Source organism: Lactobacillus gigeriorum DSM 23908 = CRBIP 24.85 (assembly GCF_000296855.1).
Taxonomy (GTDB): domain Bacteria; phylum Bacillota; class Bacilli; order Lactobacillales; family Lactobacillaceae; genus Lactobacillus; species Lactobacillus gigeriorum.
Genome location: NZ_CAKC01000024.1, coordinates 1 through 43,603, shown reverse-complemented (window position 1 = coordinate 43,603; position 43,603 = coordinate 1). Strand labels below are relative to the sequence as shown.

Genomic DNA, 43,603 nt, shown 5'->3' with positions numbered 1-43,603 from the left:
GTAATAACTGTTCCATCTGCTGTATTTCTGAGTCTTACATCAGTACCTTCCTTTACAGGTAAGCCGTTAGTATAAACAAAACTTCCGGTGAAGCCCTCATTTTCAGTTGATTTGCTCATGACAACCTTTTCTGAATCTTGGGTAGCAGCAAATACTAAATTGGACTCAGTTCCTACTAAAGAAATTCCTAAGGTTATACCTGCTAATATAGCACGTGCTTTAAATACATTCTTCTTATACATATAACTTCTCGGTATATAAAATGTGAATAAATACGGCTTAAATCTTTTAAGTTGTATTTACTAGAAAGTTATATTTTTCCTTTCTAAACTATTACGATTTTTTGAAAAACCACAATTATAATATTTTGATAAAAATACTATAAATAAAGAATACAAAAATTATCATCGATAATCTTATCTTCACATTTCGCTCTTTCTAAGATAAGACCTCGTAATGTATATTTATCTAAGTAAATCAATTAACCTTCTTTCTAATTATTGCTTGAAAAAAACTATTATTAGAATTCATGTCAAATACGACAAAATGATCATTTATTAAAACGCTAGCTAAAAATCTTATTATCGTGAATACTAAAATAGCTTACTAATTTATAATCACTCTAATTTAGAAAAAACACGAGTTTTTATAAATTAGCTTAAGAAGTAAGTCTTACATACTTTTAAATATAAGTCAACAATTTTTTATTAATAAGCAAAAAAATTAGTTAATATAAAAAGCTTGACAAAAATCTTTTGTAATTATAAGCTATTCTTACTCTTATTTAGAAAGATATCGCTTTTTTCTAAATTAGAGTGATTATAAATTAGATTAGGAGTATTTTTATGAAAAAGAAAACATTTTTAATGCTTGGTATGACGGTTTTAGCGTTGGGAGGATTGGTTGGTTGCTCGAAGTCATCCAATAATAGCGCCCAAAATTCTTCAAATGATAAGAAAATTACTGTTGTTACTACAACCAATGTATATTCTGATATTGCAAAAAACATAGTAGGAAAGTATGGTGTATCTAAAGCTATAATTAGTGATTCATCTATTGACCCACATGATTTCGATCCAAAAACTAGTGATGCTAAAATTGTTGGATCAGCTGATATAGTTGTTGCTAACGGATTAGGCTATGATTCTTGGATGAGTAAACTTGCCAAATCAGTCAATAAAAAAGAAGTTTTGGTAGGAAACGATCTAATGAATTTAAAAAATGGTGATAATCCACATATTTGGTACAATCTATCAATGCCTAAAAAATATGTAAATTATTTAGTTTCAAAATTTTCAAAATTACAACCTACCCATAAGAGCTACTTCAAAACCAATGCTGAAAAATATCTAAAGAAAGTTGACAATATTAAGAAAATAGCCGATAAAGCAGCTAATACAAGTACTAAACCCGTATTTGTAAGTGAACCTGTATTTGACTATGCTTTAGAACAAGCTAATATTAAAATTGGTAATAAGGATTTTGAAGACGCAGTTGAAAGAGAAACCGATCCATCTCCAAGAATTGTTAATACAATGATCAACGATATTAAAGCTAGAAAAATTGCATTTTTTGTAAATAATGTCCAAGAATCTAGTTCTACAATTAATACCTTTGTAAAGTTAGCTAAGGAGAATAATATTCCTATTCTTAATGTTAGGGAAACAATTCCAAACAACACTACATACTTGAAATGGATGCAGAATAACTACACAAATTTAGTAGATGTATCTAAGAAATAATAAACTCTTTGTTAAACAATCTAAAGTAGTGTCTGGGAAAAAACTAACTTTCAGATACCAAAAGACGATCAATCCAACTCTTAATTTGAGTTGCTTGACCGTCTTTTTCTTGTTATTTTTATTTTTGCGTAAAGAAGATTGGTCCTTTGACCATCTTCTGTTCCAATATTTGCTTAAATTCATCATCATGAAGGCTATTCCCACATCAGTTTCAACCTTCTTTTTGCCTCTTAAATGAGTTCGACGCATGCCAAAAACGTTCTTCAAATGTCCAAAAACTGGCTCCACATCATACTTTCTCTTGCTGTAGATGTATCTGCCTTCAGGACTTTGGAGAACTCCTTTAGCTTTTTCTTTTAAGTATTGCCAGTTAGGATTATAGCGAACCTGCCGCTGGCGTCCGCTCTTGTTTTGGCTAAACGCTCTAATTCTGGCGTTAATTGAAATTCATCCGCTTCGTAAACCTTAAAATCGCGAACCTGACCAGTCGATTTATCTTTACGCCGACTATAACATTTGAAGCTAAATCTAACGCCGTTTTGATCGAGGTAGTAATCGCCTTGTTCATCATAGAACCAGTTGGCTAGCTTAGTTGGATCGTTTTTGTACTTTCTGGTTTGTTCCTTTTCGTACATGGTATAAGGGATATAGTACTGCTTGTCTGAATACTCTTCTTCTAACATTGAGTAGTTATATTCGCTACGTAGCCAGCAGCGGCGACTATTTTGTCAAACTTGTCCAGCGTCATCATTTGTTCTAAAAAAGGCTCTAGAGTCTTAAAGTCAGTCGGGTTAGGATACAAAGCAAAATCAACTATATATTGATTAGTAGTAGCTGCCTGGATATTGTAGCCTGGCTTAAGTTGACCATTTTTCATGTGGTCCTCCTTCATATGCATGAACGTCGCATCGTGGTCGGTCTTGGAATAGCTATTGCGCCCAGCAAAGATCTCTTTTGCCTCTTCGTATTTCTTCATTCTAGGAACATAGTCTTTTCTGAGTTTATGAAGCAGCTTCTTAAGACCGCGCCTTCTTGCTTTTCTAGGCGATCTCTTCAGTCAGCTTTTCAATTTCAGCTTCTGTTTCTTGCGCTAGCTCTGCCAGCCCCTGACTGGTTTGGACTTGTTCTTTTCAATATCGTTTAGCTGCTTAAGATAATAAAATGCGCTATCGTTAGATAGCTTATTTGTGCTAGCAAAAAAGATACTTACTGAACAAAAAAATTCGATAAATGCCTTGAAAAGCGAAGATCCACTTTGTCAATGCCTTAACTTAATGACATTGATCGCAACTGGTAAGACTTATTTTTTCTTCAATTGTAATTCTAGGAAACTACCAATTTGATTTTTTGGCGAACCTCATCTAATAAATCAGGCGGTAATTGTTCAATATATTCCCATTTTCTTCTGCTAAAATCAAAGGATTTTAGTTGCTCTACATATATTGTTCCATCACTTTGTGTCCGTGAATCTAAATGAACATGAAGCGGATAGCTTTCACCATTAAACGAGCCATGAAAAATTGGTACTACCCACACAAAGGGTGAAGTTTTCATTAGTATATCATTGCTGATTACTACTGCCGGTCTACGCTTTTGAATTTCGGCACCCGTAGATGGATCAAAATTAATATAGATGATGTTTCCACTTGTAGGAATTTTTACCATAATTCTTCCCCCACTGGCTTGGCATTATCCCAATCTTTTAGATCGTCTGGCGTTTGATATTTTCCATGCCAATTTTTAAAAAGCTCTTCCATTGTGTCAGGGACTTTTTTACTTGGAGACAAAATCAAAGTACCATTTTTTCCTTTTTTGAAACGAAACTCAGTGCCAGGCTTCACGTTAAATGACTTAGGAATAGTTACTACCGTAGCATTTCCTTGAATTCTAGCTTTAACTAAACTCATATAATCAGCCCCCTGTCCTTTTTCATTATTATATCATAGGTAATTACAAAAGTAATTATTTTTACTTAAGTAAGTATTACTCTTGATCTCTATTCTTCATAAGAATCAAAAGCAAAATATCTTTTTTAGCTAAGATAAAGAAAAAGCTTTAAAAATAAAGTAAGCCACAAAAGTGTTTAACTCTTACGGCTCACCCTATTTTGATTTAAACTAAACAGATTTCTATCAAGTTTCTACCTATATTTTACTTTCGTTTTGAATTTTTAGGCTGAAGCAAGTAAATTAGTTAACCATGACTACTCCATATTTATTTACCCTAATAGCAGATAGTAATGTCTTGAAGACATTAAAAATAATGTCTTTTCTAACAGCCGTGGCAAACTCTAGATTATTAATGGTAGAAGTTGAAACGCTAAGGCTACTGATAGTCTCTTTAATGTAACTCAGTACATCATTAGCACTGCTGAAAAAACACTTTTTCGATTCTGTCTTTTTCTGCCATAAATTCTACCTTTCTGTAACAAATTAGTAGAGGCAAACTATCCCCTACATATATTAGATACGCAGAAAAAGGCCAAATCTATTTTTTAAAACGACATCTTTACCTTTTCTTAAGAAATAAAGTGCTTTTCCCTGTAAAAAGCAAAAAAACATACCTCAAACTCAGTAAAAAAATTCGAGATATGTACTTACCAGGATAATTTATAGATTTTATTTAACACCGTCTTATTGCTACCATCTACCTCTTCATGGTAAGCAACCGTCAAATAACAATGATCTTCTCCAATAATTTGTATTCCTTCAAGCTCGCTATGTTTCCCGGCAAGATCAAGTTTACTAATTTTACTTAAATTGACCGCTTGCCAGTTGGATTCTAAGCTTTCGCTTCGTGCATCATGGGGAATTTTTATAATCTGTTTGTGATGTAACTTCCACTTTCCGTCAGATAATTGTGGTGCTCTTTGACTAGAAAGATAAATATTTCCTTCGTTATCGAGATCAATGCCCTGAATGGAATTTACAACAGCTTCTTCACCGATACCGTAAAAATTGGAAATGGTAAAACTTTCCAAATATGGAAAATCTTCAAGACTTATAAAATCTGATCCAATAGTATCAAGTTCGGCATTAATTTTCTTTAAATCAAAAATTGTAAAATGTACTTTCTGCTTATTTTCAAGCGTCATCAACAAAAGTTGCCGATAATCCGGTGACACTGCTACTTCGGCATGAGTCATTAAGTCCCCAGCAAACGAAGTTTTTCCTGCCCGATTTAAATATGCCAAACGAGGAAAATCAGTATTGCTCTTGTGATTTTTAGAAACAACGTCAAGATCGACTCGGGCAATTTGTTTAGCCCAATTGCCTTTCCCAGGCTTAGTTCCGATAAACCATTGTCCTGCTCTTTCGGCATATTCCCAAGTTTGCGTGTGGCCAGCCGCTTGATTGGTTAAAATCAAAATTGGTTTAGCGACTTTTTTGCGATTACCACGCAACACATAAGTTTCATGTTGAGATTTCCGCAGTTGCAAAGCATAAATGTATTTAGTTCCTACATTTCCTTTTTGCACTACGGCCCGATAACCTGTGTTCAAATCAGAACTTGCTTCAATTCTAACCTTCGTTATTTCCCTTAACTGTTTCATTGTTTTTCCTTGGTAAAAATCCTACGCATCCCAACTAGGTAAGTGCAAAACTGTCAGCTATCAAATCCATAATTTCTTGATCTGCTAAGCTTTCATCCAACATTACAGAAATCCAGGTCTTATGGTTCATGTGATAAGCGGGAAAAATCCCTTTGCTCTTAAGTAATCTCGTACTTTTTGCAGGATCAACTTTTAAATTAATAATATCAACAATACTTTCATCCCCGTCCTTAAGGAGCACATCCCGTTTAACGTCCATGATTAGCGCAAACCATTTACGTGACTCGACATGTCTAAAAGTACCGTAGCTTTGATACTGTTTTTGACCCCATGGAAAATCGGGCAAAACTTTAAACTGTTCTTTGATCATCTCAGTGATCCGATTTGCTTGTGCCGACTTAAATAAAATATCTTCAGCACATTTTTCTGCAATATCTGCTAACAGCTGCCGATATTTATCCCTAACTTGGCTAACATATGCTCCCGTGAGACTATCAATTCTTAATTGGGCGTATTCTTCATCATTCAGCACATCGATCACTTTTCCACTGATTTCACCCTTTTTCGATACGGTTATCATTGCTCTAAAAGCGCCATTCATAAAAGTAGTTTTAAAATGATAGGCACCATCAATTAAGTGAAAACCATATGCAAGAAGTTGGTCAATTTTCAATCTTTTTTTGTAAAATACTTGCTCTTCAATTGTCATAGAATCGTTCCTTTGCTATTCATACTATTTAGCATAGCAGGACTTAGTCAGTTTTGCTTAGATTTCGTCATAATAAATTTTCTGATCACATTATTTTTACAATGATAAAATATAACTATAGGAGTAAAATTATGAATAAAAAAATTATTTCTATCTTAGCTGCGACCATTATGACAGGCACCTTGGCAGCAACGAATGTATCTGTTGCTTCGGCCGCAACTAATAAAATTATCTATCATGCAATCAAAGGCAGTAATAAAAAGTTAGTCACTGTTACCAAACGTATTCCTTACTACCAATATTCAAAAAAAGGTAAACTCTTGAGCAAAAAATATTTAACCGTTGGTACTCAAGTTTATGTTAAAAAGGGTAATAAAAATAGTTGGATCATTTTCTTAAGTCCAACTTCTAAGAAAGCCTTGGTTGTCAAAAAGCACAATGGTTGGTTCGAGAATGCAAAGGCTAGCACTAATGCCACAAGTTCAGCATCTACCACGCAAACCCAAACTGAAACAAGCCCAAGTACAAGTACACAAAATGTGGTTAATACGACAAGCGAACCCGCATTTAGTGGCTTCCCAGCAGGTGCTGGTTATCTTGAAAAATGGGATATCGTTAAATCACTTACTGGAGCAGCTCGCGACCAGGCAGAAAGAGCATTAATGAGTGAATTAGGCATTACTACTTCTAGTGGAACCCCATTAGTATCAAGCCAAGCTTTTGAAAATCAATTCAATAAAATCAGCAATGCTGCCCAAAGCATCGGCGACTATATCCAGCAATAGTTTATAAAAAACGTGTACTAAGATCTGTTAAACACAGAATAGGTACACGTTTCTTTATTTACCGGATTTAGCAATAAATTCCTCTAAGTTATGATGATGGTATTTGATAGATGCTGCCCTATCTTTTTCCAAAATTACCTTATTCAGATCCAAGTTATTCCAGGCAGCAATCGCAACCACATAGTGGATTACATCAGCTAATTCATTACCAAGCTGCTCTTGCAAATCTTCTCCGTGGGAATCTTTTCTGCCAGTTTTTTTATTTAAAACTTCTGCTACCTCGCCGATCTCTTCGATCAACTTCATAAATAAGCTTTGATCACTTTGAATGTTTTGGTAGAGATCGCCTAGGTATGCTTCTAGGTCTGATATTTTAATGTTGGTTGGGTTGGACATGGTTAGCTCCTTGATTAATTATTTTCTTCTAAAATATCAAATCCCAATTCTTATATCAATCTATTTATAAGCTAGCTACATTTTCTCCGGCAATTTTCCCAGAGACAAAAGTCCACGCCTGTGCCTGCCCACCCCATGGAGTATAGGCTTCGCCATTTTTATTTTCTACACCTTCAGAATCTTGGCCTACTGCAAAAAGGTTATCAATCACAGAACCATCCTTTCTCAAGACATTCATCTTTTCATTTATATTCAAACCACCGCAAGTCGCGTATGCATAAGCAGCATTTTCAAAAAGATAAAATAGTCCATTCTTACTTCCTAAAGCTTTTTCTAGCTTTGCTTGATCCATATTTAACAACTCTGCGATTTCACGAACTGTACCCTTCCAAGCATTTCTATGCTTGATTGTTTGATCAATAATTTTATCAATATCTCTGATTGGAGTATTAGCTACAGGCATCTTCCCACCTTGTCCTATTGCAAAAATATTTATTTTTGTAGTTATTTCAGACAAACCGTGCTCTCTTATCTGATCTATTTCATCTTGAGAATATGCATTATAATAGTGAAATCCTGGAGCAAAGGCAGTTTGAATCTTTAAGTCCGAATTAGTTGTACCTGTGTCATCTTTAGAACCTAATATAGTCCCAGTTTCATCGATCTGAATAGCATCAGGAGTTGTAGCTAATGCTGATAAAATCGCTTTTTGATCTGCACTTAAAGAATTATCTCTGATAATATATGGCACCTGAGAAATATGTATCATCGGTAATGTTTTTAGAGCATAGGTATCTGCACCTAATTCACGTGCCATTCTTATCCCATCACCCTTGGCAGTAGTACTACCAAAAACATGACAATCAGCGCCATATACTTCCTTCATCATTTGAGCATTTCCAATAAATCCACCACTTGCTAAAATAACGCTCTTTGCATAGATCTGATAAATCGTTCCATCATAATATTTGGCTTTCACTCCAATGATTTTCCCAGCATCATCTGTCAATAACTTTTTAGCACGAAGTTCAACTTTATAATCATTGTTAGGATTCATTTTCTTAGCTTTTTCTAAAGCATTTTCAAACTGAAAGGCGTGGTCAGGACCAGAAATATACCACTTTTTATTATCCTTGTCTGCAGTATAAATGATCCATTCTTTAGTCCAGTCTTTTCTAACAAATGATGGCAAGAATCCTCCTACTGGAGCTCCTGGAAAAACGCCATCAAAACTAAAGCCAAAATTTTTGATGTAATAGTCAATGGCTGGTCCACACTGATCAATTGCGGTTTTGATAACTTCAGCTTTGCTATCACTACCAACATATTTTATCCAAGTTTTGTAGAGGTCAGCTGGATCGATATTATCTTGACCATTATTATATTTTGCATTTAATTCTTTGGAATTAACCACCATTGGTCCAAAAGTTGAAACGGAATTACCACCAATAGCACCTGCTGCTTCGATACCAAAAACTTTTGCTCCAGACTTAGCAGCTGCACAATAACTTAAAACTCCTGAGCCACCTAGTCCTACAACGATTACATCATAGTCTTTTAAAATGACAGTATCAGTTTTAGTAGAAACAGGAATGTGCCAATCATTGACGTCTCCCCCAGCTTTTGCAATTGCCTTTTCCGTAATTGATCTGATTGCTACTGATGAAGCCGAAGCTCCTGTAACTACGCCGGTATCTAATGACTGATTCTTAATTATTCTTGGAATCATTTTTTCTTTTGCAACTTCAAACCATTGAGAAGTTAAGGAATCCGACTCTTTTGTGATATTGATGTCTTTAATTTTATTGTCCTGAAATGTTACTTCGCCAGTCATTGGATACATAAATCCATACGATGGAGCTGAGGCTTGATAGGTTCCATCTTTTAAAGTTTTAGCATGGCGCATTTCCTTGCCACTAGCTTTGGCAAAACAATCCTTTAATGCTCTTTTGACTGCGCTACTTGATTCCGTTGCGCCAGTAATCACATCTAGTTCTGGAGATTGACAGTCTATTGCTTCTTCTTGCATTTTTTCAACTGCTTGTTGATTAAAAATTGCATTTACTTCTTCCGGAATAATTTGTATAGCGGTCAACTTACTTTCGTTGAACTTAGTTTTTACAGTAATTGACGAATTGTGTGCTAACGCCTTACTTTCATAACTTGCTGGGATGTATTTAGTCATTTTTTCTACCATTCTAATTCATATTTTGAAGATACTTTTCTGCATTCTTTACCGAATAACGTCCTGAATTTACACAATGCGCACAACATGAGCCACCTAAATTAATGGTATAAATATTCTTATATTGCATGGCACTATCAATTCCGGCAGCATACAGTCCAGGGATCTTGTTCCAGTTGTTATCGATTACTTCAAAGTTTCTATTCTCACCAATTCCGCCGATTGAAATTGCTAAAGACTGGTCAAGTCTAGCAATGTAGTATGGTCCTTCTTCAATCGGTACCAAATACTTTTGCTCCTTGCCAAATTCGTGATCTTCTCCTTGTTTGCAGAATTCATTGTAGCGATGAACTTGATCAACAAAAGCTTTCTTTGGCAGTCCTATGCGATCAGCTAGTTCTTCTAAACTATCTGCTTCAAACAAAGAATTGCTTTCATTAGTTTTTACGCATCGATCTAAAATTCTAAGAGCTTGTTCACGGTCATGATGATTTAATTCATCAATTCCCTTCATGCTCTTTTGTTCTTCTAATGAGAGATCTTGCAAGTTGTCCTCATATTCCGCAAACATTTTACGGTTAAAAACAAGATATCCATTTTTGATTGACTTAAACGGTTGAGATTGTAAAATTGCATTCCGATCGGTAATGCTCTCATCAGTAAATCTAACTCCATCTTGATTTACCCATAAAGCAGGCCCACCTGCTAGTAAATCTCGACCATTTCCTAGTGGCAATGCTTTTACAAAATTGGTGATCAATGGCGCAGAATTCTGTAAGGTATCTTTTGCTCCAACAGCCATCGCCATCTTATAGGCATCCCCTGTAGAACCTGTCATCCCAACGATCAGCATATTGTCAACATTCCAGCCTTCTCTAGCAACTAATTCTCGATCTTGTCCAAATCCACCTGAGGCAAAAATTACTGCTTTAGAGTTAATTTGCACAACATCATCTTCAATTTTTGCGTAAACTCCTTTTACTACGCCTTGGTCATAAATTAACCCAATCGCTGGTGAACTCGTTAGTATCTCAACGCCAAGTTCTAATGCTCGTTTCTTCATATATGGGATATATCCTGTGGCACCTCTTCCATCTTTAAACCAGTGAAACGTTGGCAAGGGACAAGTATGGTGATAATCGTCAACTGCTTCAAATTGAACGCCATTTTTGATTAACCAATCAATATTATCAGCGGTGTGACCTACCAAATCTACCCAAAAAGAACCATCTGCTTGATATTGAATAGTTTCTAGCTCATTCTTAACTACTTCTTCTTTGGCGAAAGTTATTCCAGCAGCTTTCTGCATCTTAGTTTCAGCTCCAAGCATGCCCTCAACTCCGGAACCATTTCCACCAACAAAGCCATTTTTCTCTAAAACAATAGTCTTAACATGATCTTCACCAGCTTGTACGGCTGCTGCCAAGCCTGCAATTCCGCTACCCACGATTGCTAAGTCAGTGTCTATTGTCTTAGCAATCTTTTCGGGCTTTTTGATCCACTTTTGGTAATCGCCTTTTTCTTCTACGTCTGACTTTTGCATACTAGTTTTTTCAAAGTTTTCAGGATTTCCTTCAGCATCAACGATAGCTTGCTTAGTTGCAGCTAAAATACCCTTACTTGAAACCGTTGCTCCTGAAACAACATCAACACTAACCGATTGTTTTTCTATAATTCTGTTAGTCATCTTATCAAGCGTATTTTTTTCGAGATCTGAAATGTTATTGCTTTCGCTAGCAATTTTTACAATCTTACCATTGTTAATTTCAATCGATAAGTTTATCGGCCGATCAATACCTTCTGCCTGTTCAAAATATTTGCCGTTCTTCATTCGTAAAGTGACCTTTCTACATCAAATTAATTATTTCACAATCTAAGTATAGTAAATCGCTTACATAATAACCAATATTGATTTTTGATCCTGTATAATGAAAACCTATGAAAAATGCTTTATTAATTCAAACAGTTTTACTGTTTCCTTGTCATAATTATTCTTCAACTTAGCCACGCGTAATTGATATTTATACGGTGAATCTTTAAAAGGTATTTTCTTTATCTTTTTAGCTTGTTCAAGCGGATAATCATTTGGCAAAAAGCAAAGATAGTTTTTATGCTCAATCAAAAATAATTCACTGTCAACATCTTCTACTTCTTGCTTGATATTCAGTTTTGATCCTAGCAGTTCCGTTCTTTTAGCCATGATTTCAAAAGATTGACTCACTGAATTTGGGCTAAGCATCACTAGTGGATACTGATATACTTCCTGGACACTTACCTAATTTTTGCTTGCTAAGGGATGGGTAATTGCAGCACAAACAACCAGATCTCCTTCAGAAATTGGATAGCTTTCAATCTTGGGATTTTTTTCGATGGCAGTGTCATAGGTAATAATTAAGTCTAGTTTCCCATCCAATAAATTTTGAACTTCGTCCTTGATACTTTGCTTCACAACGATAAAATTTTCGTTACTTATGCTACTGCCTAATCTTTCTAAGATCTTTAGATCAATAGCAGAATTATAGCCTAAGCGAATTTGCGAGTTTTGATCTGAAATATATCTTTGAACCTCATTGTTAAAGATCTGATATTGCTTGAGAACTTTCTTGGCTTCTGAATAAACAACTTTTCCGGTCTGCGTTAATTTTACTGGCTTGTATTTTCTATCTAAAAGAACAATTCCAAGTTCCCTTTCAATTTCCTTAACTTGTTGAGAGATACTTGTTTGGGCAACATGATTTATTTCACCAGCCTTGGTGAAACTACCTGTTTCTACTACGTCGCAAAAGTACTTTAAATTAATCAATGTTGGCATTCTCTTACCTCAAAATCTCTTGATCGCTATAACTACTCTAAGATGACTATTTCTATTGATACTTACTAGTTTATAATTTTTCAGTCTAAAAGTTGATAGACTGAGTGAAATTAAGTGCATAAGAAAACCATACTTCGACTGATTATCGAAATATGGTTCTGATATGGTTCTGGTTAATTAAAATGTTTATTCACTGGAACTTTGCTTAGATCAATTTTTGTCCAGGAAAGACATGACCTTTCATTTTTTTAGCTATTGCTTTTGACTTGTATAAGTTGACGTACTTGCTGTACACATTTGAGTACCATAAAACATCGTGCTTCTTGCCATTAATCACTTCAGTTTTAGGTACGAAGAAATTCCAAATTTCATAACCATACCAAGGATCAACTTCTAAAGCGTCCATTCCCCTAAAGTTTTTCACTCTTAAATCTCCGGCATACCAATTTTTGGTTGCCTTGCTTGCTATATGAGCCTTTTTTTGATTGTTAACAATTGAATCAGCGTAAGCTATTTTACGATCTTGTACATAAATAACTTTCTTGTTCAAAGTATGTGCAGTAAATGTAATCTTAACCAGTTTAGCTTTCTTGTCATAGAAAGGAAAATGCGAATCAGCATCATATGAATACCAGGTACCTCGATAAATTTTAGGAACCGTAAACTTTGGACCTCTTCCATATGCTGCACTAACTTCTCTATTATTGATTACCACAAAAATTGCAAATACGCCCATAACTGCAATAAGTGCTTTAAATAATCGTTTCATGTTTAATCCTCCCACTATCAATGCTATTTATTCTCAAAGTATTCTGCTAAAGTTTTGCCATCAGCTGTCTTCAGTGCTACCTTACCATCTTTGGATGTTCCCCAAACGAATTTAGCGATTCCTGAGGGGCTAGAAAATTCAAATTTTTCTTTTACAATGCCATCCACAATTGAACCATTAAAACTTCAATATCCCTTATTTTTTCAATAACTAATAATATCTATGTATCCTAACGTTATTGTCAACCATATCATTTGTTTTTTTAATAGGTACAACACTCAATCTATTTTCTAGGTTCATTTTACTAATAATATTCTTACCATGATTTTTGTCTAAAGACTCACCATAATTTTCAAGTAAATTATATAATCTAGTGATTGCTTTCTTCTTATAAATGATAGTATCATTTTTACTCTCCCCAGGATAATAAAAATATTCAATCCTACATCCTGAGTTATAGAGATCATTTTCATCAAATACAGCTTCAAAGTAAGAGTAATCTGCGCTACCCAAAGAATGGCCATATATAGTAATTAACCCTACATTGCTATAGCCTTTTGAAATCCTTATTCTATTAATATCATTTTCGATCACTCTATAAGCCTTAGTAAAAAGAATTCGCAAATCAAATTCTGATTGATTATCTTCAAAATTATGATTATCAATCCCGAAGATGGGAGCAGGTAATTGATATTCGAAATTATATTCATCTTTGCTCTTTATCGCGTTTTTTGAATTTACATCATCAAAAAAGGCAACTCCATGGATATTAGTCCAACTATTGATATTTCTAGTTGTTATTTCCTCAAATCGCTCATCAAGTGAATAATTAAAATTAAGGACATCTATCTCAGTAGTAGCTTTATGATTATTTTCCGATATACGTGAAAGAGATATGTTCTCAAAGATCTCTTTTGCTTTTGACAAATAATCACTTTTTGAATCATTATAATCAATTTGATTCTTTATAAATGAGGCAAAGTTTGATTCGAATTTTTTCAACTCTGTTAATAATTCAGTAGCTCTGACTTCAACACTATTTTCCTCTACAGAGGAGATATTATTTACTGCAATTTTAAAAGCATCTTTACCACTGATTTCTTGAGAATTAAAAGTTACCCTATCTTCATAAGATATTTTATTTTCGCTTTTAGAATTCAAATCAAATGCTATTGTCAATACTTCATAGATTACAGATTCAACATCCTGCCATTCATATGATTGGGGATCTTTTCCTATACAACACTTAGCAAAAAGAAATATTATGTCCCATCTATTTGGTGTTTGATCGTGAAACCATTTATCACAAAATTTTCTAAAATAATCGATATTTGATGATAATTCCTTATCATTCTTAGCTGAAAACAAATCATTCATAATTTCTGTTTGCTTTTGTTCAAAATCATCATTTAAATCGGTCAAATCATGAATATCCATACTTTCCTTCTTAAATAGATGTTTAAATCTGTCTAAGAAAAAATCACTATATGAACTTTTTAATCCTGCAGCTAGGTCAAATCCATTTCCTAAAATGATAAGTTGTTTCAAATTAATTCTCCTATATAACTTATAATGGTCAAAAATGATATTAAAGATTTTTTCTTACGAAATCACGAATATGCTTACTTTGAATTTATCACATCTAATAGATTTTGATATGTATCTACTTGATCATAAACTACATCTGCAGTTGAAAGTTCATTGAATAATTTCTTTGCACATTTTATTTTTGTTTGTTCGATAGTTTTTAGTTGCATGGTATCCATAGATCCCTTTGTTTCCGCAATAAAGAAAAGGTGTTTTACTGTACCCTTCTTAAAAGCAATTGCCCAATCGGGTGCATAATTTCCAACTGGAGTTGGAATTTGGAATCCACGTGGTAATTTGGCATAAACTACCACTTTGTCATCAAGATCCATGTCTTCAGCAAATCTTCTTTCAATTGATTTTTCCGCAAATCCATCAGCAAAAACATAATCTTGAACATTCTTCTTTGCAGGATAAGCCTTAGCAAAATTCTTATTTCTCTCCGCAGTAAATATGTCCGCGTCATATGTACCATCAGTTTCATTATAAGTTATATCTTCAACAATCATCGTTGCTTTTTGCTCATTAATTAGATTGCTTACTTTAGTAATGAATTCTTCAGGGTTGTATTTGTACATTTCAAACTTTTGAGAGGTTATCCCCTTTAGTATCTGTACAATTGTTCTTCGCGTTAAATACGTTGAAGATGCTATCTTCCCAACAAGATCATATTTAATCTGACTAACGTTCGTTCTATTTATGGCATATGTTCTCGTACTATCTGAAACAAATCCCGTTCCAGAATTTACAGTATCTGCTGACCAATCTTCACCTTGGGTACCTTTCGTAACGATGTACTTAAGCTCTGCGACAACCAAGCGCGCATTAATAGCATTGATAGACTTTTCTATAAGTTCCTTACTATCAAAATGAACAGTATAGCTATATTTGTGATTAATATAATTCCATAAAGTTTGAAATTCTTTTTTGTAGAAATTGTCATTCAAATTATTTTCTGGAATTCTTGTAACATTAGCATTTTCGATCATATCGGATAATTGGGAATCTTCGAAAATATTTTGAATTAATTTATGAATTCCATCAGCAATATTATTCAAATCATGCTTATCAGGCATTGGAGCTAATGTTCCATTGGTCTCATCATTTCTGTATTTCTCAGTAATATGATCGTCATCATCAACATAACCATTTTGGATCAAATAACGATAGATAGAATTAGCTTGTTCTTTAGTAACCATAACAACTGTGTTGGAGAACTTAACCTGCTTGCCCGCAAAGTATTCTGGTGTAGCAACTGTTGGTCTCTCATAAAGATCATCCTTAATCTCTTTTTGCAGTGATGATACAAAATCTTTATATCCATCACTAGCAATAACAGTTAATTTGTTAATTTGCTGTACTTCAGAACCTAAAACATTTTTATCCATTCGTTCTCCATCCTGATTTACGCAGATACGCAATCCACGACCAACTTCTTGACGTTTATTGGTCGTACTGTCACCACCATGTTTTAGGGTACATATTTGGAAAACATTTGGATTATCCCAACCCTCACGCAAAGCGGAATGAGAAAAAATAAATCTCACTGGATTATCTAATGATAACAATCCTTCTTTGTCTTTTAAGATCAAATCGTACGCAGATTCATCATCACTAATATCCGATCCTCGTTTAACTTTAGAGTCTACTTTTCTCCCTTTCTTATCAATACTAAAGTATCCCGCATGCGTTTGTTTTACATCGATACTTTCAAGATATTTTTCATATGAATCGTTAAAAAGAGTTTTATATTTATTTACCGCATTAATATATTCCTCTTCAAAAATTTCACCGTACTCTGAATTTAGTTCATTGCCATCTTCATCGTACTTTCGATAATTTTCGACTTTATCAATGAAGAATAGCGACAATGTTTTGATACCTTTTTTATACAGTTCTTGCTCTTTTTCTAGATGTGAATTAATAGTCTCTCTAATTTGAATTCTACGGATATCTTTCTCGCTAACATCTCCAAGTACTTCACCTGTATGGATTTCTACGCCATTAGTAAATGATACTTTTCCATTTATTGGATCAATTTCATTGATATGATAACCCCTATACTGCTCCAAATCTTTCGACAAAGAGAACAAATCGTCATCTACATTTACAATTCTAGTCTCTCTGTTAATTGATTTCTTATAACCAATCTCAAATTCTAATCGTGCCTGTGGAGGTTTCTTAGGAGAAATAATAATTTGTTCTAGAAATAAATATCCGTCTGTTCCTCGTAAATTTTTTATTTCGAAACCTTTTACTTCAATCTTCTTGACCAATTTCATTTTATAAGCATCAAGGGCATCTAAAACATAGACCAAATCATGATGTTCTTTATGAGTTGCAGAATAATTTAGCGTAAAAAGTGGGTTGAATTCTTTAAGTGACTCTTTCGTCTTCTTTCCACCCATTTTTTGAGGTTCATCCAAGATAACAATTGGTCGATTAGCTTGAATTACATCTATCGGACGTCTACTACCAAATTCATCTAATTCCATCCGAATTCGACGGGCATCTTTTCCACGGGCATTAAAAGCCTGTACATTAATAATTAATACTGATAATTCTGCATTTGAACTAAAATCATCAATATCCGTTAATCTTTTTGAATTATAAACATGAACTCTAGCTTTTTTCCCATATAATTCCTGAAAGTGATCTTGCATGGTCTCAAAACTTTTTTGTACACCTTCGCGTATTGCTATTGAAGGTACGACCACAATAAACTTTGACCAGCCGTATTGCTTATTCAATTCAAACATTGTCTTGATATAAACATATGTTTTACCTGTTCCCGTTTCCATTTCAACATCAAGGGAACAAGCACCGTTTTCTTTTGTTAAAGAGCTGGACTCCTTAATATTATTTTCCTGTTGTACTCTTTTTAGATTCTCTAAAAGTTGCTCATCATTTATAAAAACTGGTGAATTGGAAAAACCAGCATATTTTTCATCATCTGACATTTGAGCGTTAAAAACAGTAATATCATCATTTGTGTAACCAGCATCCCTGCGATAAGTAAATTTATCATGAAATGGTTGTCCAGAAAAAACTCTAACTACACTATTTACCGCATCTGTTTGATAGGGCTGAATAGTATATTTAAATTTCATTTCTGACATATTATAAAACCCTCCTTACAGTTTCAGGACTATAGGTTTCAAAAATCTGTTCAAAGTTTGTGGCTACACTATCGTTAACCATGCCACTATCTCTGAAAACTGCATAATATGGTTTCTTCTTTGCAATTTCCGTTACAACTTCTTCACTAACATCTTTGTCAAAACAAGCCAATAAATAACCATCGGCTACAGAAAATACTTCTTTATCGCCTATTTTCTCAGTTTCAATCTTTGAAGAAAGTAAAATGCCAAGATCCAGCATAACTTGGATTAACAAATCTTCTGGGCTCCGATCCTCTTTGATATTATCGGAAAGCAAATCCAGTTGTCTTTGATCAATTTCATTTGGTCGGTAATATACATCCTTCATATTAGATGAATCAACCTCAAAGCAACGAAATCCATAATCAATATCTGCCCCAGTCTCGTCTTTTATTTTCTTTCCAGCTCGACGTATACGTTCTTCGCCTATATCACATATTGTCTTATAGCCCAACTTATACGCTACATTTTTTTCTTCCAAATCCTCTGCTAATTGAACAAGAATGTATTTTAATGAAATATTCTCCTTTTGAACAAATTGCATCACAGCATCCGCAGATGTGGCAGATCCAGAAAAGAAATCTAAAAATATATCACCATCATGAACATTGGCCAGTGTTATCAATTTTTTCAACAATGATGTAGGTTTTGGAGTATCAAATACACTCTGCCCGCCAAACAACTTTATTAATTCCTTGGTTCCTGCTGTCGAAGTTCCAACTTTATCAGCACTAAACCAAGAATTATCAACTGAGCCAAATTCCCTTTTTTCTTCGTAAAATACTTTTAACTGCGGTCGCCCCTTCCCATTTCGTGACCACACAATTCTATTATCTTTCAAAGCTTGATCGAACTTTTCTTTAGAAATTCGCCAGTGTCTTCCCATTGGAGGAAAATGTTTTTCACCTGTATTAGGATTTATAATTGCATAGGTTAGGCCTAATACGTGGCGCATCAAATGGATCTACTTTCCATGGACCGCGAGTATCGTTATCCGGATTTGAAAAATTTTCTTTACTAAGCGGTAGTGGCTTACATACAAAGCTATCTCTTCTATGCCATATTTTGTAATTACTTTCTTTGAGTCTTCTATTGTTCAATCTTCTTTTTTTGGCATAAACACAAATATATTCATGATTAATACTTAAATCAGTATCATTTTGAACAGAGGCTCTCGACTGCCAAGGAATTTCTGCTACAAGGTTATTTATCCCATACAGTTCATCACACATTTTTCTTAAATTTTCGACCTCATTATCATCAATACTGATAAAAATCACACCATCATCTGATAACAAATCCTTAGCAAGTTTTAACCTCGGATACATCATGTTTAACCAATCAGTATGAAACCGCCCGTTACTTTCATTATTTTGAACTAATCTGTTGCCATCCTCATCAGTCTGACCGCTATTATCAACATACTCATCAACAGTTTGAGAAAAATCATCTTCATAAATAAAATCATTACCAGTATTATATGGCGGATCAATGTAGATCATTTTAACTTTACCAAGATATGTCTCTTGCAAAAGTTTAAGAGCATCTAGATTATCCCCTTCAATATAGATATTTTCTGAATCCGTACCTCCAGGAGTTCCATCTCTACCTACAGATTTTTCTTTGTTCAATCGCAAGGTTTTTTCAATCGGCTTATTTGCCAAAATGATAGACTTCTTCTTATCTGGCCAAGTGAACTGGTAGCGTTCCTTTTCGCTGCCAATCACTTGCGCATTAATCGTCTGCATTAACGCATCCTTATCAATGGCTCTAACAACATTACCATCATCATCAATAGTCTCTGTTACTACATTTGGAAATAATTCTACTAATTTCTTGTAATTTTCTTCTGCAATATCTGGAGTATGCATCTTAAGCTTTTCCACCTGTAATCTCCTTCAATTCCTTCTTATAACTCTGAAGCTTTTGGTATAATTCAAATCTCTTTTTAGGTTGCTTTTCTTTCCAAACAGCTCTCTCAGTCTTATTTATGCTTTTAGTTAAAGTATTTATTCTATCCTGTATCTTTAATTTTTCATCTGTTGAGTTTTGTGCATTGTCAGTAGCTAAATTATCGCCAAGTGCAACTTGACGAATTAAGTCGTCCCATATAAGACTCAAATTTGTTCCAGACGATGTCAACTTAATATTTAAATCATTACTCCATTTTGAACGATACAATCTATGATGATAAACAGCAAGTTGCTTTTGATTTTGAAATTTCAACAAAAATATCAACTGATGTGGGTTTTGCCTAGCAATTGCTTCAATTATTCTTTTATCAATATCCTTTTTCTTTAGAGATATTGAAAGTAATAAAATCTCGCTGATTTCGGATTGATCTGTTAAATTTAAATTTTCTTTCGTTAGACTATTTTCAATCGTAATCCTATCTATGTCAGAAACAAATTTTGCCTTTAATTCATTCGACAATGAAAGATGTTTATAAAAAGCTTCCTTGGGAATTTTTTTGTTAACCTTCGTACTCTCAGGGAATTCTATCATCTACATCACCACCATAAAACAAATTAATTCAAAGTCATCTAATCCAGAGAATAGACTTTCCTGAAATGTAGTTTCTCCATATTTAAAGAAGCTCTCAATGTCTTCCTCGTCTTTGGCATCAATAATTGAATCAATCGTTTTTTCAAGTAATTGCGAAACTTTAGTCATGTTACGACCATTTTTAGTTTGCTTATTGAAAATATTGCATAGAGTTTCATCAGGTTCAGTTTTTCCTTTAGAAATATGTCGCATTTCCTCAAGCAAATCTTTTGATTGCAGATGGTTAATTATAATTTTTCCATCCATGCCCACATAAGCCATATAAAATGGATGTAAACGATTTTGATTTCGAATATTTATGTCAGTATTAACGTTTTTAAGAACAAATATAACCCCTGGTTTTTCTCCATGAACAACTGCATGAATTCCTAACGGAACATGATTAATATCTTTATGATCCTTCATATAAGAGAGTAGATCCATTCGAAAATCATTTAGTCCAAGATCCATGATCGAGATACCATTTGACATGTCTTCTAAATCAACAACTTCCTCTTGAAGTTTCTTTAGTTGGTTACTTCGATATTCTAGATCCCCTTTTTCTTCTGGATTAATAATGTCATCATCTCCAGTGGATGTCATGACTGATATCTTCATCCTAGTCTGAACTCTAGCTTTCAGATTTATATACTCGTCCAATGAAAGATCTGGCCAGAAATTAACTAATTGAATGTATTTATTTTTGCTACCAATTCTGTCAATACGACCGAATCTTTGAATTATTCTAACGGGATTCCAATGGATATCATAATTTATGCAATAGTCACAATCTTGTAAGTTTTGCCCTTCAGATATACAGTCCGTGGCAATTAAAATATCTATATTATTGTTTATATCTGAGGGATACAACACATCTCTATCCTTAGAAACGGGAGAAAAACATGTCAAAATATGATTCATCTCCGTCTTAAAATTAGGAATCGTCGTTTTTCCTTCAACACTTCCGGTTACAAGAGCGCTATTTAATCCTACCTTTTTAGCCTGAGGAACAATGTTCTCATAAAGATATTCTGCTGTATCTGCAAAAGCTGTGAAAATTAAGACCTTTTTATTACCTGGATTGATAGGCTTTTCTTCTTTCTCCTTAATAACGTTGATTAATTGATTTAATTTATAATCATATTCCGGAGTTATGTCTTCAACCATGTCAATAAGTTTAGAAAGTATAGTCAAATCACTATCTATATCCCTCTTCCAAGAAATATAGTCCATGTCACTAATATCGATCCTTACTTTTTTCCCTACCATAAACAGATCTGTATTCTTATCATCATCATCAAAATCCGATGCACTTGTTGATAAATCTGTTAAGTCTTTTAACTCTCCTGAACCATTTTTGATAAATTCATCAATTGTATTTGAAGTGTCAAATAAGTATTGGTAGACTCTTTTTACTGTTAGTAAAAATGAATGAACCGAACTCTCCATACGTTTCAACAAATTTATACTCATTAGGTGTTGAATTCCAGCTTCACGTCCTCTTCTGAAGTTTTCGGTTTCTTCTTCAGATAGGTATTTTGAAAGCTTGCTAGGCAAAATAAATTTTGTAGGCGTGTAAATTGCTAAATTTAACTGGCTTAAACACTCATAAACATCATTGTAATTAATCGCATTTGCTTTATCTGTGAGTTTAGGATAAAGCGAGATAGGTTTATTTCTTTCAGGAAAAGTTCCAATTTCTGTCGTATCGTAATACTTTTCAATATGATGACGCGAGCGTGCAGCCGTTACTTTATCGAGAATTTCAAAGAAATCAAAGTCTAATTGCGATAATAAATTATTAGTCGTTCTTTCTTTTTCGGGTAATTTTTGCCATGAATTATAAACTTTTTGAGCTTGTCTAAAGATAGTATCAATATCAGATTTAATATTAAGCTTCTCGTTTAATTCATCTGGTGTTCCTTCATAGGCTAAAGCTAACTGATTTTTTAAATCATTGAATCGGTTATTTACTGGTGTAGCAGAAAGCATTAGAACCTTTGTTTTAACACCAGGTTTAATTACACGATTCATTAATCGCATATACCTATTCTCTTTTTCACCACCATGAGTATTTGTTCCGTTTCCATTTCTAAAATTGTGACTTTCATCAATTACGACCAAATCATAATTTTCCCAATTAATTCTATCGATAGGTAGCCCTATAGCCGTTTTCCCACTATCACGAGATAAATCAGTGTGATAAAGGACGTCATAGCGGAAACGATCTTTTGCCAACGGATTATTTATCAAATTTCCTCTATATGTCATCCAGTTTTCAGACAACTTTTTAGGACAAAGAACTAAAACATTTTTGTTTCTACCTTCATAGTATTTAATTACAGCTAACGCAGTATAGGTTTTCCCTAATCCCACGCTATCAGCTAGAATACAGCCATTATATTGCTCCAGCTTATTGATAATACCTAATGCTGCATCCTTTTGAAAATTATAGAGCTTATTCCAGACCTCACTATTTTTGAATCCCGTAGCTTCATTAGGTAAATCATCATCAGATATATCATCAAGGAATTCATGAAAGACATTGTAAAGTGTCATAAAGTAAACCAATTCTGGTGAATTTTCTTGATACACTGTAGAGATCATATCAATCACTTCATTAGTAACATCGGTAAGTTTTTCTTCATTATCCCATACTGAATCAAATAAATTTAGGTAATCCATGCTTGCAGGATTTTCAATTCTAGTAACCATGTTACTAATATTGTTTCCTCTCTTACAGCCTATATCTACAGATGTAAAAGAGTTCATCGGAGTATATGTATAACTATCTTCTGAATTCTGAACTGTAAGAAAGTTATTCATGCCTTCTCGAGTTTTATTAGATTTGAATTTAACTTTTTTACAAATCCAGTCTGCGCACTCCTTAGCAACAGCCTTTTGTTTTAATTCGTTTCTGAGCTTAACTTCAAATTCGGTACCATATAAGCTTTTTTCTCTGCCTAGTCGAGAAATATAAAATTCTTTACGCTCTTTTTGCGTTTTTTCGGCTACGAAAGTTGGTGATGTAAAAATAAAACGAAACTCATCACATTTTTCAAGTTCTTCCTTTAAAGCTTGATACGCATATATTGAAAAACATGCTGCTGCGACTGAAATATTGCTTCCATACTTTATTTTCTTTTCTAGATCGTCCTTAACAACTTTAGTAGTATTATTAAACGTCTCCAAAATAGCACCCACTCTCATAGCTTTTCTAAAAATGGTTCTAAAACCTCTCATTTTAAAATAAACTTTTCCTCGTTACCATTCAAGGTTTATTTACTATAAATGCTAAAGTAAGGCTTTAAACGATCAATCAAGTTTAAAAATTTTAAAGTTCAACAAGTTTTTACCTTAAATAAACGATAGTATATTTTGACAATAAAAAAATCCAGGTTGTTAATTTCAACTTGGATTTTAGCATTTAAGTATCGCCACTAAATAATCACTATAATACACCAGCTGAAAGCCCAAAAAGCCTAACAAAGTCATCCCCCAAAAGGCCAATTGATACTTGAATTTTAACAGTCAGACTTAGTATTAAACGCGTATAGTATCAGACTGATTACGATCCACATCAGGATCGTTCACGCCATATGCGAATACTCTTTGAAATGCACAAGGTATGATAACCCTTCTGCTAAAAATGTAGCTGGCAACATGGTCATACAGATAACCCGCATCCTATCAGAACCATTTTTGGCCAAATAACCACCCAATCCGAAGATATAACCAAAGATGATGGCGCAAAGAATCCAGGTAATCTCATGAAAATCGAACATAAAACCTGTCTTCCAACTCAACTTATAGAAAGTGTAGTAAGTTTCCACACAGACTAACAGGTATATCACGCTAAAAAAGATTGCTTGTTTTCTTTGATAATATCTTCTTGAGACATAAAAAGCTGGGATCAACCAAACTGAACCCGAATTTGCAAAGCTATTGAAACTACCTGGCAAAAACTTTTGCCCAACAACCGTTAGCAAGCCAACAATAATTCCCCAAATTATGGCATAGATTACATAGTTAAGTCGTTTTTCCATCATGACCAACTTTCTTAAAATTTCTTACTATCTGAAACTTGAAAGTTAAGATTAGCGCTCCTTCCCCGTGCCTCTTGGCTTTTTCTTATCAAAAATAAAAACGCAGGATCTCTCTGCGTTATACTTTAAGTGTCAACCTAAAAAGTAAAGGAGATCCTGCGCAATGAACAGTATAGAACAAATCGACACAGAAAACGATACTAAATCCTTAATTTCTTCATTTATTAAACTAATTGGTCTAGCTAAGCTAACTAAACAAGTCAACTTTAAGCGCAAATCTACCATTTCATTAACCATGATTATCTCTTGGCTGATGTCAGTACATTTTGCTCGGCTTTCTTTATTCAGGGCTAAGGATGACAAACGTTTTTCCGTTAGAACTGCTCGCAATGTACTTAACGATGGAAGAATCAACTGGCAAAAGGAGAAATCAAGCTCAGAGAAAGATGAACGATGTAACTGTAGAGTTGATTAGACAGCCTTGTGATTAGGGGTAGAAGCTAAATATGTCTTATTCGATTCTTGGTTTTCTTCTCCAAGAATGTTTTGGATTTTAAAGAAGCTTGGTTTAGATGGACTTGGCATGATCAAGAAGAGCTCAAAGATTTATTACATTTATCGCCATCGCCGCTATAGCGTTAAAGACTTGTATGATCGTTTGGCTGCTTCAAACATCTGTAAAAAGAAACATTATCTTTATTCAAGCATAGTAGAGGCTCAATATCATGGACATAGAAGCTCGTCTTTGTCTCCAACCGTGGAAACAAGAACAAGTATTTGGTTTTAGCTACTACTCAGACAAAGCTTAGACCTGAAGAAATCATCCAACTTTATGGTCGTAGATGGCAAATTGAAACATATTTTAAGACGTCTAAGCAATATCTTGCTTTAGATAAATCTCAAGTTCAAAGCTATGATGGCCAATGTGGCTATATCGCAGTTACAGCAATAACCTATGATCTATTGGCCTGGCAGGAAAGACAAAATACGGATGATAAGACAATCGGAGATTTATTCTATCTAATGAACGGATCCTTACCTGATATTAGATTCGTAGATGCATTGGTCTACTTAATTTCAGAATTAAAAGAGCTTAAACGGAATAGTTTTGAAAAGATAGATGAAGTAATCAATGACTTTATTAACCAACTGCCACGATTCATTCAAATTGCCCTGAAGCAGATCATATAAAAACTAATAAAGCCCAGAAAAGCTCAACAGCGACAAGACTTGAGCTTGATTTTGGTGCTTTCAAGTTTCAGTGTATAATCATAACAGGCAATGTAGATAGCTATTACATTGCTCAGTAGTATACTGAAGACTGCACACCCCTCACAATCTAATGCTACGGAAGTGATGAGTCATGCAGATTTTGGATAGACTGGAGTGTATTTGCCCTTGATAGCAATATATTGGGCTATTGCGATTAATATTGTTCTCACAGCAATCGGTAAGTTGGTAATTGATCTTGCCATTGCCAAGGCAATAAAAAACGCTAATCCAAAGGATTAGCTAACACAAAAGTCTTCTAAGCTACGATTGAGGAAAGACAGCTAGCACCTGTCTTTCCTCTTTTCTTTTTCTATTTTAGCAAAATTCTACAAAAATTACACACATTGTGTGATTCTTTTCAACAAAACGTGACAAATTATAACCATTCCACAAGAAAAATCCAGGCTATCGGGTGCCTGGATTTTATACGATTTACTATTTGATTTACTACAAATATTTTATTCTAGAGGATATATATTTAGGGTTTTTGGTATTTTGAGTTTTTCTGTCACTAATTAGTGTAATTCGAGGTAACTTTCAGCGTTACGCAAGTCTTCAATTGATAGTTGACCAGGTGCAGAAACCTTGCCAACAGCACCAAATGAAAGACTTGAACCAAAGACTTGACCAGCTACACGGCTTACCTTACCCAAATCGCCCATTGCCATCGTGATGATTGGGTTAGGAAGAGCCTTGTTAGCTTCATTAGTAGCTTCAAGCAAAGTCAAAACATCGTCTGCGTTATGAGGCATACATGCAAGCTTTGGTACATCAGCACCCAAGCTTGCCATCTTCTTCAAGCGGAAGACAATTACATCTTTAGCAGGAACTTTTTCAAAGTCGTGGTTACTCATAATAACTACAACATTGTAGTTGTGCGCACTTGCGATTAATTGATCGATTCGCTTTTCATCATGGAAAAGTTCAATATCAACGGCATCCCCAAGACGCTTTTCGATCACTGTTTCAACCAAGTCAAGGTAAGCATCCTCAGTTAATTCTAAAACGCCACCTTCGTTCTTAGTTCTAAAAGTTACTAAGATTGGCAATTTACCAACTACGTCGCGCAATTTCTTAGCAGTTTCACTTAAAATCACTGCATTCTTAACGCCATCTTCGTAGTAGTCGATTCGCCATTCCATCAAGTCTGGCTTAGCTTCCGCAATTTTTGCTGCTGAAGCTAAAATTTCTTCTTCAGTAGTTCCTACATTAGGAACTGCAATTTTAGGTAAGCCTTCACCTAAAACAATATTTCTAATTTTAACTGTTGCCATTTATTTCACCTTATTTGCCTAATTTTCCAAATAAATGCTTGTAACGAATTGCGATCAAGCTAGTGTCGATGAAACCAATCAAGGCTACGATTACGTCAAAGAACATAACGCCTCTCATATCACCAATCCAGTTGATTACCAATGGAATCGTAAATGATGCAATTGAACCGGCAGTATAGAAGAAACCAGTAACTGTTCCTTTACCTGCTGGGAAGAACTCTGCCATAACCGTCAAAGCTAATTGCATTACACCACCAGCTGCAAAGAATCCAACAAGGAAAGCAAGAATTGCCATTAAACCTGCGTTTTGTGGGAACATCCACATCATTAAGATGGAAACAAAAGCACCTAAAGTATAAACAGGAACGAATTGGATTTCTCTTAGTTTTTTACCTAAGAAAGCAGTCAACAGAACACAGCAAATTGAACCTAATGAGTACCAAGATACCAATTGGTGAGCTGCTGCTTGAGCCATATGACCAACTTCTTGACCATATTGCGTCAACATTTGACTTACCATGTAGAAAGTTGCTTGTGAAATGTAACCATAGATGATAAATAATGCACCATCTACCCAAAGGTTACTCTTAACTGCACCATTGCCTTCTTCTTCAACTTCCTTTTCTTCTTCAGCAGTAACTGCCTTGGAATCTGGGAAAGCTCCACCAAAGAGGAAGTACAAGAAAGTGATGGCAAGAACAGCGATTGGCACGATGAATGACCAGCCGTACCATGCACCTGAAGCTGCCAAGCCACTAACGATGAATGGCAAGAGGAATTGACCAGCTGAGATGAACGCCTTCAAAACCACGTTGGAAGTACCCTTTGAGTTAGGGTAGATTTCCATCAAACCTGGGTAAGTACCAGTATCCAAGAATGAGTTAGCCATTCCGGCTAAAATACCTAAGATGTAAGCTACCAAAGTATTTGGTGAAAATAGGATACCAATAAAGAATACCAAGTAAGTAGCGATACCTAATTGAACGAATGGCTTACGACCAAACTTATCTGATAAAATTCCGGATACCAACAAGTTAATGATTCGACCTACACCAAGTGAGGAAACAACTGCCAAAGCTCCGGTTACTGTAGTGCCCCATTGATGAGCCAAAGCAGTAGCGTTTTGTGAAAGAATAATTACTCCCATACCATGTACGAAGTAGTTAAAGTACAAGGCTAGAGCAGTAGGGGTATATTTATTTTTCATATAAAAAATTACCTTTCATGCGAGTTAAGCAAAATTATTTGCTTGCCTTGTCTTGTTCGTCAATGATTTCTTTAATGTATTCAGTTGGCATTTCCTTACCAGTCCACAACTTGAAGGCTGCAGCACCTTGTTCGATCATCATGCCGATACCGTTGTAGATGTGTTCTACGCCAGCTTCCTTAGCAATCTTCATCAACTTGGTTTCTCTTGGAGCGTATACAGTGTCGCTGACGATCATGTCCTTGTGGAACCATGAAGGATCTTCAACTAAAGTCATGTCTTCTAATGGGTGCATACCTACACCAGTAGCATCGCAGTAGATGTCTGATTCAGCAATTGACTTCTTGAAGTCTTCCTTGTCTTCAAGATGGTGAAGACTTGCTACACAGTCAGTTTCTTCGTTAGTCGTCTTCAATGTTGAAAATTCTGATTTCCTTAGCACCTTCTAAAGCTGAAGTAACAGCGATAGGAGTAGCTGCCCCACCAGCACCAGCTAAAGTGATGATCTTGCCCTTAACATCTTGGCCGTCTTTTCTCAAAGCACGAACCCAACCAATACCATCAGTAGTGTAACCCTTCAAAACACCGTTGTTGTTAACAACAGTATTTACGGCATCACACATTTCTGAAGCCTTGTCTAATTCGTCAAGGTAAGGAATGATGGCCTTCTTGTTTGGCATTGAAACGTTTGAACCACGCATACCTAAAGTACGCATAGCTTCAACAGCCTTTGGCAATCTTTCGTTGTCGATTTCGAAGCAAAGGTAAGTTGCGTTCAAACCTAATTTTGCAAATGCGTTGTTATGCATTGTTGGTGACATTGAGTGACGGATTGGGTAAGCCATTAATCCGATCAAAATTGTGTGACCATCAAGCCAGCCACTAATAGGACCATTTACACCAGTAATGGTGGTTTCTTCAACTTTGTTACTTCTTTCGTCTTTTTCCATTGTAAAAAATCTCCTAACTGTAAATACATTACGCTATGTATGTTAACGTTTACACAAGCAATAATAAATAAAGTTAACTTGTTTTATTAATATAAATTCTTTATGATTAGTTATGTAATGATTTAATTATTTATGACTGTAGGGTAACAAAAATGAACTTAAAACACTTAGAATTTTTCGTTGAACTCGCAAAAACACAGCACATGGCTAAAGCCGCTGAGAATCTAGGAATTTCCCAACCATCCTTGTCATATGCCATTAAGAGCTTGGAAGATGAACTGAAGATTCCACTTTTTGAAAAAGATGGACGCAACATCAAGCTCACCAACTACGGTAAGATCTATCTTGAATATGTCAAAAGTGGGCTTGCCGAATTTAAGAGCGGTGCGGATTCGATTTCGCAACTTCTTGATGAAAACAGTGGCCAAATCAACCTTGGCTTTACTTTTACCATGGGTCAAGACTTGGTTCCTCACTTAGTATCAAAGTTTCAAGAAGAAAAAAATAATGACAAAGTACAATTTTTATTCCATCAAGGAGTTACCAACAATTTAGTTCAAGACTTACTTGATGATAAATTAGATATCGTTTTTGCTTCGCAACCTACTTTTCAGGGAGCAAACGATCAGATCAATTGCTATCACTTAGTCGATCAACGAATGTTGGCAGCCGTCGCCTATTCTAATCCGTTGTCCAAACGTGAATCGGTTACGCTTAAGGAACTTGCGGAATATCCTTTTATTTACTACTCACAAAAAAGTGGCTTGCGGTCTATTATCGATACGATGTTCTCTCATGCCAAGATTGAACCAAGGATTGTGTTCGAAGCTGATGAAGATCATACGATCATCGGTTTTGTCCATTGGGGTTACGGCGTTGCGATCATCCCTCACTTGCCACAACTAAATCCCTACGAGGTCAAAATGCTTCCGATCAGCGATAATGTGAACGTCCACCCAATTTATCTATTTACAAAGGCTAACCACTTCTTAACTCCAGTTGTTAACCGGTTTAAGCAGTTTTCACTTGATTACTGTGAAGAAAACTTTACTAAGAAAAACAAGTTAATTTAACCAAATCAAAAACCAGTAAGTCAGGATCTTCCTTGATCCCAGCTTACTGGTTTTTACATGTATAAAATTGTTATTTTTCTAATAGTTATTACAATTATCTGCTGCTTGTGTACCAGCAACAAATCCAGAAGCATAACTCCAAGAGTTCATCATACTTGGCATTGAATCATGACCATTTGCACCACCAATGATTTCTCCAGCAGCATAGAAGTTAGGCACAAGTTCAAAATCAGCATCAACTAATTGCATCCCTTCACGAACTTCGTATCCACCCAAGGTCGTGCAGAAACGCAATTTTTGTTCAATTACATAGTAAGTGTCGCCTTCATAAGCATGCATGAACTTAGGATCACGACCAAATTCTTTATCCTTACCGGCCTTAACTGCTTCATCGCAATTTGCCAAAGTCTTAGCTAATTCAGCTTTATCAATTCCTGCTTTTTCAGCAACAGTCTTCAAATCGCCCTTAACTAAAATTGGACTCTTCTTGCCATCCAAATCGAAGAAGCTTTGTACCTCATCCTTAGTAAAGCCATACTTAAGCATCAATTCGTAGAAACGATCCCAAATGCGTTGATCCATGACAACAAAAGCAATCTTATCTTTTTCATTAGCAATCGCATCTCTAAAGTGGGTATATGGTGCTGATTCGTTAACAATTCGCTTACCTGCACGGTTAACAAAAATTGCTCCCATGTCACTTGCTTCTTTAGTTGAGTAAGTTATCAACTTAGCAATTCCAGGTTCAACTTCAAGTCCGTGTGGGTAAACTTTGTACCAATCTAAATTGCGACTTTCCAAGTTCAAGTTTTTAGCAAATGCAAAGTAATCACCAGTTGAAGTCATTGGACCATAGTAAGGAATATCTGTCTTGTGTTCCTTGTAATCTTTAGCACCCCAACCACCAGCAGCAAGCACTAATGACTTGAAGTTAACAGTCGTAGTTTGGTGGCGTCCTTCAGCTACAAGACTTACAACCTTGCCTGCTTCATCAGTAGTTAACTCTTCAACACGCGCATCTAACAAAATTCTACTGCCTTTAGCTTCAAAAGCCTTAGCAACCTTAGTTACAACTTCATAAGAACTTTGTGATGGCATTTCAACTTGACGATCTACGGTATGTTCAATCGTTTGCGTTTCTGCTTTTTGGAAAGTTAAATCTGCAAAATCAGTAATGAAATCAATTGCTTTACCAATGTTTTCGGTTAATAATTGTGATAAAGCAACATCGTTGGTACCACGACATTCACGAGTAATATCATCGAACAATAATTCTGGTGAATCTAAGTGAGCTTTGTCGCCAAACAATTTTTCAGCAAGCTTTGAGCCTGTTGCAGTTACGTTTGAACCATTTAAAATTGAAGCTCCCCCAATGTAGCCGTTCTTCTCAAGTACAATAACTTTTTTACCCATTGAAAGTGCACGACAAGCAGCAATTAATCCGGCCATTCCTGAACCAATAACTGCAACGTCAACATCTAACGTTTCATTAACATGAGCCTTACTTGCAGTTTCGCTAGCAGGCGTAACATTGTTTTCCTTAAGCGCAGCCTTACCAGCATCCAAAATTGCTTGGGTCATGATTGATGCTCCACTAACCACGTCAATATCAAAACTTTGGTTGGTAATAATGTTTTCTTTCAATTTCCCAAAAGCCTGATTGAAAACAGCTGGAGTTTCTGCACTCTTGGTTACTTTAACATCGTCAATGTGATTGCCACTAAGTTCAATTTCGAAATTAATTTCACCGTTTCTACCTTGAGCTTGTGCTTTAAGTATTTGATTGCTCATAAAAATCTCCTCATCATATAAATCGCTTTCATTATAGCGAGTTAATTTGATTAAAAAAATAAGCCTATTTGTTATTTTTGATAGAATTAATTTATTGATTTGCTTTGATTGAAAAATTTTCCAATGATTGCTAGAGTATTTTTAAAATAACAATTGAAAGCTTTTACTCATTATGAAAAAAATTCGCATCCTCGAAGCTGGTTTCTTTTCCAGTTTTTCAATTATTACCGCCTTATTAGGAGCAGACTTTCCCCCACCTCGTGGTTTTATCTGGATTCTTTTAGCTATTCTTTGCTTAACATGGCTTCAAGATCAGTACTTGTGTTATCTTCAACCACGAATTGCTATGAAACAGCAATTTTTGAAAAATAATATCTATTTTTTGTTAGTTGGTATAGCCTTAGCAACCAGCTTTATTCTTCTCAATCCTCAAAAAATCACGTTCTCTGCGATTCTTATTTGGTACGGCATTATCACCGTACTATCAGTACTTTACGGAATTTGCTTTCGGATCATAAATAAAATTTTATTTCACAAAATCGGTTAACTCTTTTTAATTGGTATTTACCAATTCTAATGTAAATGATACACTTAAATCATTGAAACCGCTTCAGTAGATGAATAATTTTTTAGAAAGAGTGTTTTTATGGTAAAGCGATTAATTAGTGCAAATTCAAGCGAAATGTTACAAATGAAGCGAGATGACTTAAAGCAGTCAATCAAAGCTTCCGAAGGTCGAGTAATCCTCTCAGAAAACGTAGTTATGCATGAAGCAATGGATGGCATTACTACTTCAGAAATTGCTGCCAGCTTTGGTGCTGACTTAATTTTATTAAATGCCTTAGATGTGTTTGAACCCAAAATTGCTGGTCTTGCAGTCGATGATCCTAGTGAAACCATCCATGCTCTACAAAAACTAGTGGGTCGTCCAATTGGTGCCAACCTTGAACCAGTTGATACCGAAGCTGACATGAGTGAAGATCGCCTTGAAATTCCAGCCGGGCGAACTGCAAGCAAAGCTAGTCTACAAAAAGCTGAAGCACTAGGTCTGAATTTTGTTTGCTTAACCGGTAACCCAGGTACTGGAGTAACAAATAGACAAATTGCCAAAGCAATTAAAACCGCTAAGGAAGAATTTTCAGGATTAATTATTGCAGGGAAAATGCACGGAGCCGGTGTGAATGAACCAGTTGTTTCCGAAGAAGCTGTGAAAAAGTTTATTGAAGCCGGAGCAGACGTAATTTTAGTTCCAGCAGTGGGGACTGTTCCTGGTTTCACTAAATCAGACTTAGTCAGCGTCGTAAAATTAGCACATGAACACGATGCTTTGGTAATGTCCACAATTGGAACGAGTCAAGAAGGCAGTGGTAGTCGAATCATCGAAGAAATTGCTTTAAGAAACAAGACCTGTGGTGTTGATATTCAACATATCGGTGATGCAGCTTGGGGAATTCAATCACCATTTGATAACATCTACCCACTCAGCAGAGCAATTCGCGGAGAACGACACACAATTTCACGGATGGCACGTTCAATTAATCGTTAATAAAAACAGCGATTGTCACAAGAATCAATTGATTCCTGCAGCAATCGCTGTTATTTTTACTTTTTACCAAAATCCTAATACGTGTTGCATCAACAGACTGACAACTGAAATCCCTAGCCAGCAGCAGAAACCGGTTAAAATTGGCTTTACTCCGGTTTTTACCAATTTAACAATATTGGTGTTTAAACCAATCGCTGCCATAGCCATTACAATCAAGAACTTGCTTAAATCTTTAAGTGGTTCAGTGACTGATGCTGGCAATTGAAATGCCGTGGTTACTACCGAAGCCAAAACAAAGAACAAAACGAAATATGGGAAAGATTTCTTCAAACTAAAGTTCGAACCTTCAGAGTTCTTTTCTTGACGTTCATGCAAAAATGCCAAACCTAAGGTAATAGGGATAATTGCCAAAGTTCTGGTCATCTTGATAATCGCAGCTAAGCCTAAAATGTTGCTTCCATGAATTCCATCCCAAGCTGTAGCAGCCGCCGTTACCGAAGAAGTATCATTAATTGCTGTTCCCGCAAAGATACCAAAACCTTCATTACCAAGACCGATAGCAACTCCTAAGGCTGGAAAAATCAAGGCTGCAATTACGTTGAACAAGAAAATTACGGAAATTGATTGCGCAACTTCTTCATCTGAGGCATCAATAACTGGAGCTGTGGCAGCAATTGCACTTCCTCCACAAATTGATGAACCAACACCTACCAAAATGGCATTGTTTTTGTCCAATTTGAGCAATTTATACATTATGTAGGCAATTACCAGTGAAGTGGTAATCGTTGCTAAGATAATTGGCAAGGATTCTTTTCCTTTAGCCAAAATTTCCGTTAAATTCATACCAAATCCTAAGAAAACAACAGCTGTTTGTAAGATTTTCTTAGAAGTAAACGTTACTCCAGCATTTACTGCAGCTTTATTTGGCATGAATAGTGTAACTACCATCCCAATTAAAATTGCAAAAACTGGTCCTCCCACAACTGGAACCAATTTGCCCAAAAACCAAGCTGGCACTGCGATAGCTAGGCAAAGTAAAATTCCAGCAGTATTCTTTTTAAAAAAATCTGCCATAAAAACCCCCGAAACAAATTAGATTAATTCTATCTTATCAGACCATTTGCTTCTATGGAAATATAAAAGCTATAAAATATAGATTTTATTATACATATATTTATATTTGTTGTTATAAATATATTATGTAAACAACTTTAGTGGTATTACTATCTTCATTGTGCTAAGTTAGAAGAAATGATAAGGAGGCTTTTCTATGAAAGTATTTGTAGCTGGCGCCACAGGGCGTGTTGGCCAAGAAGTCGTAAAGTTGCTTTTGCAAGCTAATCATCAAGTTGTAGCCGGTGCTAGGCACGTTGATCGCTTAGATGATGCTACAAATTTACAAAAAGTTACTTTAGATCTACATGATTCCGTAGCTGATTTAACTAAGTTGCTTTTAGGCTGTGATGCGGTGATTTTCACTGGTGGCTCACGAGGTAAAGATTTATTGCAAACTGACTTAAACGGTGCTGTTAAGTTAATGATGGCTGCAGAGCAAGTCGGCAGCAAACGGTTCGTACATTTAAGTTCAGCTTTTGCCTTGGATCAAGAGAAATGGGCTACAATTCCTAGTCTTGCATCCCTCACCGATTACAATATTGCTAAGTTTTTCTCAGATAAGTGGTTAATGGATGAAACTCACTTAGATTACACAATTGTGCAACCCGGTTCACTTACTGAAGAACCTGCTACTGGAAAAATTGCACTTAACGTAAAAGATGGTGGCACCAACCCGATCCCTGATGTAGCCCATATATTGGTAGCTTGTCTTGATCATCCTAATACTATCGGTCAAGTACTAATCATGCACTCAGGCGATACTGAAATTGATGCAGCCCTAAATAAGGTCAAATAAAGAGAGATTGATTATCAACGTGGAATTACGTTGGTGGATCAATCTCTCTTTATCTAATAGGAAATTAATGTTTCTACTTTAAATAGGCATACTTGTAATTCCACTGAGTTCCAGCAGTATTATGAATAATCCCCTTAACGTTGCTCTTTTGTAAATATGCTGTTGTCTGTTGATAGATCGGCGTGATTACTTGACTGCTATTAACAAGTTTAGCCGCTTTAACTAGATCTGCCCAACGCTTGCTTACATTATTAGCATCCTGATCTTGCGCCATTTTTATTAAGTTATCGTAATCAGCATTCGACCACTTGCCATAATTATATGAAGTACCAGTTAGCGGAATTTGCATGAAAGTCATCGGATCGTTGAAATCTCCACCCCAGTGAGAAAGATAAATGTCAAAGTCTCCGTTTTGCGCTTTGCTGTTAGTGGCTTTATCTGGAATATTAGTTACAGTAATTTTTAATCCTTTTAATAACTTCATCCATTGTGATTGCAAATATTGTGTTAACTGATCACTATCTGCTTCGTCATTTGAAGACAATAGATTAAGCGTTAATTTGGATGCGCCAATTTCTTTCAAGCCCTTAGCCCAATACTTTTTAGCAAGCGCAGGTTGATAATCGACTGTATTTTTGACTTTTTGTGATTTAGCAAAATCAACCCCAGTTTTAGGATCAGCTGCTAAATCACTTGCTACAAAACCAGTTGGTAAAGTAGAACCATTGCCCAAAACCTTTTTAGTTACAATTTGACGATCGATTCCTAAAGATAGTGCTAAACGAATATTCTGATTATTCATTGCTTTACGATTAAGCGTATTCTTGTCCTTAAAATTGTAAAGCAAGAAACGTACTAACGAATATGGGTATGACGTAAATTCCTTGTTGGTCTGCAAGTTTTTAACTTGTTCACTAGAAAGTGGTGTTAAATCCAACTTACCCTGTTGAAATAATTGGTAACCCGTATTAGTTGATTTAACCACTTGATAAGAAATTTTCTTTAGTTTCACGACATTTTTATCCCAGTAATTATTATTCTTAACAAATTCCCAGGTATCGTTGGTACCATTCCAGCCAACAATTTTAAATGGTCCTGAATAGACTTGATATTCAGCCTTAGTGGCAAAGCGTTTGCCATATTTTTCTACCACTTTTTGATTTTGTGGTCCAAATAATGGATAAGCTAGCAAAACTTTGAAATAGGCAATTGGTCTTGCTAATGAAATCTTGACTGTTCTTAAATTAATAGCTTCAATTCCAATACTGCTTGCCGGCTTTTTGCCGGCAACAATTTCATCCGCATTTTTTACCCCACTAAATAGATAAGCGTATGGTGAAGCTGTCTTTGGACTCAAGCTTCGACGCCATGAATAGACAAAATCTTGAGCAGTAATCTTATCCCCATTGGACCACTTGGCATCCCTCAAAGTAAAAATCCAAGTTTTCCCATCTGGAGATATTTTGACCGACTTAGCTAACCCAGCCACTGGCTTACCTTTATCACCAAGACGGTAGAAACTTTCAAAAACGTTTCCAGTTTGACCATAACCCGTTGACTTACTAATATCAATCGTATCAAGCGGAGCAGTCGTACTCAATTTTAACGTATCACTAGTGTCAGCCGTCTTACTAGTACTTTTGCCGCAAGCAACAAGAACCATGGCAATCACAAAAGTAATAATTCCGGCTGCTATTGTTCTGAACTTTTTCATAAAAAACTCCCTCTAAAAAACTACGCAAAAAGCCGAGCTGCGGACCCAATGGATCTACAACTCGGCTACCTAGTATTTTTCAGTTTTTATCTCATAACACTAAAAAAGCTAAGTATGAAGATGTTGCACAGTGGGCACGCCAAAAATGATGCTACTAGTGCAGCAACAACATACGTTATCAACTTGTTTCATAAAGCGTGCCAACATGTGAATTCATCTCCTTTTTGCTTATTACTTGTAAGTAAGTTTAGCGATGACATACTAAAAAGTCAACCACATATTTTATTATTTACGTTAAAAGTGCCGTTAACACACTCTCTTAGAACGAGAACAAACACGAATGCTAAGGCATCCAGCAAGAGCTTGTTCCATGAACGAATAAAGAAATACAAAATCAAGCCCGTCCCAATGAAAATTGAGACCAGAAACATCCATGGAATGAAAATTGCCAGCCAACCTACAGTCTGAAAAAGTTCCTTGGCTTCTTTATCTTCGACTCGTTCTAGATAATCTTTACTATAGCGGATGAACATTCGTTTAAAAAAATAATACGTGCCGATTACAATGATCATAAGTGAGATTAAATTCATAACTGGGATTTTGTAAAAACGATAATGAATTAATGCACTGAGTAAAACAGCAGCTTCTGCACGCACTAAGGCCTGCAATAATTTTCTTCGTTTAACTTTAAAAACCTGGTCCGTCATCCTAATCCCCTCGTTTATTTTGATCTTTAATATATATTTACATTTTATAATCAAAATAAGCGATTACAAAGTTATTTACCCAAGTGATATTATTTTTTTGGTAGTTATAAATTAACAAAAGAAAACACTTATTTAACTATTAAAATTTGAATACTTTTTAAAAAATCGGTTGCTGACGAAGATCATAAATCGAACCAACTACTGGCGTAATTGCAAAAGTACGCAAGATACTTTTTCGTTCTGAGTGATTGGCACTAATTTGGTTCATTTCAGGATGATTTGCGAAAATCTCATCTAAATATCTTTGATCGATTTCTTCGACATCACCATCAATGGTAAAGCCAACACTATCAAGAGTTTCAGTGCCCTTTAGAGCTGTGATAGAAATTCGAAAATGATTCATTAATCGTTGATAGAATGCCTTTTGATAAGTTGTCGCAAAAATCAATTTGCCATCTCTCAATAATTCAATGTCAGCTACATTAGTGTGTGGATTACCCGATTGATCAACCGTGCCGAAGACAACCGACTGGAAGCTGTCAACAATCAAAGCCAGGAATTCTTCTTTAGTCAAATTATTGTCTAATTGTGGTACTTCTTTACGCATTTTTCTTTACTTCGTTTCTTTCTACATATTAATTATAAATAAACATGTAGAAAAAGCAATTATTATTACACGTGGTGCTAGTTAAGCCATTTAAAAATCGTTTTTTCCCTCTGTGCATATTTTGTCCGTACTTTATACCGATATGGTATACTTGGAATCTGAATGATTTAAGAAAGGGGTTAGGCTTTGGCCAACTTTTATGAATAATAAACTTATTACCAAAGTATCGCTGTTGTCAGTTTCATTACTACTTTTTTCAACAGTTTCGATTGCACCAGCGGTACCACATTTATTACAATTTTATCGAACATTTGATCCAAGTCTTTCACAAGCTTCTGCGGAGAACTTGATCACGCTACCTGCTTTAGTTATCACAATTTGTGTTTTATTAAGCGACTTAGTTGTACGTTTAATTGGCAAAAAAGGCACAGTTTTGCTTGGATTGTCATTAATGTTAGTAGCAGGCTGCTTACCAGTTTTTATGACCAATTTCAAACTAGTGTTAATAACCAGATTGATTTTAGGTGCCGGAATCGGCTTGTGTAACGGATTATCAGTTTCGATGTTATCTGATTTTTACTCAGGCTCAACATTAGGTTCAATGATCGGAATTCGAACTTCAGTGCTCAACCTTGGTAAAACAATTACTACCTTGATCGCTGGATATATTGCTTTGATTAATATCCGTTACGTTTATTGGATCTATCTTTTAGTGATTCCAATTATCATTCTCTTTGCTTTAAATGTACCTGCAGTCGATCAAGGGGAAAAAGCCAAGGTAGAAGTTCATATTAATAAGACAGTTGTATTATTTGCAATTGCTACATTAGTTGTTGGTATTTCTTACATTGGTGCTACAGCTAAGATTCCCTTCTTACTAGAAAGTAAATACCATATTCCTGAAGCTAGAGTTACTAATTTAATGACTATTCTTGCTTTCAGTGGCGTAATTCTAGGTTTTATTTTTGGACCAATTTTAAAGCGTTTAGATAATTATACTTACCCAACTATGTTAGGATGCATGGCATTAGGAAACTTTTTCTTCTTATTGCCACAAAATATTGTACTTTTCTATGTTGGTGCAATTTTGATTGGACTTTCATTCGTAGGAACTATGTCCTTCACTTTCTACTACGTAGCAGAACATGTTCCTCATACTGGTGTTAACTTTGCTACCTCCCTGCTATTAGCTTTGGGAAATGTTGGTTCAATCTTAGTACCACTTGTTCTTACCAAATGGATTGGTGCAATTACAACCAATATCTTTGTAGCTCCATTTTACGTAACTACTCTAGCCCCATTAATTTGTGGTTTAGTCGCTTTAATAATTTTTACAAGACAAAAGAATTAAATTCAAAGTTTTAACAGAGTGATGCTTTTCAGTAGAGATGGCATCATTTTTTTGTGCCATTTTTTAAGAAAAAAAGTAAATTTTTCAATTTTTTGCGTATTTATATATTAGGAGGTTATTTTTGCTCTCAAATCTATAATTACGAGGAGGCAACTTCATGGATTATGAAGTCCCAAAGGAATTCGGCTTTACCGAAGATAAGATCTTCGGTTGGGTCATGGAAAACGAAGAGTTTTGCTTGTATGTGCTTAGGATCATTCTGCCCTTTTTGGAGATTAAAGAGATCGTAGAGTTTAACAAGCAAGATGCGCTAGGTAATGATCAGCGGGAGGCTAAAGACATTCGCTTGGATATCAAAGTAGTCGACAAGGATGATCGGATCTTTGATATTGAAATGCAGACTTCGCCAAGCAAGTATCTTAGAAGAAGATTGCGCTACTATCAATCAACAATTGATGGAGCTAAGGTTTTGAAGTCAGGTCATGATTATTCTGAATTGCCTGATACTTTTATTATTTTCTTGTGTTCGTTTGATCCGTCTGAGGCTTTTTCAAAAGTTGATAATCGTGCCGTCCACTTCTTCAAAACGATTGATACGAAAGACCATGCGTTAGAGTTGAATGACGGCGCTACTATGGTTATCATTAACTCAAAAGGCAACTTTACTTGCGAAAGCGCAGAACTTAAAGAACTAGCGAAGTTGATGAACGATGAAAAGATTAGTCTAAATGAACACTTCATTTGGTCTCAGAAACGAATCAAGGAACTTAATCAAGACAGGAGATCAGATATCATGGACTACGAGATGAAGATCATGGATGCCAGAATTAGCGGTCGTGAAGATGGCGAGAAGATTGCAAATCGTGCAGGAGTTAAGAAACTGATTGATGTGCTTATCGATTTGTCTCTCGACGACGAAACGATTTTTATTAAGGCAAAGAATAAGTATGGTCAATACTTCTCTGATGAAGAGTTAAAGCAATTTATCGCAGAAGCTAAAAATGATTCTTTGCAGGAAGCTTAAGCCTTATTTGAATAAAAAGAGTACTTTATTATGACTAACTAAAACGCATAATAAGTACTCTTTTTACTTTATAAGTGTAGTAACATTTGCGCTGTTTTTTTCTATTTCAACACGAATTTCCGAATAGCTTTAGCAACACCATCATTATCATTACTATCAGTGATTTCATCTGCCGTTTCTTTCACAACATCCTTACCATTTTTCATTGCAACGCTCAATCCAGCGGTCTTAAGCATTGACAAATCATTGGTTCCATCCCCAATCGCCATCGTTTGTTCAATCGGTATATTCAACAATTCGCATAACTGTGTTAACGCATTACCCTTCCCTGCTTCAGGTGCTAATACATCAACAGCATATCTTTCTTGCCTCAAAACTTGGTACAAGCTCTTTACTTCAGGAGAAATTTTACTAAATAACCGTTCAATATCTTCAGGTTCTGCAATCAGTTGCATTTTATAGACATCTTTCAAAGCTTCTATTTCTGCCAGTTTGACCTGATTGATTTGTTGAAGATTCATCTTTCCTTCTCTAGTTGTCCAATGTGATAAGGTACTATCAGTCGTATATAATGAATGATTATTCTGAATTTGAATGTGACAATTATGTCTTTGTGAAAAATTATAAAAACGTTGATACGCTTTAAATTCCATTGCATTTTGTGCGAAAGTTTTATTTGTCTTATTCTGTTGCACAGTCGCACCACTTAAGGTAATCGAAAATTCTTGCTTTTGCCATAAGCCTAACTGTTTCAAGTATGGCTTTAAACCTGTTAATGGTCGTCCGGATGCAAGTACAATTCTTATTCCATGATCCGCTGCCTCTTTCAATGCTTCTAAATTTGCAATACTAATTTGTTTCTGTTTATTGAGCAAAGTTCCATCCATATCAATGGCAATCAATTTCTTTTTCACTGTATATACCAATCCTTATAAATTAATACTGATAACGGTTACAATAATACGCTAAAAGTAATATATTTCAAGAAAAATCACTTGTGATAAAATTATATAAATTAGTAAGTACCAATTATAAAAATAGTCAGGTGATTTGCTCATTTTGGTAGAAAAAAATCGATCAGCTACTTGCCGTAACTGATCGATCAACCTATTTTCACTATTTTCCAGGATGCTTAGATCCGTTCATTCTATAAAAATATGCTTCCCAAAGCTTCCTTCTAATTGCTTCTTTTTCTGAATTCTCTTGATTAATTGGTGTTTGCTCTTGTTTTTCTTCCGCTTCGTTTTGTTTTTCTTCTTGTCCCTTTAGCTCGTCTTCCATCATCTGCTCATCCTTTCATAACGGTAGATTTATTATTTAGTTTAACAAAAAATAATTATGTTTTTCTAAAGAACACAAACTAATATCAATCCAAGATTATTTCCCGGGACATTTTTTGCAAACAAAAAGGCAACAAGTGCCTTTTGAAGTGCCATACAAAAGTTAGACATTTTATAAATTTATTTGATAATACACAATTTCTGTATTTAACAGGGGTCGTGTATTTTAGTTTATTGGAACGTCTGATGTTATTGAACCAGTAGATATATTCTTGAAGTGCTTTTTTCTACCCAAAATCAAGTATTATTAGGTATTTTAAGAAATTATTTTTGATTATTCTTATCAATATTTGAACAAGTGGAGCTTATGCTTCGTAAATTATTGTATGACAAACAGCAGTCGGGTATTTATATTTTTCAACCAGACTGCTATACTGAACATAACCAAGTGCTTTTACAATTAAAGTCTTTGATTATGTTTGGCTACGTTGTAATCGTACGCTTGGCCGTTTATTATTAATGCATACAAGGTTCTAATCAACTTATGTACGCTGGCGATGGCAATCTTTTTGTAGCTCGTGCTATGAAAGGATTGCTTTTTGCTTTGTAATAATCGGCAATGTGACAAGGATTATAGGGACTTGCGGAAGCAATTTGTCCAATAGCCAGATAAAGAATCTTTCTGGCAATATGATTGCCATGCTTGCTTATTCCCAAATGGCCATCGTATTCTCCAGATTGATATCTTCCTGGATCAATTCCTACAAAGGCGTCGATCTGATTAGTGCTCTTGAATCTGCGCAAGTCTCCCAGCTCTGCGATCAATCTCAAAGCTGTAGTTCTGGCAATGCCAGGAACGCTTAGGTATATCTCCAAATCTTTCTTAGGAGCTATTTCTTCCATGTAGTCGATGACCTCAGCTTTTTCGGTTTCCAGATCGATCAGCCGCTGAGCCAGTCGACGTACCAGTTTCACTTGAACGCTGTCATAGTCGTAGTAGGCGTAGGCTGGCTTGGCCAAATTTCGAAGGGAATTAGCCAAATTGCATGACTTTCTTCGACCGATGCCAGCTATGTCTTGAAGCTTTGAGCTGATTTGATCGAATCCATCTTCCAAGACAAAATGAGGGTGAGAATATAGCTCGACTATCTGCCAATACTGTTTTCCAGTTGGCGTGCTCATCAGCTGCTCGATTTGTGGGAAGATCGTTTGCAAGGCTCTATGCAGTCGATTTTTTGCCTTGACAGTATCTTGCGTTAATTCCTCGTAGTAGCGACTGGCAGCCTGCATTTCGCGATATTCTTTAGGCTGCTCAATAGACAAGGCTTGCGGAGCAACGAATTCGATCATTGCCAGACGATATGCATCCACTTGATCGGTCTTGTTGCGGTGAAGATTGTTGTCCATGAGCTTCTTTGCTTTCAATGGGTTGATCTTCACATAGTCGTAGCCAGCACGATTCAAGAAAGCTTCTAAGGGCAAAGAATACACTCCAGTAGCTTCAAAGATAACTGCAGGATTGGAGAACTCCTGCAATTGTTCCAGCAGTGATTCAAACCCCAAGGCATCGTTTGAGATATCGAAGCAATCAACTTCCTTTTTCTTA

36 protein-coding genes and 6 pseudogenes are annotated in these 43,603 nt (G+C 35.4%); 10 read left to right on the top strand and 32 right to left on the bottom strand.

The window, feature by feature from the left end:
- Positions 1-242: pseudogene (locus BN52_RS02145) on the bottom strand (hypothetical protein); the annotation flags it as partial.
- Positions 243-845: 603 nt separating this feature from the next.
- Here BN52_RS02145 and BN52_RS02140 point away from each other — a divergent pair.
- Positions 846-1,742, top strand: coding sequence for a metal ABC transporter solute-binding protein, Zn/Mn family (locus BN52_RS02140; RefSeq protein ID WP_008472485.1), 897 nt, complete (start codon positions 846-848; stop codon positions 1,740-1,742).
- Here the strand turns inward: BN52_RS02140 and BN52_RS02135 are convergent.
- The 5 genes and pseudogenes from BN52_RS02135 to BN52_RS02115 form a co-directional block, all read right to left on the bottom strand.
- A pseudogene (locus BN52_RS02135) lies at positions 1,719-2,872 on the bottom strand (transposase); the annotation flags it as partial. The gene BN52_RS02140 and the pseudogene BN52_RS02135 overlap by 24 nt on opposite strands.
- A 193-nt stretch (positions 2,873-3,065) precedes the next feature.
- On the bottom strand, positions 3,066-3,407 hold the full coding sequence (locus BN52_RS02130; protein ID WP_008472482.1) for a type II toxin-antitoxin system PemK/MazF family toxin: 342 nt from the start codon (positions 3,405-3,407) through the stop codon (positions 3,066-3,068).
- Entirely contained in the window at positions 3,401-3,649 is a 249-nt protein-coding gene (gene mazE / locus BN52_RS02125; protein ID WP_008472481.1) for a type II toxin-antitoxin system PemI/MazE family antitoxin, read from the bottom strand. Before mazE ends, BN52_RS02130 begins: the two co-directional genes overlap by 7 nt.
- Positions 3,650-4,338: 689 nt before the next feature.
- A complete protein-coding gene (locus BN52_RS02120; RefSeq protein ID WP_008472480.1) occupies positions 4,339-5,295 on the bottom strand; it encodes a helveticin J family class III bacteriocin in 957 nt (318 codons plus the stop codon).
- A gap of 34 nt (positions 5,296-5,329) precedes the next feature.
- Positions 5,330-6,004 (bottom strand): MmcQ/YjbR family DNA-binding protein, encoded by a 675-nt coding sequence (locus tag BN52_RS02115; RefSeq protein WP_008472479.1) that lies wholly within the window; start codon positions 6,002-6,004, stop codon positions 5,330-5,332.
- A gap of 131 nt (positions 6,005-6,135) precedes the next feature.
- Here BN52_RS02115 and BN52_RS02110 point away from each other — a divergent pair, with 131 nt between their 5' ends.
- A complete protein-coding gene (locus tag BN52_RS02110) occupies positions 6,136-6,789 on the top strand; it encodes a hypothetical protein (protein WP_008472477.1) in 654 nt (217 codons plus the stop codon).
- Positions 6,790-6,843: 54 nt separating this feature from the next.
- Here BN52_RS02110 and BN52_RS02105 read toward each other — a convergent pair whose 3' ends face one another.
- The 14 genes from BN52_RS02105 to BN52_RS02050 form a co-directional block, all read right to left on the bottom strand.
- Positions 6,844-7,185: a MazG nucleotide pyrophosphohydrolase domain-containing protein gene (locus tag BN52_RS02105; protein ID WP_008472475.1), complete on the bottom strand. Its 342-nt coding sequence runs from the start codon at positions 7,183-7,185 to the stop codon at positions 6,844-6,846.
- Between the two features lie 64 nt (positions 7,186-7,249).
- Positions 7,250-9,370 (bottom strand): FAD-binding protein, encoded by a 2,121-nt coding sequence (locus tag BN52_RS02100; protein ID WP_156640966.1) that lies wholly within the window; start codon positions 9,368-9,370, stop codon positions 7,250-7,252.
- Positions 9,371-9,383: 13 nt separating this feature from the next.
- On the bottom strand, positions 9,384-11,201 hold the full coding sequence (locus BN52_RS02095; protein WP_008472472.1) for an FAD-dependent oxidoreductase: 1,818 nt from the start codon (positions 11,199-11,201) through the stop codon (positions 9,384-9,386).
- Positions 11,202-11,306: 105 nt separating this feature from the next.
- On the bottom strand, positions 11,307-11,570 hold the full coding sequence (locus tag BN52_RS02090; RefSeq protein ID WP_157685040.1) for a hypothetical protein: 264 nt from the start codon (positions 11,568-11,570) through the stop codon (positions 11,307-11,309).
- A gap of 75 nt (positions 11,571-11,645) precedes the next feature.
- On the bottom strand, positions 11,646-12,182 hold the full coding sequence (locus BN52_RS09580; RefSeq protein ID WP_008472469.1) for a LysR family transcriptional regulator: 537 nt from the start codon (positions 12,180-12,182) through the stop codon (positions 11,646-11,648).
- Between the two features lie 205 nt (positions 12,183-12,387).
- Complete coding sequence (locus BN52_RS02080; protein WP_008472468.1) at positions 12,388-12,951, bottom strand: hypothetical protein; 564 nt, start codon at positions 12,949-12,951, stop codon at positions 12,388-12,390.
- A 23-nt stretch (positions 12,952-12,974) separates the two neighbouring features.
- Entirely contained in the window at positions 12,975-13,118 is a 144-nt protein-coding gene (locus tag BN52_RS09735) for a DUF4357 domain-containing protein (protein ID WP_008472467.1), read from the bottom strand.
- 43 nt (positions 13,119-13,161) lie between these two features.
- Positions 13,162-14,499 carry an AbiH family protein gene (locus BN52_RS02075; protein WP_008472466.1) on the bottom strand — a complete coding sequence of 446 codons (1,338 nt, stop codon included), beginning with the start codon at positions 14,497-14,499 and terminating at the stop codon, positions 13,162-13,164.
- A 74-nt stretch (positions 14,500-14,573) separates the two neighbouring features.
- On the bottom strand, positions 14,574-17,657 hold the full coding sequence (locus BN52_RS02070; protein WP_008472465.1) for a type III restriction-modification system endonuclease: 3,084 nt from the start codon (positions 17,655-17,657) through the stop codon (positions 14,574-14,576).
- A 1-nt stretch (position 17,658) separates the two neighbouring features.
- The gene (locus BN52_RS10330; protein WP_008472464.1) at positions 17,659-18,654 is read right to left on the bottom strand and encodes a DNA methyltransferase; all 996 of its coding nucleotides are present in this window, start codon (positions 18,652-18,654) and stop codon (positions 17,659-17,661) included.
- Positions 18,611-19,585, bottom strand: coding sequence for a site-specific DNA-methyltransferase (locus tag BN52_RS10325; protein WP_236698466.1), 975 nt, complete (start codon positions 19,583-19,585; stop codon positions 18,611-18,613). The genes BN52_RS10330 and BN52_RS10325 overlap by 44 nt, the downstream gene beginning before the upstream one ends.
- Entirely contained in the window at positions 19,572-20,204 is a 633-nt protein-coding gene (locus BN52_RS02060) for a DUF4391 domain-containing protein (protein WP_008472461.1), read from the bottom strand. The genes BN52_RS10325 and BN52_RS02060 overlap by 14 nt, the downstream gene beginning before the upstream one ends.
- Complete coding sequence (locus BN52_RS02055; protein ID WP_008472460.1) at positions 20,205-23,486, bottom strand: helicase-related protein; 3,282 nt, start codon at positions 23,484-23,486, stop codon at positions 20,205-20,207.
- A gap of 347 nt (positions 23,487-23,833) precedes the next feature.
- On the bottom strand, positions 23,834-24,292 hold the full coding sequence (locus BN52_RS02050) for a DUF6518 family protein (protein WP_008472459.1): 459 nt from the start codon (positions 24,290-24,292) through the stop codon (positions 23,834-23,836).
- A 160-nt stretch (positions 24,293-24,452) separates the two neighbouring features.
- Between BN52_RS02050 and BN52_RS09730 the strand changes: the two are divergent.
- Positions 24,453-25,480 (top strand): annotated as a pseudogene (locus tag BN52_RS09730) (IS4 family transposase).
- Between the two features lie 596 nt (positions 25,481-26,076).
- Here BN52_RS09730 and aroD read toward each other — a convergent pair.
- From aroD to aroE, 3 genes and pseudogenes are all read right to left on the bottom strand, one after another.
- The gene (aroD, locus tag BN52_RS02030; RefSeq protein WP_008472453.1) at positions 26,077-26,835 is read right to left on the bottom strand and encodes a type I 3-dehydroquinate dehydratase; all 759 of its coding nucleotides are present in this window, start codon (positions 26,833-26,835) and stop codon (positions 26,077-26,079) included.
- Positions 26,836-26,845: 10 nt separating this feature from the next.
- Positions 26,846-28,042: an MFS transporter gene (locus BN52_RS02025; RefSeq protein ID WP_008472452.1), complete on the bottom strand. Its 1,197-nt coding sequence runs from the start codon at positions 28,040-28,042 to the stop codon at positions 26,846-26,848.
- A 34-nt stretch (positions 28,043-28,076) separates the two neighbouring features.
- Positions 28,077-28,992 (bottom strand): annotated as a pseudogene (gene aroE / locus BN52_RS02020) (shikimate dehydrogenase).
- 152 nt (positions 28,993-29,144) lie between these two features.
- On the opposite strand from aroE, the gene BN52_RS02015 reads away from it, so the two are divergent.
- A complete protein-coding gene (locus BN52_RS02015; RefSeq protein WP_008472448.1) occupies positions 29,145-30,065 on the top strand; it encodes a LysR family transcriptional regulator in 921 nt (306 codons plus the stop codon).
- A 78-nt stretch (positions 30,066-30,143) separates the two neighbouring features.
- Here the strand turns inward: BN52_RS02015 and BN52_RS02010 are convergent, their stop codons facing one another.
- Positions 30,144-31,856, bottom strand: a complete 1,713-nt coding sequence (locus tag BN52_RS02010; RefSeq protein WP_008472447.1) for an FAD-dependent oxidoreductase — start codon at positions 31,854-31,856, stop codon at positions 30,144-30,146.
- A 172-nt stretch (positions 31,857-32,028) separates the two neighbouring features.
- On the opposite strand from BN52_RS02010, the gene BN52_RS02005 reads away from it, so the two are divergent.
- Complete coding sequence (locus BN52_RS02005) at positions 32,029-32,403, top strand: hypothetical protein (protein ID WP_008472446.1); 375 nt, start codon at positions 32,029-32,031, stop codon at positions 32,401-32,403.
- 99 nt (positions 32,404-32,502) lie between these two features.
- On the top strand, positions 32,503-33,402 hold the full coding sequence (locus BN52_RS02000) for a DUF7916 family protein (protein WP_008472445.1): 900 nt from the start codon (positions 32,503-32,505) through the stop codon (positions 33,400-33,402).
- 63 nt (positions 33,403-33,465) lie between these two features.
- On the opposite strand, the gene BN52_RS01995 is transcribed toward BN52_RS02000, so the two are convergent.
- Positions 33,466-34,476 (bottom strand): YeiH family protein, encoded by a 1,011-nt coding sequence (locus BN52_RS01995; RefSeq protein ID WP_008472443.1) that lies wholly within the window; start codon positions 34,474-34,476, stop codon positions 33,466-33,468.
- A gap of 196 nt (positions 34,477-34,672) precedes the next feature.
- Between BN52_RS01995 and BN52_RS01990 the strand changes: the two genes are divergently transcribed.
- Complete coding sequence (locus BN52_RS01990) at positions 34,673-35,314, top strand: SDR family oxidoreductase (RefSeq protein ID WP_008472441.1); 642 nt, start codon at positions 34,673-34,675, stop codon at positions 35,312-35,314.
- A 73-nt stretch (positions 35,315-35,387) separates the two neighbouring features.
- On the opposite strand, the gene BN52_RS01985 is transcribed toward BN52_RS01990, so the two are convergent.
- The 3 genes from BN52_RS01985 to BN52_RS01975 form a co-directional block, all read right to left on the bottom strand.
- Positions 35,388-37,028 (bottom strand): peptide ABC transporter substrate-binding protein, encoded by a 1,641-nt coding sequence (locus BN52_RS01985; protein ID WP_008472440.1) that lies wholly within the window; start codon positions 37,026-37,028, stop codon positions 35,388-35,390.
- Between the two features lie 269 nt (positions 37,029-37,297).
- Complete coding sequence (locus BN52_RS01980; protein WP_008472439.1) at positions 37,298-37,735, bottom strand: hypothetical protein; 438 nt, start codon at positions 37,733-37,735, stop codon at positions 37,298-37,300.
- A 157-nt stretch (positions 37,736-37,892) separates the two neighbouring features.
- Positions 37,893-38,342: a pyridoxamine 5'-phosphate oxidase family protein gene (locus BN52_RS01975; RefSeq protein ID WP_008472438.1), complete on the bottom strand. Its 450-nt coding sequence runs from the start codon at positions 38,340-38,342 to the stop codon at positions 37,893-37,895.
- A gap of 199 nt (positions 38,343-38,541) precedes the next feature.
- Between BN52_RS01975 and BN52_RS01970 the strand changes: the two genes are divergently transcribed.
- Both BN52_RS01970 and BN52_RS01965 read left to right on the top strand, forming a co-directional pair.
- The gene (locus tag BN52_RS01970) at positions 38,542-39,693 is read left to right on the top strand and encodes an MFS transporter (RefSeq protein WP_008472437.1); all 1,152 of its coding nucleotides are present in this window, start codon (positions 38,542-38,544) and stop codon (positions 39,691-39,693) included.
- A gap of 157 nt (positions 39,694-39,850) precedes the next feature.
- Positions 39,851-40,717: an Rpn family recombination-promoting nuclease/putative transposase gene (locus tag BN52_RS01965; protein ID WP_008472436.1), complete on the top strand. Its 867-nt coding sequence runs from the start codon at positions 39,851-39,853 to the stop codon at positions 40,715-40,717.
- A gap of 101 nt (positions 40,718-40,818) precedes the next feature.
- Here the strand turns inward: BN52_RS01965 and BN52_RS01960 are convergent, their stop codons facing one another.
- From BN52_RS01960 to BN52_RS09725, 3 genes and pseudogenes are all read right to left on the bottom strand, one after another.
- Positions 40,819-41,631, bottom strand: a complete 813-nt coding sequence (locus BN52_RS01960) for a Cof-type HAD-IIB family hydrolase (protein WP_008472434.1) — start codon at positions 41,629-41,631, stop codon at positions 40,819-40,821.
- A gap of 202 nt (positions 41,632-41,833) precedes the next feature.
- On the bottom strand, positions 41,834-42,001 hold the full coding sequence (locus tag BN52_RS10050; RefSeq protein WP_008472433.1) for a hypothetical protein: 168 nt from the start codon (positions 41,999-42,001) through the stop codon (positions 41,834-41,836).
- Between the two features lie 178 nt (positions 42,002-42,179).
- Positions 42,180-42,284, bottom strand: a pseudogene (locus tag BN52_RS09725) (IS3 family transposase); the annotation flags it as partial.
- A gap of 80 nt (positions 42,285-42,364) precedes the next feature.
- Between BN52_RS09725 and BN52_RS10185 the strand changes: the two are divergent.
- Entirely contained in the window at positions 42,365-42,517 is a 153-nt protein-coding gene (locus tag BN52_RS10185) for a hypothetical protein (protein WP_008472432.1), read from the top strand.
- On the opposite strand, the pseudogene BN52_RS01955 reads toward BN52_RS10185, so the two are convergent.
- Positions 42,458-43,603, bottom strand: a pseudogene (locus BN52_RS01955) (IS110 family RNA-guided transposase); the annotation flags it as partial. The gene BN52_RS10185 and the pseudogene BN52_RS01955 sit on opposite strands and share 60 nt — an antisense overlap.

Excerpts from the sequence above, each read along its gene's own strand:
- BN52_RS02140 (WP_008472485.1), top strand. The coding sequence starts at position 846 with ATGAAAAAGAAAACATTTTTAATGCTTGGTATGACGGTTTTAGCGTTG.
- BN52_RS02130 (WP_008472482.1), bottom strand. The coding sequence starts at position 3,407 with ATGGTAAAAATTCCTACAAGTGGAAACATCATCTATATTAATTTTGAT.
- mazE (WP_008472481.1), bottom strand. The coding sequence starts at position 3,649 with ATGAGTTTAGTTAAAGCTAGAATTCAAGGAAATGCTACGGTAGTAACT.
- BN52_RS02120 (WP_008472480.1), bottom strand. The coding sequence starts at position 5,295 with ATGAAACAGTTAAGGGAAATAACGAAGGTTAGAATTGAAGCAAGTTCT.
- BN52_RS02115 (WP_008472479.1), bottom strand. The coding sequence starts at position 6,004 with ATGACAATTGAAGAGCAAGTATTTTACAAAAAAAGATTGAAAATTGAC.
- BN52_RS02110 (WP_008472477.1), top strand. The coding sequence starts at position 6,136 with ATGAATAAAAAAATTATTTCTATCTTAGCTGCGACCATTATGACAGGC.
- BN52_RS02105 (WP_008472475.1), bottom strand. The coding sequence starts at position 7,185 with ATGTCCAACCCAACCAACATTAAAATATCAGACCTAGAAGCATACCTA.
- BN52_RS02100 (WP_156640966.1), bottom strand. The coding sequence starts at position 9,370 with ATGACTAAATACATCCCAGCAAGTTATGAAAGTAAGGCGTTAGCACAC.
- BN52_RS02095 (WP_008472472.1), bottom strand. The coding sequence starts at position 11,201 with ATGAAGAACGGCAAATATTTTGAACAGGCAGAAGGTATTGATCGGCCG.
- BN52_RS02090 (WP_157685040.1), bottom strand. The coding sequence starts at position 11,570 with ATGGCTAAAAGAACGGAACTGCTAGGATCAAAACTGAATATCAAGCAA.
- BN52_RS09580 (WP_008472469.1), bottom strand. The coding sequence starts at position 12,182 with ATGCCAACATTGATTAATTTAAAGTACTTTTGCGACGTAGTAGAAACA.
- BN52_RS02080 (WP_008472468.1), bottom strand. The coding sequence starts at position 12,951 with ATGAAACGATTATTTAAAGCACTTATTGCAGTTATGGGCGTATTTGCA.
- BN52_RS02070 (WP_008472465.1), bottom strand. The coding sequence starts at position 17,657 with ATGTCAGAAATGAAATTTAAATATACTATTCAGCCCTATCAAACAGAT.
- BN52_RS10330 (WP_008472464.1), bottom strand. The coding sequence starts at position 18,654 with ATGCGCCACGTATTAGGCCTAACCTATGCAATTATAAATCCTAATACA.
- BN52_RS02060 (WP_008472461.1), bottom strand. The coding sequence starts at position 20,204 with ATGATAGAATTCCCTGAGAGTACGAAGGTTAACAAAAAAATTCCCAAG.
- BN52_RS02055 (WP_008472460.1), bottom strand. The coding sequence starts at position 23,486 with ATGAGAGGTTTTAGAACCATTTTTAGAAAAGCTATGAGAGTGGGTGCT.
- BN52_RS02050 (WP_008472459.1), bottom strand. The coding sequence starts at position 24,292 with ATGATGGAAAAACGACTTAACTATGTAATCTATGCCATAATTTGGGGA.
- aroD (WP_008472453.1), bottom strand. The coding sequence starts at position 26,835 with ATGGCAACAGTTAAAATTAGAAATATTGTTTTAGGTGAAGGCTTACCT.
- BN52_RS02025 (WP_008472452.1), bottom strand. The coding sequence starts at position 28,042 with ATGAAAAATAAATATACCCCTACTGCTCTAGCCTTGTACTTTAACTAC.
- BN52_RS02015 (WP_008472448.1), top strand. The coding sequence starts at position 29,145 with ATGAACTTAAAACACTTAGAATTTTTCGTTGAACTCGCAAAAACACAG.
- BN52_RS02010 (WP_008472447.1), bottom strand. The coding sequence starts at position 31,856 with ATGAGCAATCAAATACTTAAAGCACAAGCTCAAGGTAGAAACGGTGAA.
- BN52_RS02005 (WP_008472446.1), top strand. The coding sequence starts at position 32,029 with ATGAAAAAAATTCGCATCCTCGAAGCTGGTTTCTTTTCCAGTTTTTCA.
- BN52_RS02000 (WP_008472445.1), top strand. The coding sequence starts at position 32,503 with ATGGTAAAGCGATTAATTAGTGCAAATTCAAGCGAAATGTTACAAATG.
- BN52_RS01995 (WP_008472443.1), bottom strand. The coding sequence starts at position 34,476 with ATGGCAGATTTTTTTAAAAAGAATACTGCTGGAATTTTACTTTGCCTA.
- BN52_RS01990 (WP_008472441.1), top strand. The coding sequence starts at position 34,673 with ATGAAAGTATTTGTAGCTGGCGCCACAGGGCGTGTTGGCCAAGAAGTC.
- BN52_RS01985 (WP_008472440.1), bottom strand. The coding sequence starts at position 37,028 with ATGAAAAAGTTCAGAACAATAGCAGCCGGAATTATTACTTTTGTGATT.
- BN52_RS01980 (WP_008472439.1), bottom strand. The coding sequence starts at position 37,735 with ATGACGGACCAGGTTTTTAAAGTTAAACGAAGAAAATTATTGCAGGCC.
- BN52_RS01975 (WP_008472438.1), bottom strand. The coding sequence starts at position 38,342 with ATGCGTAAAGAAGTACCACAATTAGACAATAATTTGACTAAAGAAGAA.
- BN52_RS01970 (WP_008472437.1), top strand. The coding sequence starts at position 38,542 with ATGAATAATAAACTTATTACCAAAGTATCGCTGTTGTCAGTTTCATTA.
- BN52_RS01965 (WP_008472436.1), top strand. The coding sequence starts at position 39,851 with ATGGATTATGAAGTCCCAAAGGAATTCGGCTTTACCGAAGATAAGATC.
- BN52_RS10050 (WP_008472433.1), bottom strand. The coding sequence starts at position 42,001 with ATGATGGAAGACGAGCTAAAGGGACAAGAAGAAAAACAAAACGAAGCG.
- BN52_RS10185 (WP_008472432.1), top strand. The coding sequence starts at position 42,365 with ATGCTTCGTAAATTATTGTATGACAAACAGCAGTCGGGTATTTATATT.